46 protein-coding genes, 2 tRNA genes and 3 pseudogenes (2 of these 51 cut by a window edge) are annotated in these 57,671 nt (G+C 36.4%); 24 read left to right on the top strand and 27 right to left on the bottom strand.

What is annotated here, in order from left to right:
- Both NSQ14_RS06790 and NSQ14_RS06795 read left to right on the top strand, forming a co-directional pair.
- Positions 1–233: the 3' end of a restriction endonuclease subunit S gene (locus tag NSQ14_RS06790; RefSeq protein WP_346217022.1), read on the top strand. 559 nt of this gene lie to the left of the window's left edge; the window shows 233 of its 792 coding nt (coding positions 560–792); its start codon lies off the left edge, out of view; its stop codon occupies positions 231–233.
- A gap of 25 nt (positions 234–258) precedes the next feature.
- Positions 259–771, top strand: a pseudogene (locus NSQ14_RS06795) (DUF4145 domain-containing protein); the annotation flags it as partial.
- Between the two features lie 227 nt (positions 772–998).
- Here the strand turns inward: NSQ14_RS06795 and NSQ14_RS06800 are convergent.
- On the bottom strand, positions 999–2,453 hold the full coding sequence (locus NSQ14_RS06800; protein ID WP_041845943.1) for a transposase: 1,455 nt from the start codon (positions 2,451–2,453) through the stop codon (positions 999–1,001).
- A 298-nt stretch (positions 2,454–2,751) separates the two neighbouring features.
- On the opposite strand from NSQ14_RS06800, the gene NSQ14_RS06805 reads away from it, so the two are divergent.
- The gene (locus NSQ14_RS06805) at positions 2,752–5,631 is read left to right on the top strand and encodes a DEAD/DEAH box helicase family protein (protein WP_346217023.1); all 2,880 of its coding nucleotides are present in this window, start codon (positions 2,752–2,754) and stop codon (positions 5,629–5,631) included.
- 268 nt (positions 5,632–5,899) lie between these two features.
- Here NSQ14_RS06805 and NSQ14_RS06810 read toward each other — a convergent pair whose 3' ends face one another.
- The 4 genes and pseudogenes from NSQ14_RS06810 to NSQ14_RS06825 form a co-directional block, all read right to left on the bottom strand.
- The gene (locus NSQ14_RS06810; RefSeq protein ID WP_346217024.1) at positions 5,900–6,478 is read right to left on the bottom strand and encodes a branched-chain amino acid transport system II carrier protein; all 579 of its coding nucleotides are present in this window, start codon (positions 6,476–6,478) and stop codon (positions 5,900–5,902) included.
- A gap of 182 nt (positions 6,479–6,660) precedes the next feature.
- Positions 6,661–8,169: pseudogene (locus NSQ14_RS06815) on the bottom strand (IS1182 family transposase); the annotation flags it as partial.
- 103 nt (positions 8,170–8,272) lie between these two features.
- Positions 8,273–9,007 (bottom strand): branched-chain amino acid transport system II carrier protein, encoded by a 735-nt coding sequence (locus tag NSQ14_RS06820; protein ID WP_346217025.1) that lies wholly within the window; start codon positions 9,005–9,007, stop codon positions 8,273–8,275.
- A gap of 129 nt (positions 9,008–9,136) precedes the next feature.
- Positions 9,137–10,828 carry a methyl-accepting chemotaxis protein gene (locus NSQ14_RS06825; protein WP_346207190.1) on the bottom strand — a complete coding sequence of 564 codons (1,692 nt, stop codon included), beginning with the start codon at positions 10,826–10,828 and terminating at the stop codon, positions 9,137–9,139.
- 730 nt (positions 10,829–11,558) lie between these two features.
- On the opposite strand from NSQ14_RS06825, the gene NSQ14_RS06830 reads away from it, so the two are divergent.
- Entirely contained in the window at positions 11,559–12,215 is a 657-nt protein-coding gene (locus NSQ14_RS06830; RefSeq protein ID WP_034769365.1) for a phosphatase PAP2 family protein, read from the top strand.
- A 56-nt stretch (positions 12,216–12,271) separates the two neighbouring features.
- Positions 12,272–15,532, top strand: a complete 3,261-nt coding sequence (locus tag NSQ14_RS06835) for a DEAD/DEAH box helicase (protein ID WP_346217026.1) — start codon at positions 12,272–12,274, stop codon at positions 15,530–15,532.
- Positions 15,533–15,673: 141 nt separating this feature from the next.
- Here the strand turns inward: NSQ14_RS06835 and NSQ14_RS06840 are convergent, their stop codons facing one another.
- Positions 15,674–16,102 carry a hypothetical protein gene (locus NSQ14_RS06840; protein WP_041903128.1) on the bottom strand — a complete coding sequence of 143 codons (429 nt, stop codon included), beginning with the start codon at positions 16,100–16,102 and terminating at the stop codon, positions 15,674–15,676.
- Between the two features lie 94 nt (positions 16,103–16,196).
- Positions 16,197–16,270: transfer RNA gene (locus NSQ14_RS06845), tRNA-Pro, on the bottom strand.
- Positions 16,271–16,719: 449 nt separating this feature from the next.
- Between NSQ14_RS06845 and NSQ14_RS06850 the strand changes: the two genes are divergently transcribed.
- Complete coding sequence (locus tag NSQ14_RS06850; RefSeq protein ID WP_235819498.1) at positions 16,720–17,283, top strand: CBO0543 family protein; 564 nt, start codon at positions 16,720–16,722, stop codon at positions 17,281–17,283.
- An 84-nt stretch (positions 17,284–17,367) separates the two neighbouring features.
- Here the strand turns inward: NSQ14_RS06850 and abc-f are convergent, their stop codons facing one another.
- Together abc-f and NSQ14_RS06860 are read right to left on the bottom strand one after the other, a co-directional pair.
- Positions 17,368–19,188 (bottom strand): ribosomal protection-like ABC-F family protein, encoded by a 1,821-nt coding sequence (abc-f, locus tag NSQ14_RS06855; RefSeq protein WP_095141961.1) that lies wholly within the window; start codon positions 19,186–19,188, stop codon positions 17,368–17,370.
- Between the two features lie 392 nt (positions 19,189–19,580).
- The gene (locus NSQ14_RS06860) at positions 19,581–19,871 is read right to left on the bottom strand and encodes a hypothetical protein (protein WP_034769372.1); all 291 of its coding nucleotides are present in this window, start codon (positions 19,869–19,871) and stop codon (positions 19,581–19,583) included.
- Positions 19,872–20,101: 230 nt separating this feature from the next.
- On the opposite strand from NSQ14_RS06860, the gene NSQ14_RS06865 reads away from it, so the two are divergent.
- The 4 genes from NSQ14_RS06865 (at position 20,102) to NSQ14_RS06880 (ending at position 24,649) form a co-directional block, all read left to right on the top strand.
- Positions 20,102–21,100 (top strand): YhcN/YlaJ family sporulation lipoprotein, encoded by a 999-nt coding sequence (locus tag NSQ14_RS06865; RefSeq protein ID WP_346217027.1) that lies wholly within the window; start codon positions 20,102–20,104, stop codon positions 21,098–21,100.
- Positions 21,101–21,122: 22 nt separating this feature from the next.
- Positions 21,123–21,266 (top strand): hypothetical protein, encoded by a 144-nt coding sequence (locus NSQ14_RS06870; RefSeq protein ID WP_346207193.1) that lies wholly within the window; start codon positions 21,123–21,125, stop codon positions 21,264–21,266.
- Positions 21,267–22,082: 816 nt separating this feature from the next.
- On the top strand, positions 22,083–23,096 hold the full coding sequence (gene adhP, locus NSQ14_RS06875) for an alcohol dehydrogenase AdhP (RefSeq protein WP_034769559.1): 1,014 nt from the start codon (positions 22,083–22,085) through the stop codon (positions 23,094–23,096).
- 59 nt (positions 23,097–23,155) lie between these two features.
- A complete protein-coding gene (locus NSQ14_RS06880; protein ID WP_346217028.1) occupies positions 23,156–24,649 on the top strand; it encodes an aldehyde dehydrogenase family protein in 1,494 nt (497 codons plus the stop codon).
- A 211-nt stretch (positions 24,650–24,860) separates the two neighbouring features.
- Here the strand turns inward: NSQ14_RS06880 and NSQ14_RS06885 are convergent, their stop codons facing one another.
- From NSQ14_RS06885 to NSQ14_RS06905, 5 genes are all read right to left on the bottom strand, one after another.
- Positions 24,861–26,300, bottom strand: coding sequence for a sigma-54-dependent transcriptional regulator (locus NSQ14_RS06885; RefSeq protein WP_043988289.1), 1,440 nt, complete (start codon positions 26,298–26,300; stop codon positions 24,861–24,863).
- Positions 26,297–27,580 carry an ATP-binding protein gene (locus tag NSQ14_RS06890; protein WP_346217113.1) on the bottom strand — a complete coding sequence of 428 codons (1,284 nt, stop codon included), beginning with the start codon at positions 27,578–27,580 and terminating at the stop codon, positions 26,297–26,299. The genes NSQ14_RS06885 and NSQ14_RS06890 overlap by 4 nt, the downstream gene beginning before the upstream one ends.
- On the bottom strand, positions 27,577–27,939 hold the full coding sequence (locus tag NSQ14_RS06895; protein ID WP_346217029.1) for a hypothetical protein: 363 nt from the start codon (positions 27,937–27,939) through the stop codon (positions 27,577–27,579). The genes NSQ14_RS06890 and NSQ14_RS06895 overlap by 4 nt, the downstream gene beginning before the upstream one ends.
- Before the next feature lie 14 nt (positions 27,940–27,953).
- Complete coding sequence (locus NSQ14_RS06900; RefSeq protein WP_034769383.1) at positions 27,954–29,102, bottom strand: iron-containing alcohol dehydrogenase; 1,149 nt, start codon at positions 29,100–29,102, stop codon at positions 27,954–27,956.
- A 333-nt stretch (positions 29,103–29,435) separates the two neighbouring features.
- Complete coding sequence (locus tag NSQ14_RS06905) at positions 29,436–30,050, bottom strand: RraA family protein (protein WP_034769384.1); 615 nt, start codon at positions 30,048–30,050, stop codon at positions 29,436–29,438.
- Between the two features lie 261 nt (positions 30,051–30,311).
- Between NSQ14_RS06905 and NSQ14_RS06910 the strand changes: the two genes are divergently transcribed.
- On the top strand, positions 30,312–30,566 hold the full coding sequence (locus tag NSQ14_RS06910) for a hypothetical protein (RefSeq protein ID WP_346207196.1): 255 nt from the start codon (positions 30,312–30,314) through the stop codon (positions 30,564–30,566).
- A 128-nt stretch (positions 30,567–30,694) separates the two neighbouring features.
- Here NSQ14_RS06910 and NSQ14_RS06915 read toward each other — a convergent pair whose 3' ends face one another.
- The gene (locus NSQ14_RS06915) at positions 30,695–30,994 is read right to left on the bottom strand and encodes a hypothetical protein (RefSeq protein ID WP_034769387.1); all 300 of its coding nucleotides are present in this window, start codon (positions 30,992–30,994) and stop codon (positions 30,695–30,697) included.
- Positions 30,995–31,587: 593 nt separating this feature from the next.
- On the opposite strand from NSQ14_RS06915, the gene NSQ14_RS06920 reads away from it, so the two are divergent.
- A complete protein-coding gene (locus NSQ14_RS06920) occupies positions 31,588–32,856 on the top strand; it encodes a LysM peptidoglycan-binding domain-containing protein (protein ID WP_346207197.1) in 1,269 nt (422 codons plus the stop codon).
- A gap of 157 nt (positions 32,857–33,013) precedes the next feature.
- Here the strand turns inward: NSQ14_RS06920 and NSQ14_RS06925 are convergent, their stop codons facing one another.
- Entirely contained in the window at positions 33,014–33,235 is a 222-nt protein-coding gene (locus tag NSQ14_RS06925; protein ID WP_341287634.1) for a hypothetical protein, read from the bottom strand.
- 666 nt (positions 33,236–33,901) lie between these two features.
- On the opposite strand from NSQ14_RS06925, the gene NSQ14_RS06930 reads away from it, so the two are divergent.
- Both NSQ14_RS06930 and NSQ14_RS06935 read left to right on the top strand, forming a co-directional pair.
- A complete protein-coding gene (locus NSQ14_RS06930; protein WP_346217030.1) occupies positions 33,902–34,192 on the top strand; it encodes a HesB/YadR/YfhF family protein in 291 nt (96 codons plus the stop codon).
- Positions 34,193–34,707: 515 nt separating this feature from the next.
- The gene (locus tag NSQ14_RS06935) at positions 34,708–36,078 is read left to right on the top strand and encodes an MDR family MFS transporter (protein WP_346217031.1); all 1,371 of its coding nucleotides are present in this window, start codon (positions 34,708–34,710) and stop codon (positions 36,076–36,078) included.
- Between the two features lie 259 nt (positions 36,079–36,337).
- Here the strand turns inward: NSQ14_RS06935 and NSQ14_RS06940 are convergent, their stop codons facing one another.
- Positions 36,338–36,559, bottom strand: coding sequence for a DUF2187 family protein (locus NSQ14_RS06940; RefSeq protein ID WP_227091076.1), 222 nt, complete (start codon positions 36,557–36,559; stop codon positions 36,338–36,340).
- A 311-nt stretch (positions 36,560–36,870) separates the two neighbouring features.
- Here NSQ14_RS06940 and NSQ14_RS06945 point away from each other — a divergent pair, with 311 nt between their 5' ends.
- From NSQ14_RS06945 to NSQ14_RS06955, 3 genes are all read left to right on the top strand, one after another.
- Positions 36,871–37,089 carry a hypothetical protein gene (locus NSQ14_RS06945; protein WP_346217032.1) on the top strand — a complete coding sequence of 73 codons (219 nt, stop codon included), beginning with the start codon at positions 36,871–36,873 and terminating at the stop codon, positions 37,087–37,089.
- A 167-nt stretch (positions 37,090–37,256) separates the two neighbouring features.
- On the top strand, positions 37,257–38,279 hold the full coding sequence (locus NSQ14_RS06950) for a zinc-dependent alcohol dehydrogenase family protein (RefSeq protein ID WP_346217033.1): 1,023 nt from the start codon (positions 37,257–37,259) through the stop codon (positions 38,277–38,279).
- Between the two features lie 138 nt (positions 38,280–38,417).
- Entirely contained in the window at positions 38,418–39,056 is a 639-nt protein-coding gene (locus tag NSQ14_RS06955; RefSeq protein ID WP_235819648.1) for an AGE family epimerase/isomerase, read from the top strand.
- A gap of 533 nt (positions 39,057–39,589) precedes the next feature.
- On the opposite strand, the gene NSQ14_RS06960 is transcribed toward NSQ14_RS06955, so the two are convergent.
- The 4 genes from NSQ14_RS06960 to NSQ14_RS06975 form a co-directional block, all read right to left on the bottom strand.
- The gene (locus NSQ14_RS06960) at positions 39,590–40,030 is read right to left on the bottom strand and encodes a hypothetical protein (RefSeq protein ID WP_346217034.1); all 441 of its coding nucleotides are present in this window, start codon (positions 40,028–40,030) and stop codon (positions 39,590–39,592) included.
- Between the two features lie 646 nt (positions 40,031–40,676).
- Entirely contained in the window at positions 40,677–40,973 is a 297-nt protein-coding gene (locus NSQ14_RS06965; protein WP_346217035.1) for a hypothetical protein, read from the bottom strand.
- Positions 40,974–41,307: 334 nt separating this feature from the next.
- Positions 41,308–42,123: a lipid II flippase Amj family protein gene (locus tag NSQ14_RS06970; protein ID WP_216406485.1), complete on the bottom strand. Its 816-nt coding sequence runs from the start codon at positions 42,121–42,123 to the stop codon at positions 41,308–41,310.
- Between the two features lie 493 nt (positions 42,124–42,616).
- Positions 42,617–43,177, bottom strand: a complete 561-nt coding sequence (locus NSQ14_RS06975; protein ID WP_346217036.1) for a GNAT family N-acetyltransferase — start codon at positions 43,175–43,177, stop codon at positions 42,617–42,619.
- 76 nt (positions 43,178–43,253) lie between these two features.
- Between NSQ14_RS06975 and NSQ14_RS06980 the strand changes: the two are divergent.
- Positions 43,254–44,028 (top strand): annotated as a pseudogene (locus NSQ14_RS06980) (quaternary amine ABC transporter ATP-binding protein); the annotation flags it as partial.
- A gap of 434 nt (positions 44,029–44,462) precedes the next feature.
- Positions 44,463–44,535 (top strand) — tRNA-Val (locus tag NSQ14_RS06985).
- A gap of 1,087 nt (positions 44,536–45,622) precedes the next feature.
- Here the strand turns inward: NSQ14_RS06985 and NSQ14_RS06990 are convergent.
- Genes NSQ14_RS06990 through NSQ14_RS07000 form a run of 3 tightly spaced genes read right to left on the bottom strand, consistent with a single transcriptional unit; the run spans position 45,623 to position 49,583 of the window.
- Entirely contained in the window at positions 45,623–46,747 is a 1,125-nt protein-coding gene (locus tag NSQ14_RS06990; RefSeq protein ID WP_108897858.1) for a GerAB/ArcD/ProY family transporter, read from the bottom strand.
- 2 nt (positions 46,748–46,749) lie between these two features.
- Positions 46,750–47,964, bottom strand: coding sequence for a Ger(x)C family spore germination protein (locus tag NSQ14_RS06995; RefSeq protein WP_346217037.1), 1,215 nt, complete (start codon positions 47,962–47,964; stop codon positions 46,750–46,752).
- Between the two features lie 8 nt (positions 47,965–47,972).
- The gene (locus NSQ14_RS07000) at positions 47,973–49,583 is read right to left on the bottom strand and encodes a spore germination protein (protein ID WP_346217038.1); all 1,611 of its coding nucleotides are present in this window, start codon (positions 49,581–49,583) and stop codon (positions 47,973–47,975) included.
- Positions 49,584–50,021: 438 nt separating this feature from the next.
- Here NSQ14_RS07000 and NSQ14_RS07005 point away from each other — a divergent pair, with 438 nt between their 5' ends.
- The gene (locus tag NSQ14_RS07005; protein WP_269919193.1) at positions 50,022–50,282 is read left to right on the top strand and encodes a hypothetical protein; all 261 of its coding nucleotides are present in this window, start codon (positions 50,022–50,024) and stop codon (positions 50,280–50,282) included.
- A gap of 244 nt (positions 50,283–50,526) precedes the next feature.
- On the opposite strand, the gene NSQ14_RS07010 is transcribed toward NSQ14_RS07005, so the two are convergent.
- Positions 50,527–51,357 (bottom strand): thermonuclease family protein, encoded by an 831-nt coding sequence (locus NSQ14_RS07010; RefSeq protein ID WP_346217039.1) that lies wholly within the window; start codon positions 51,355–51,357, stop codon positions 50,527–50,529.
- A 147-nt stretch (positions 51,358–51,504) separates the two neighbouring features.
- Between NSQ14_RS07010 and NSQ14_RS07015 the strand changes: the two genes are divergently transcribed.
- Positions 51,505–53,079 (top strand): peptide chain release factor 3, encoded by a 1,575-nt coding sequence (locus NSQ14_RS07015; RefSeq protein WP_034769425.1) that lies wholly within the window; start codon positions 51,505–51,507, stop codon positions 53,077–53,079.
- 411 nt (positions 53,080–53,490) lie between these two features.
- Positions 53,491–54,294, top strand: coding sequence for a TerC family protein (locus tag NSQ14_RS07020; RefSeq protein ID WP_251245603.1), 804 nt, complete (start codon positions 53,491–53,493; stop codon positions 54,292–54,294).
- Between the two features lie 131 nt (positions 54,295–54,425).
- Here NSQ14_RS07020 and NSQ14_RS07025 read toward each other — a convergent pair whose 3' ends face one another.
- Positions 54,426–54,623 carry an alpha/beta-type small acid-soluble spore protein gene (locus NSQ14_RS07025; RefSeq protein WP_034769427.1) on the bottom strand — a complete coding sequence of 66 codons (198 nt, stop codon included), beginning with the start codon at positions 54,621–54,623 and terminating at the stop codon, positions 54,426–54,428.
- A gap of 173 nt (positions 54,624–54,796) precedes the next feature.
- Between NSQ14_RS07025 and NSQ14_RS07030 the strand changes: the two genes are divergently transcribed.
- Both NSQ14_RS07030 and NSQ14_RS07035 read left to right on the top strand, forming a co-directional pair.
- Positions 54,797–56,146 (top strand): TrkH family potassium uptake protein, encoded by a 1,350-nt coding sequence (locus NSQ14_RS07030; RefSeq protein ID WP_095141671.1) that lies wholly within the window; start codon positions 54,797–54,799, stop codon positions 56,144–56,146.
- Between the two features lie 108 nt (positions 56,147–56,254).
- A complete protein-coding gene (locus NSQ14_RS07035) occupies positions 56,255–57,094 on the top strand; it encodes a C39 family peptidase (protein WP_342020060.1) in 840 nt (279 codons plus the stop codon).
- Between the two features lie 108 nt (positions 57,095–57,202).
- Here the strand turns inward: NSQ14_RS07035 and asnB are convergent, their stop codons facing one another.
- A protein-coding gene (asnB, locus tag NSQ14_RS07040) for an asparagine synthase (glutamine-hydrolyzing) (protein ID WP_041845346.1) crosses the window boundary here: on the bottom strand, positions 57,203–57,671 show its 3' portion. 1,433 nt of this gene lie beyond the right edge of the window; only the last 469 of its 1,902 coding nucleotides appear in the window; its start codon lies off the right edge, out of view — the gene reads right to left on this strand; the stop codon is at positions 57,203–57,205.

Genomic DNA, 57,671 nt, shown 5'->3' on the forward strand with positions numbered 1-57,671 from the left:
CAAGTGGAGGGGCAACAAGAGAAGCAATAACAAAAAAACAAATAGAAAATTTTCCGATTATTACACCCCCTCTAGGTTTACAGGAACAATTTGCGAACAAAGTAAGTCAAATAGAAAAACAGAAATGGTTAATGCAGGAAAGCATTGGAGAACTTGAAAATCTATTTAGTTCGTTAATGCAAAAAGCATTCAAAGGTGAATCATTTACCGAAAAAAAGTTTCTAGGTTTCTAGCCTTTAATTAAAGGGAGGTGTATACGTGTCAAACTTTAGCTTTCTAAAAAACAAAAAACAGTATCGAAATTTTACCAATGCTTGTTTTGAGGCAGAGAAAGGGTTAGTTGTTAGCCCGGCTGTCAGTGCGATTCAGTCCCGGCGTGCGTTGGAGCTAGCGGTAAAGTGGGTGTATAGTTTTGACAGTGCGGTAAAAGTGCCATACCAAGATAATCTTTCTAGTCTCATTCACGATCCGAATTTTTTAGGCATTATTGATGAAGACTTATTGCCGCTCATGAAGTATGTCGTAAAGCTCGGCAATCAAGCAGTCCATACGAATGCGCCGGTTACCCGGGATGAAGCGGTTTTGTCGCTTCATCATCTGTTCCAATTTATTGCCTGGATTGACTATTGCTACTCCGATGAATTTACGGCCGGTGAATTTGATGAATCCTTGCTCCCGGTTGGAGAAGAGAAACCGGTACGCCCAAAAGAATTACAAGATTTATATGAACAATTAAGTGCTAAAGACCGAAAACTGGAAGAAATTATTAAGAGCCTCTGCCAAAATAAAAAATATACCCTTGAGCGAGGCTCTGGAAAATTAATTATCTCGTTTTTTGCCTTTTCTTCCAGATTTTTAAATTTAATAAAAATAAAATGGCTATTTTTCTCCAAAAAAGGGCATACGTATCCTGCCTTCACAAAATGGGTTTTTTTCACTGCCCTTTGTGGAAAGGAGACGCTGCATTTGACTTATTCACATATCCACCTGTGAATAACTTAATTCAGTCGATGGCGTGTCCATCCACAATTGGCCTTTCCTGTCTGATGATACGCCATATTTGCCATGATATGCATAGATATCATGCAACGATCCACATGCGCTTCAACTGCCTGTTTTCCACGCTTGTGAACACGACGGAGACTATATCCGTCTTTTAGAATGCCAAAGATTCGTTCGATGATCGTTCTGGCACTATATAACACTTTAAATTTCCGCCCATGTTGGGGCAACTCGACGTCTACTTGAGGCGCTTGATCAAAGTCCAGCCGAAATACTCTTCCTTGTGCTGCCCCATTACAACATTCCACGTGATTCGACAGCGGGCAGGTGAGTCCTTCTTGCCTAGCATTTGGATGAAATACAGGACAAGTGTAAATATATTGCCCCTTTTCCCGATCAGATCCTCTAAGGTCCATTTTATGTTCACTGATACAGATGGGGGTGCCGTACCGATTGATTTTTTCAATTCCCCGGGCGGAAGTTGGTTTATCTTTACGGTTCCGTGGGTTGATGGGTGCCACCAATTTCGCCTGTAATACGTCCTTTGTCACTTTTTGATTTTCCGGCGTTTGGTAGATTCCATCTGCCAAGATAAAGTCCAACTGCTCAGCCATCTCGGGGTGCTCCGCCTTAAACGTCTCCAATGTCGTTTCTAATGTTTTCCCATCAGGTGTATTTCCTTTGAATACTTCCCGCGTCAAAGGCAAGCCGGATTTCACCCCGCATACCATTGATAATTTATGCGCAATATAGGAGACTGCATTGCTTTTACGCATCACCCCTGCGTTATCATCTGTAAGGATTCTGGGGCAATCGCAATCACCTTTGCAAGAACACGTCTTCCTTGTTTTATTCAACGTTGCTTCTGCCTCTATATGTGATGTATCCACGGCGACTGCTTTCTCAAAAGTTTCAACCACGCCTTCCCTTTTATTATATTCAACCACCAATAGCCGGGCTTTTTCCCAAAGATCATTTGTTGTCATGATTTGATCAAAGCGAGCAAAGGAACGGTAGCTCGGAATTTTCTCCGTAAATCCACACATGGCGGCAAATAGCGGGTTTGATTTCACTTGTAAATAGACACTTTCAACCATCACTTCAATATATTGTAAAGAGGCCAGTTCAAAAGCACGAAAAAAGGGCATGAAAGGATGCGGTTTTCTCCCGGCAGGAGAGGAATGAAATAAGGAAGACGTAGACTTATCTTCTTCCTCCGGTATTGAAAATAGTGCTGGTTGTATTTCATTAAAATGATCATGTGCTCTTTCCTTTTTTAGGTGCAAATATAAAAAGGTGTAGTAATCTCGTTCAACCGGTTTAAAAATCTCCCATGGAAAACACATGGCCGGAATGACAAAGGGTATATCGGCATAGTCTTGCCAATTGTGGGGAATCAAATTTTGTTGTATTGATAAATCTCTGGTTTGTGTTAGAATAGAAGTAGTCATGAAATCACTCCTTGGATACTGGATATTGGGTAGTACTTATATCTTACCAAAGGAGTGACTTTCATGGCACTTTTTTTTCAAAAATAATTATGTTTTTCCATTTTACAATATTTACCAGGGGAATGAGTAGCCTAATCTATTAAAACTCGTCTAAAACCGACTGAAATGGAAAAATTCAGATATTGATAATAAGCGAATTTATCCACTGAAATTAAAACTCACCATTTTTTCTTTTATACTTGTCATAATATTCGTGCAAATACCTTTTTCTATAGTGGAATAAATCCACGATCTTTAATTGTCTGACTGCCTACTGCTTCAGGAGATACAGCATTTTGGCAAAGGCTCTAAAGAAAATGAACATCTTCGTAAAAGAGTAACGGAAAAACGGGAACGCAATACAGAAGACTATCATTTCCAAGTGGATGAGTTAGATGAATTTGGAACAAGGCTGAAATATATTGATTTAGACTTGAAATTAGCAGGTTGGGAGTTTCATAAAGATATCGTTCGCGAATATCCGGTTGTTGGCATGCCAAACAATGAAGGGAAGGGTTTTGTCGACTATGTATTATTTGGTGATAATGGAAAACCGCTTGCTGTCGTGGAGGCAAAAAGAACCTCAAAAGATCCGAAAATAGGCCGGCAACAAGCAAAATTGTATGCGGATTGTATTGAAAAAATGTCCGGTACTCGCCCTGTGATTTTTTACACAAATGGCTTTGAAACGTATATTTGGCATGATCCTTATCCGCCAAGGAAAGTATCCGGTTTCTACAATAAAGAAGAACTAAGCCTGTTAATGGAACGGCGCCAAATGAAACATCCACTAACAAATATCGAAATTAATGACAACATCAGTAATCGTTACTATCAAAAAGAGGCGATTTTAGCGGTTTGTGACGCATTAAGCCGAAACCAAAGAAAAGCGCTCCTTGTAATGGCGACAGGAAGCGGAAAAACAAGAACAGCCATATCCATTGTCGATGTCCTGACACGCCGTAATTGGGTAAAAAATATCCTGTTTTTGGCAGACCGAAAAACATTACTGAATCAGGCATACAGAAGTTTTAACAACTTACTCCCGAGTTTAACCTTATGCAATCTACTTGATAACAAGGATAACCCGGAAGAAAGCCGGATGGTCTTCTCAACTTATCCGACAATGATGAATGCAATTGACGATGCAAAAAGAAAAGACGGGAAAAAATTGTTTACAGTCGGTCATTTTGATCTGATTATTATTGACGAGTCGCACCGTAGCATTTATAAAAAATATCGCAGTATTTTCGATTACTTTGACGGGATTTTACTCGGTTTAACGGCAACCCCGAAAGATGAAATTGATAAAAATACGTATGAAGTATTTGGAATGGAAAATGGGGTTCCGACATTCGCTTATGAATTGGATCAAGCTGTGAAAGACGGCTATTTAGTTGATTATCGAACCATTGAAACAAAGACTAAGTTTTTGGAAGAGGGCATTCATTATGATGATTTGTCCGAAGAAGAAAAGGAAAAATATGAAGAAACCTTTGATGATGGCGATTTCAGAGAAGATATAGACAGTTCTGCTTTAAATGAATGGCTGTTTAACGACCATACGATCGATATGGTTCTGCAAGACTTGACGGAAAAAGGTATCAAGGTAGAAGGCGGCGACAAGTTAGGTAAAACAATTATTTTTGCGAAGAACCATATCCATGCTGAAAGAATTGTCAAACGATTTGATGCATTATTTCCTGAATATAAAGGGGATTTTGCCAGAGTCATCGATTATAGTGTTAAATATGTTCAAACATTAATAGACGATTTTTCAGAAAGAAACAAGCTACCGCAAATTGCTGTTTCCGTCGATATGCTTGATACCGGAGTGGACATTCCGGAAGTTGTAAATCTCGTATTTTTTAAAAAGGTTCGGTCAAAATCAAAGTTTTGGCAAATGATTGGACGCGGTACTCGACTTTGTCCGGATTTACTCGGAATTGGCCAGGACAAAACCCATTTCCTTATCTTTGATTATTGCGGGAACTTCGAGTTTTTTCGGGAAAATCCAAAGGGAATGGACACGCAAATCGGGAAGAGCCTGACAGAAAAACTATTTAATGCCAAAGTGGATATCATTCGTGAATTGCAAGGAATCGATTATCAAACAGAAGAATATATCAATCATCGTAAGGAATTAGTCAAAGAAGTAACAAGAGATGTCCTTGCTCTGGATAGTGAAAATTTCCGTGTCCGCCAGCACCTTCAATTTGTGGAGAAATTTAAAAACAAGGAAAATTGGGTGACGTTATCTGTTGTTGATACGAATGAAGTTAAAGAGCATATTTCACCAATTATTGTTCCAATTCAAGAGGATGAATTTGCAAAACGGTTCGATTTATTGATGTATACGATTGAATTGGCGAAATTGCAAACGAAAAACGCAACGAAACCGATTCGAAGTGTGATTCAAACAGCGGAGGCTCTTTCCCAACTTGGTACGATTCCACAAGTGATGGAACAAAAGCATATTATCGAAAAAGTGTTAACGGAGGAATTCTGGGAAAGTGCTGATATATTTGAATTGGATGAAGTCCGGGAAGCACTAAGAGACTTAATTAAGTTTATTGAAAGAGACAAACAAAAAATTTATTATACAAACTTCCAAGATGAAGTGATTGAAGTTAAAGAAAATGGTCCAATGTTCCATGTTAATGACCTGCAAAGTTACCGAAAGAAAGTAGAACATTATCTAATCCAACATAAGGACCAAATGGCGATTTACAAGTTGAACCATAATAAACCGCTAACAAGTCAAGATGTAAAAATCCTGGAAGATATTCTTTGGAAAGAACTTGGAACACGGGAGGATTATGAAAAGGATTATGGTGATACACCGATTACTAAACTTGTTCGGCAAATTGTCGGCTTAGATCCGCAAGCAGCCAATGCCGCATTTTCAGAATTTCTATCCGAAGAGCGGTTAAATCTGAACCAAATTCGTTTTGTTAAACATATTGTTGATTATGTCATTAAAAACGGAACACTTGATAAGAATGTATTGCGGCAAGAACCGTTCAGATCTGTCGGCAGTATTGTTGAATTGTTCAAGGATAATATGGATGATGCAAGAAAAATTATTGGGATTATTGATGAGATAAATCGAAATGCCGAAGAAATTACCGGGGCATAAGGGGACAGGTGAGCCGATGGTTATAAGAAAGCGACGATGAACCTGTCCGAGGCTACTAAAAAAGTGTAAATAGATCAAAAAGGGGACGATGAACTTGTCCTTTGCCACTGAAAGAGTGCAATACTTTCCAGACAACAAAACTAGTCTTTGTTGTTGATAGTGATTTAGCCTAATATATTGCACATGCGTTATTCAGTGGCCTCAGCCTATACCCACACCACTTCCATTAGCCAATCTTTAATCTATCATCACGAGTTTTGCGAATTTTTCAAGCTGTGTTTGTATGCCCGGTGTTCGGTAATATTTTGCCGGCAATACTCCCTAAGACGAATCCAATCCCGCCAATGGTAATCCAGCCAAATCCGTCCGTTTGCAATGGAATCCATAATAAATATGGGTTAAATTCACCATTAAATATGGTCGAATTGATTATTTCCAACAAGCTAAATAATCCGACCATGATTATCGTTATCACGTAAACCGGCCGGGAATAGGAAGGTAGCCACGAATGTAAAATACCTAAAATCATTAAGGTAATCGCAATCGGATATAAAAATCCGAGAATCGGTACGGATACTTTCAAAATTTGTGATAAACCGAGATTTGCGACAACACCGCTTGCCACACATAAAAGCAAAACCCATTGAATGTAAGATATTTTTGAAAACACAGTTGTAAAATATTGCGCGCATGATGTAACTAACCCGATACAAACACTTAAACAAGCGACAGAAAATAGCACAGCTAATAGAACTGTTCCACCATTCCCTAACAATTGAGTCATTACGATTGATAATACGACGGCTCCATGATCAACTGTTCCCGGAATTATCGCTTTTGTACCCAAATAAGCTATGATAATATAACAAATGGATAAAAGGACACCGGAAATAAGTGACCACTGAAAAAAGCCATTTTTTTTATGTAAAATTTGCTGTGTAGTGTAAGAAATTTTCTGTAAATGGTATTTTTTACAATAGAATTTAGATGAATTTTCTGTAAATGGTACTCTTTACCATAGAAATTAGTAAAAATGACAAATGTTTGGATATAATTCGCCTTTTTAGAGGATAGTATGGCGGCTATCCTCTTTAAATTTACTGCCAAGGCTGTGAGCTTGGCTTGTAAGCCCATGCTTTTTAGACCGTACCATTTGGCACGATCTAACCCGTGGAAATTCTTCATTTCGCCATTTTTCCCTTCTTGGCATGCTCTTTTTTTATACTTCTCTTTAAATCCCTCCGATTTCTGTTGTTGACTATACTCATAAAATTCTGGGGTGTTGATTCCGATCCCTAATACTTTCCCGACTGTTTTTCCGGTTATGCAAACTTCTCGCATTGGGCAATTTCTACATTGTTCTCTGTCAAAATAGTAATTATACGTTTCTTTTCCACATTTTCTTATGTAGTGTTTCTTTTTGATTGTTTTGTTTCCTTGACTACAGAACCACTCGTCAGAATCTTTGTTATAACTGAATCTTTCTTCGTCTATGCGATATGCAGCTTCACTTACAGGGATGTATGCCTTTGCTTTAAGTTCAGAGATTTTGTCTAAGATTGGCTTTTTAAAATAGGCTTTATCACCGTACACTTCTGGTATTTTTATTCTCGTTTTCTTGGTTAACTCTAATAATTCATCAAACTTCGTGCCATCCACATAAGCTCCATTACCAGTATGTACAGCTGTAATTATTCGATCTTCTGTTGTCATCATAAATTCCGTTTTATAACCAAAGAAAGGATCATTTTTGCTTTTATACCCTATTCTCGCTTCTTGGTCGACAATCGATCGTACCCCTCTTTGCTCTATAAACTTCGGGTCTGCTAAAATTTCTTTCGCATTATTAACGAGTGCTTTTGTTTCAGGTGCTTTCTCTAGTTCAACTAGTTCTTCTACCTTTGATACCGTTTCTTCAAGATAGGACTTCATTGTTTTTCTAGCTTCATCATGGTTTTCTATTTCTTTATAATCAGGGATTTCTTGGTTGATTTCACTTGGTATTTCTCCGTTTTCTTCTTTAACCGTTTTAAAGATTTTTTTCGCTAATTGTTTCATGACTCGTTCCGGTCTATATTTTTTGGTGTTGGCTTCTGTATGAGTGGAATCAATCGTTATACCAGAAACCTTTTGTAAAATTCCTTTTTCAATGCATTGGTTTATGATTTCAATAATAATTTCATCTATGGTGAGATTGCCTTCTAATCTACTTTTACGAAATTTTGTCAAAAGACTTGGGTGAGGGAGGTCGTCTTCCGGATTGATTCCTAAAAAATACATATATGCAAGGTTTAATGAGCAATTTTCTATAACTTTCTCATCAGATAAGTCATAGAGTTTTTGTAACACCAAGATTTTAACCATAAGTTCGGGCTCTTTTGCTGGCCTTCCATATTCTTTACAGTAAGTTTTTTCAAGCATTTTATTGATAAAACTAAAATCTACTTCATCTCTTAATAATTTAAGTGTATGATTTTCAGGAATTTTATCGTATAATATGGAATAGATGCTTAATTGATTATCTTTTTCTTTAAGCATGATAGATACCCCCAGTTTGGTTTTGGTTTGTAGTATAACTTTATTATACCAAATATTGGGGGTATTTTTTTCAATTTATTATACATATAATTATTTCGAATTTTCAGATTGACTTTTTCAGTGGCCCCGAAATAAGTCCGAACGAAATTAAATATTTTATTTGCAAGGAACGATTTGTAATTTTTTTGACAGTGAAAAGGTTTGTAAAAATAATTCCGTAAATAAATGCACAAAGTCCATCCATCGTTTGGTAACCATCCAAAAATCCTCTTATTACCGGATTTTCTTTGTAAGGAGAGACAGCATTTTTCAATGGTACTGCGTCCATAAATAAAGATTTGACAAAGACGGTAAAAATTAATATGAGTAAAATCGGGGTTAATATTTTCCCTACACGATCAACCAGTTTTGACGGTGATTTGGCAAACCAAAAAACGATGCTGAAAAAAATAATGGTAAAAACCAATAGTCCTACAGATGCTGCGGCACCAGTATGAGGTAAAAAAGGTTTGATCCCCATTTCATAAGCAAGACTTCCTGCACGTGGAATCGCTAATCCCGGTCCAATCGCTAAATAGATTGCCAATGGAAAAAGAAAGGCAAAGGTTGAATGAACTCTATTTGCTAAAATATCAGACGTTCCGGCATTGGCTATTGCAATAAACCCTAATATGGCTAACCCGGCATCGGAAATAATAAAACCGGTGACCGCTTGCCAAACGTTGTCACCCGCCGCATTTCCCAAATAGGCGGGAAATATTAAATTTCCTGCGCCAAAAAGCATTGAAAACAATGTAAAACCGAAAAATAGTATTTCCTTTTTTGTTAATTGCTTCAAACAGTCCACCTCAAACAAAATATTATACAAAAATAATATTAATTTTACCAAATCCCTTTCCGGATTTCAAAGGGACATCTTGGGACAACTTCATTTGGGTCATTAAAAAAGGGACAATGAACATGTCCCTTAAATTTTAAATTTTTCAATGAGCGATTGTAACGCTTCAGCCATTTTTGTTAGCGAGTTTGCTGCTGATGTGATTTCTTCCATTGATGCCAATTGTTCCTCTGTAGCGGAAGAAACTGCCATTGTTTGAGCAGAAGATGATTCGGATATTTGAGTAATCATTTTCATTGATTGTACAATTTGTTCCGAACTTGCGGCCATTTGTTGAACAGCTGATGATACTTCTTGAATTTGGACAGTAACATTATTAATCGAGCGCTCAATTTGTGTAAAGGAATTTCCGGCAGTGTTCACAACATCAATTCCCGACAATACTTCCCCTTTTGCAGCATCCATTGATTGAACGGTTAAATTAGTTTCTTCCTGAATTGTAGATATTAATTGGTAAATTTGCTTTGCTGATTGTGCAGATTGTTCTGCCAGTTTCCGCACTTCTTCAGCAACGACAGCAAACCCCCGGCCGTGCTCACCGGCTCTTGCTGCCTCAATTGCCGCATTTAATGCCAACAAATTTGTTTGAGAAGCAATATCGGTAATCACTGCAATGATTTGATTTATTTCTTTTGAACGTTCTCCCAGTTCACCAACAACATTAGATAATCCATCTACGGTTTGATTAATTGTATGCATCTGTCTTACAGCCGTTTTTAATAAACGACCTCCCTCAGACGCTTTTTCTGATGCATCCATCGCACTGGAGGATACAATTTGAGCATTACTTGCAATTTGTTGAATTCCAACAGACATTTCGTTAATCGTTTGTGAAGTTTCTTCCACATTTTGCACTTGTTTATCCATCCCGGCGGCAACTTCCTGCGTAGATTCCGCTACATGTTCAACTGCTTTGCTCGTTTGTTCTGCACTGGCTGTTAGTTCTTCCGCCGATGCAGCCACTTGTTCAGCATTTTTTTCGACTTTTTTTATCATTTCACGGAGACTTTTCTCCATTTGATTAAACGAAGCTGCTAAATCGCCAATTTCATCTCGGTTTTTCACCTTAATATCTTCTACGGTGAGGTCTCCTGATGCAATTTTTTTAGCAGATTGTGCTACGATTTTTACCGGCTTTGAAATAATCCGACCCATATAGATGGCAATGAAAATACCGGTTAACATGGCAATGAAACCTAAAATCAGCATTAATCGAATGATATATTTTACTTCAGTAGTAGTATCATTATTTCCTTTGTCTAATAATTTTTGTTGATAATCTGTAAATTCTTCTATCTTTTTATCGAAATTTTCCACTATCTTTCGGCCTTCTGTAGATATCAGAGTCGTATATTCATCGGTTTTATTTTGTTCTTTTAGTTGAAATACCTTTTTACTGAATTGATAATATTCATCTTCAATTTGATTTAACTCACTTAAAAATTTCTTTGCTTTTTTGTGAGTAATGACATCACTCAAACTTTTACTCGTATTTAAATAACTTTCATGTGCCTTTTTAAAATTGTTTAAGGAAGTTTCATCTCCTAAAAGTAAATAACCGCGTAAACTAGACTGCTCTTTTTTTATTTGTATGTCCAAACTTTTTATCATAATGAGCTTGTTCGCTTTATCATTAATTAAGTCTGTATAATTTTTATCAACGGTATTGATTTGATAATAACTAACTCCTACTGTTATTCCTAATAAAAATAAAACCGCAAAAAATCCAGCAAACAGTTTTTTTCCAATTGTCATCTTCATTTTCAATTATCCTTTCTAAGTTGTATTTTAGTATGATTACAAGTTTTAGATAATTTTTTTCGGAGGTGATGATAACGATTCGAATGCATTTTTTCAATGAACTAAATAAATAGCAACATTTATAAGGAATTCAAGATGGATACTCAAATGAATCAAGTTTTTGCAGCTACGTGTATGAAGAAACAAGAATTTTCCTAAACCAATGTGTAATGAAATAGAATCATGAAAAAATTGACCAGTATAGTACCAATTTTCCCCTGTGAAAAATTATTTCCCTTTATGAAACTATTATATATTGAATAGAAAAATTTTACTATGATTCTTTAAATTCCTCTTCTTGACAAATTTTCTTGCTTAAACTTTTTACGGTTTAGAAAGAAGACAGGGTTTGTTAAAGTATTTTACTAGAAAAAAATACTAAAAAATAGATGACATGTTCACCAGAATAACGATATTATAATAAAAGCCAACTAAAGATAATGATTTTGAGACCGTATTTAATTTCCCGCTTGGCAGGATTAACCATGAAGACTCTTATATTACTAGGTTTCATTTTGGCTAATAATCGTTATAATAATTTTATAGGTTCTAGTTTAAGGTGAAGTAGTAAATAATAAACTCTTTCAATCATATATAAAATGCAAATATCGTCAAGCACTTATAGAGAAGCACGCAAAAATCAATGGGACGATCAACCTGTTCCCATCTCACTCGGAGGATAATTGAAAATATGAAAAGCTTTATTAAAACATATAAACACTTCTTTTGGACACTGTTATTATTACCGCTGTTATTTTGGTTTAAATATTTGGAGGCTACGAATATACCAAAATTCATAATCTATAGCCCGCTGGATGACTTAATTCCTTTTATCCCCATTTTTGTCATTCCGTATTTACTGTGGTTTTTTTATGTAGCTTTTGGGTTAATTTATACCGGACTTCATTCCAAAAAAGATTTTTATCGTATGCTTACTTTTATGGGTATTGCTATGGCCTTTTCTTATACGATTTATGCGATTTTTCCGCATGGTCAAAATTTAAGACCGGTCATTACCGGGAGTGATCCGTTTTCACTGCTTATAAAACATATTTATGAAACCGATACGTCAACGAATGTATGTCCAAGTCTCCATGTAATCAATTCCATTGCGACACATTCCGCGCTTCGACACTCGGAGGCATTTTCAAAAATAAAATACGGGAAACTCGCATCCGGATTAATGCTTGTATTCATCTGTATGTCAACGGTATTAATCAAACAACATTCAATTATTGATGTTGCAGCAGGCTTGGTTACTGGTTTAGTATTATATATGTTTATATACGTAATACCCGAGTTGAAAGAAAGAAAGTCCTATAAAAAAGATTTTTCTCCCTTTATGTAAAGAGTGCCTAATGTTTAGAGAGGTATATATGAAACTAATTTTTAGGTGGGATGTTTATGAATATTGACCAGCTAACGAAAAGTGAAATTAAAAGGATGTTCACAACTACAACCTATCAACGTGGGTTAAAATATTATAAATCCGGACGTGTCAGAAATCTATATTATGATCCGATTAATTATAAATGGTCGGCAGAGGTGAGAGGAACACATACCTATGAAGTGGAAATAGTAGCTAAAGAAGATGGAATTAGCTATAATTGTGATTGCCCTGCTTTTTCTGAATATTGGGGTCCTTGTAAACATATTGCTGCTGTATTATTAAAAATACATGAACGTGCCAATATCCCTGTAAAAATCAAATCATTATCTGAACTAAATAGGAGCAGTGAACAAGACAGACAAGCTCAATATATGAAGGAATTAACGAATTCATTCATTCAAACAATTTCCACCTTTTCACTGAATTTTGACCAAACCGTACAAAAAAATCGCAAACCATTGATGGTAGACTGGATTATTGAGGTGAAGAAAGGCTCGTACCGATTACCAAAAACTTTAGCGGTTGAAATGAAAGTCGGGTTAAACCGAACTTATGTAGTAAAAAAAATAAAAGAGTTTTTAAAAGCTGTGGATCAAAAAGTCCAATATTCTTTTACTGCCAAGTACTCTTATGATCCGATAGAACAAATGTTTACAGAACAAGATCAGGAAATTATCGATCTATTAATAGAAGCAATCAAATACGATGAACTCTATAAAGAAATATATGACCCTTACGATCAATCTTCCTATTCACGGGAAGAACGCAGTATTTCAATTCCGCCCATGCTCATCGACCAATTATTAGCAAAATTTGAAGGCCGGACGATTCATTTTCAAAAAGACAAACATGTATATAATCAAATAAAAGTCATTTCTAATCAGCACCCATTATCCTTGAAATTGGATAAAGGAGTTGACAATGGGTTTCAATTGGATTTGAGTCAACTGTTATCCTGGGAATTTTGGGATTTTTATGGATATATCTCAAAGAAAAACTATTTTTATAAAATTTCTCCGGAACAAGAAAAAATAATAGAAGAATTGAAAAATATGATTTCCAGGATGCGTACACCTATTCTTCCCATTGCCGATGATCAAATTGAACCATTTGTTTCTCAAGTTGTTCCGGTTATTGAAAAGACAAGCAAACTGAAAATTACGGATCATGTGGCAAGCCAAATTGTCAAATTACCATTGCAAGCGAAAATGTATGTGGACCGAATCGATAATATATTAACCATTTCGATTGAGTTTTGTTATGGGAAGCACAAAATCGATCCGTTTGTAGTAAATTCTGACCGGACAAATGGGCCAATCATTATGCGGCAAACCGGAAAAGAAGAGGAAATAATGGACATTATTGAATCTGCGTCTTTGAAATATAATCGAGCCGGATTATATGTTGAAGGGGAAGAAGGAATTTTTGAATTTTTATATGAAACATTGCCCCAGCTTGAAGAAAAAATGGAGATTTACTTAACACAGGCGGTAAAATCATTGTTATTACCGGAAAAAAGTACACCAACCGTGAATATTGATGTGAATTCAACCGAAAACTGGTTAGAAGTTGGTTTCGATATGGAAGATGTAAATCGCCAAGAGATTGAGCATATTTTGCAATCGGTCGTGGAAAAGAAACGGTATTATCGCCTAAACAATGGAGCATTCGTCAACTTGCAATCGGACGAATTTCAAACCGTTCAGCAAATTGTTCATGAATTTCAAATAAATCCGCGCCAGCTTCAAGATGAAACAATACCACTGCCTATTTTCCGCGGCATTCAACTTGATGAAATGTTGCAAAACGATTTAGGGAGCGGGGCAAAATATGGAAATCAGTTTCGGCGTTTGTTGCATCATCTGAAACACCCGGAAGATCTTGATTTTTCTGTGCCAGATACACTACTGGCAGATTTACGTGACTATCAATATAATGGGTTTCAATGGATGAAGACACTGGCTGGTTTTAAACTTGGCGGTATTTTAGCCGATGAAATGGGGCTCGGTAAAACAGTACAAGCAATTGCCCTTATTTTATCATCTTTTTCAGAAAGTGAGTCGACCAAACCGGCTTTGATTGTTGCTCCTGCTTCTCTCGTTTATAATTGGAAAAATGAATTTCAAAAATTTGCGCCGATATTGGATGTTGCAGTAGTTATCGGTTTACCGCAAGAACGACAGGACATTTTGCAAAATGATCATTTACCACAAGTCCTAATTACATCTTATCCAACACTAAGACAAGATATTGATAAATACTTGGAATATCAATTTAGTACATTTATTTTAGATGAAGCACAATCAATCAAAAACCATACAACGAAAACAGCAAAAGCGGTTCGGCAAATCAATGCAGAAACTTGTTTTGCTTTAACCGGTACACCAATTGAAAATTCCGTTGATGAACTTTGGTCGATTTTTCAAAGAGTCATTCCGAACTTTTTCCCGCCATTAACAAGATTTCGCCGAATCGAGCCTGAAAAAATTGCTAAGATGATTCGTCCATTCTTATTAAGAAGGGTGAAAAAGGATGTTTTAAAAGAGTTGCCGGATAAAATAGAGTCAATCAATTATTCAGATTTAACCAAGCCACAAAAGGAATTGTATCTTGCTTATCTTGAAAGAATCCGAACGGAAGCGGCGGAATCAATCCAGAAAAATGGCTTTGAAAGGAGTAAAATTAAGATTTTAGCCGGATTAACAAGATTGCGACAAATTTGCTGTCATCCGTCTTTATTTGTTGATAATTACCAAGGTGATTCCGGTAAGCTTGATCAGTTGATGGAAATGATTGAAAATGGAAGAGAAAATGGCAGGAGAATGCTTGTTTTTTCTCAATTTACTAGTATGTTAGCGATTATTCGGGAACGATTGGAACAAGCAGGTGTCAAGTTCTTTTATTTAGATGGTCAAACGAAACCGAAAGAACGCGTAGATATGGTTGACTGTTTCAATGCAGGGGAAGGCGATGTTTTTCTAATTTCTTTAAAAGCAGGAAATACCGGATTGAATTTAACCGGTGCCGATACGGTTATATTATATGATTTATGGTGGAACCCGGCAGTTGAAGACCAGGCAGCAGGAAGGGCGCATCGAATCGGACAAAAGCGGGTTGTGCAAGTGATCCGTTTAATCACCCAAGGAACCATTGAGGAAAAAATGTATGAGTTGCAGCAAAATAAAAAGGAATTAATTGATACCGTCATTCAAGCCGGAGAAGAAGGCATTGCCAAATTAACAGAAGAGGATATTAAAGAAATTCTAAACTTATAGAGCACAGAGCAAAAACAAACAAACCACCTCACAACTAAAGTGAAGTGGTTTTATTTATGAAACAGGGTTTTCATAAGAAAGATCTCACATTTAACACACTAAAATCGTGCTCTTCTAATTTTTTGTATAGCACTTTTTCAGTCAATTTTGTTTTAACTTGAAGATTTCCAACTCATTTTTGGTTGTTTTTTGATAAGTGAAGTCAACAGTAGTCTTGATATCGGACATCTCTTCCTTTATATAGTTAATTTCTCCGTGCAGCTTATGAACATCAGTGGAAATGGCATCCAATTTAGCATCCGTTTCTTCTTGCCGGTGTATGACCGCTTTTAATAATTGTGTATTTTCATTTACCTGAGATTTAATGGTTTGGGCTTCACCTTTGATTGTTTGCATATCGCCTTTTAGGGTTTGGACTTCATCTTTAATTGTTTGCATATCGCCTTTTAGGGTTTGGACTTCGCCTTTAATGGTTTGGACTTCACCTTTGATTGTTTGCATTTCTTCTTTGATTGGTTTTAATGCTTCCTGAATGATTGATTCTAGCATTGTTTTTAATTCGTTATTCATTTCATTCCCTTCCCCTTTTCATAATAATTCCTCAAAAATGAAGGAACGGCATCCAGTAAACTGAAAACCGCTCAATACCCACGTCTTTATTATATCGGGAAAACAGGATTCGAACCTGCGACCCCTAGCACCCCATGCTAGTGCTCTACCAAGCTGAGCTATTTCCCGGTTTTTCATTTTTCCAAAAGTACTGCTGACTAATACTTATTATATAAAAAACGAACAATATATTCAATAAAAATTAAAGGAATGCAGTGCAACTCGATTTAGGTATAATTGAAATAGATGGATGATTCATAAAAGAAGGGGATGTTCATATGAGGGAATTAATCGGAGAATGCGTGTCTTGTGGTAAATATGTTTATTGTGAAAATGGGTTTTTCAATGGGGTTCACGAGGGTGGAAAATTATATTGTACTCGTTGTGGTCATGATGTAAGAGAACAAGAAGATCGTGAAAATGATAGCTGAAAAGGATAGGGCTGCTTTTATAAATGATCAGAATCGAGTCCTTTTCTATGACTTATATAGTAAAGCCGAGATGTAATTTGAATAGAAAGTGGAAAAATAGCCAAAATATTGGTCAATAGAGATAAATTCCATAAAAGGATGATTCCATTGGATATTCGTATCGAACAATTCGATAAAATCGTAAAAATGATCGAAGGTGCACAAGCGGCACTTAATAAATACTTTTTTGAATATCGTATTTTTACTACTTTTGAATATTGGCTGATGATCTTCTTTCTTATTGCACCACTTGTACTTCTCTATTTTAAAATTGACAAAAGCAAACTATTTCAAATTTGTTTTTACGGATATAATATTCATGTTCTTTTCGGATATATCGATTTATATGGAAGAAATCTTGGATATTGGAATTATCCTTTCCCCGTCCTTCCGCCAATACCCGGTTTATCATTAGATGCCAGCCTAGTCCCGGTAACATTCATGCTTGTTTACCAATGGACGATCAAACGCAAAAAAAATTATTACATCTACAGTTTACTGACTGCGGTAATCTTTTCCTTCCTTTTCAAACCGGTTCTCGTTCGGATGGGTCTATTTAAACTGTACCAAGAAATTAATTATATCCATCTTCTTATCTGTTATGTAATTGTTGTCTTTGTAGCAAAGTGGATGATGGATTTATTTTTATGGATAAGGAGGAAATACGCTTGAAACCATCAGTGGGACAAAAGATTCCCTACTGATGGAAGTTTTACCGACCTAACCGTTTAATAAGGAATGGTTTTATCAGACTTCTCAAGAACCATTTAATTTCTTCTCGATTTCCTCGATTTCTACTCGAATTTTTTTGATTTCAGCCAGTCTGCTTTCTTCTTGAGCCGGATCTACATTTTCATCTGTCATTAATTGTGTGTATCGGAGTTGTAATTTTTCAAGCTTATTCATCATTAGCTGAACCGGGTTTGAAAATGTTTGATGCTTTTCCCATTCATGGTAACTACCGGGATAATAATCAACTTTACCTTTTTTAATATACGCTACTTTATTGGCTACTTTCCTTAAAAGGTACGGATCATGGGCAACAAGTACAATTGAACCCGGGTAGACGATAAGAGCATTTTCAATCGTTTCTCGGGTTGGTATGTCGAAATAATTGGTCGGTTCATCCAGTACAAGTAAGTTGGCATTGGAAAAATACAGTTTTACAAAGGCAACCCGGCATTTTTCTCCCATACTTAATGTGCTGATTTTTTTAAAAACATCTTCGCGACGGAACAAGAAACACGCCAAAATCGTTCGAGCATCCGCTTGAGTAATATTCGGTATCATCAAAATTTCATCTAAAATAGAGTTTTCAAAATTTAAATTTTCCAGCTCTTGAAAGAAATAGCCAATCTTTAACTGCGGATTTCTTCTCACTTGGCCACAATCGGGTTCTAAAATACCTGCCATTAGTTGCAACAATGTGGTTTTCCCGCTTCCATTCGGGCCAACAACCGCCAATCGATCTCTCCAATTTAACTCCAAATAAACATTGGAAAAAATCGGCATTGTGCTATAGGAAAATGTCACATTAATCAGCTCAAGCATTTTTCTTCCGCCAAAATCATCAGATACAAAATTGGTTGAAATCGTTTTGGTCAGTTCCGGTTTATCAATTTTTTCCTTTTCCAATCTTTCCAATACTTTTTCTTTTGCTTTCATTTTGGTCGCTTGTTTAGCCGCCTTCTTTTGTGCATACGGATCACGTACACTTGCACCTGCATTTGCTTTATCATACCATTGTTTGTATTGGGTAATCGTTTCTAGCAGTTTTTTACGTTCCTGCTCCTGTTTTTCATACAACTTTTGCATGGTTTTGTATTCATGTTCTTTTTGCTGCTTATATGAGAAATAACCACCTGAGTATTTTTTTGTCCCACTTTTGGTCAGCTCATAGGTTGATGTGGCGACGTGGTCGATAAATTCCCGTTCATGGGAAATGAATAACACACTTCCTTTGAAATTTAAAAGCCAATCTTCAAGCCAGTGGATCGACTCGATGTCCAGATGATTCGTCGGTTCATCAAGAATGATTAATTTCGGTGATTGTAACAGGACTCTCGCTAGCTTCACCCGTGTTTTTTGTCCGCCACTTAAATTTGCATAGGGAAGATTCCAAAGTGGTTCCGGGATGCCAAGTTGTTTTAACGTTTTTTCTACATTCATCTCCCAATCGTAACCATGGACGTCTAAATACTTTTGCAGCCGTTTGTTATATTCTTCAATCACCTGTAAGTCTTCCGGTTGTTCAGCAAGTAGTTGACTGTAGTGTGTCAGTTCGTTTTTGATAACTGCATTCGGATGGTTTGCAATGACGAAATCCATGACCGTTCCATTATCCCTCTGATTTTCTTGCACCATGTAGCCAATTTCTTTTTTATTTACGCCGTATTGGACATGCCCGGACTGAGCCGGGAGCCTTCCCAAAAGGACCTTAATGAGTGTTGTTTTCCCGATGCCGTTTTCACCGATCAGTGCAATTCGTTCTTGTTCTTTTATTTCAATGGAGACATTTTCAAATAATTTTTGTCCGGCAATTTCAACGGCCAGATTATTTGCCTTTAGTAAAAACATACAGATTCCCCCTATATTTTGCCAAACAAAAAAGGCACGAGGAACCTCGCGTCTAAAATGGACAAACCGAAGAAACCGGAATAGACCGGTTGAATATAAAAGTTTCCGAACGATTAGACATCAAATTAGACACAGGAATCCCGTTCTTTGCTGAATGGCAAAGTAAATTTTGCATATAAAATTAGTTGTGCAAAAAAGAAACGGAATGATCCATTGTGTTAATTTTGATGCCTCCTTTTACTTAGTTAATATTATTATACACTAAATTTTCCAGACATACGACAAAAATATGTGAAATAATGGAATTTTATTGTGAAATAATTTCAACTCTCTCATTGATGGAAGTTTCACATATACGAAAGCAATTTTGCACTAATTTGGACTATCTTGTTTTAAAATATTTTATTGATTTCTTTTAACCTGTATTTTGAATTTCCATTTTCTCCAAGTAAAACGCTCTGAATATTATAAGTGATTGCACTGTTAATGAATTTTTGTGCTTCATTTTTATCGGGAAGCATCTTTAGTAAAGCAAGGATATTTTTGATTTCATCGTCAATGCTAACGGTAATTAAATAATCTTGTACAGTTAAGTAGTAATTTTTATACATAATTTTTTCAAAAGGATCAATGCCAAATTGATCATAAACGACTGTTGCTAATTGATAATAGTAGTCGTTCATTCACATTACCTCCTTGTGCCATCTCACCGTTAGGAACTCGGCAGATTAATTTATGGATTTGTAACAACAGATTTTTCGAAAATAATGATTACCTTCATTATTAACCAAAAATTCACATACCATGCCATCACAATAACGATTATTTTCCAGCAAATTTGCATTTTCTCCCTCGAATAGATTTTCATGAACAAGACATGATATAGACGAGAACCAGAGAAGGAGTGAAGAAAATGAAAATGAAATGGTTCATAACAGGTGTTGCAGTTGCTTCTTTATGTCTTACAGGGTGTACAAACAATGACAATGCCGGCGACAATAACGATAATGGTACTCAATTTACCCAAAATACACGCAATAACAATAATGCAAGACCAATGAATGTGAAAAATAATACCCGTAACAATCAAAATGTAAAGACATCAAGAGCTGCTGAACGTGAAGTAGAGAAGTTGAAAGAAGTGGAAGATGCGCATGTTCTCATTACCAACAATAACGCTTATGTTGCGGTTAGACTTTCCAAAAATAATCGTGGAAATACCAATAATCAAGGAACGACAAATGTAAATTTTGACAATAATGGAAACGCAACTCGCAATGGGGCATTAGATGGTGATGGAAATACATTTATGGAAAACGGGAGAGTAAATCCGGACAACAATAACAATAATACAGATGATGGCACTATTAATGGAAATGATGATGCGGGAAATAAAAATGACAGAACTCAGACTGGACGAAATGCTGGTACATTTGCCGGTGACAATAATAGACAAAATACCGGTATCGGGTTCAATGGAAATAGAACAGGTCAAAATTTAGGTACAGGATCCGGCGGCAATTCTACCGGGCAAGATGTTGGTCCAGCCAATAATACGGGTCAAAATGGTGGTACAGGGATAGGTGGAAATAGAGCCGGTCAAAATATGGGCACACAAAATGGGGAAACAACGAATCGAAATGGAGCAAATAACAATGCAAACAATACCGCTCAATATAGTCCGGTATCCAATGCATTTGAACAAAAAATTGCCGATGCTGTTCGCCGGGCAGATGACCGAATTTCCCGTGTGTATGTTTCTGCAAATCCTGATTTCTATGATCGTGTAAATACGTTTGCAAATGATATGCGCACGAATAATAATAATAATGATGGTTTGTTTGACAGATTCAATGATATTGTCGATGACTTCTTCGGCACGGCCAATAATGACAGAACAAATACTCGATAAATCAATAATGAGGGAATGAAATATGAGAAAAAAAGACCAATTTTTAGTCGGAAACAAAATTACGAAAGACAATCAAATTTTTGGTACACCGAATAGTAAAGCAAGGGACGGAACTGGAAACTCACCAAATGATGATATCGGTCAGAAAAAAGGCCAGCGATTGTAACAAATTTGATAAATTAGAGCTTGGGTATGTACCCGAGCTCTAACTTATATTTGGCGACGAGATCAATTCTCGTCGTCGTATTATGTTTACGGGGAAATTGGATTATTCCATTTAGCTCTACCTAAAATTGATGGATTTAACTCGCCTATGTCACTAATGCCGATTAATCCTAGCGTAATGTCCAGATCAGCAATGATATTTTGCAATTGAAACATGTTTGTTCTTTGCTTGTAAATAAATTAAAGAAAGTACTGGTGCTTCACTATACTCAAATGGGATCGGAACAATGTCACCCTTTTTAATCAGATAATCCTGCCTCACCCAAAAATCGGTATAAATTCCAATGGCTAAGTCGTTAGCAATGATATTTTTAATGACATCATTATTATTTGAATATTTTCAGGAGTAGATTAATCGAAAAACTGCTTTAGAGGCGGATACCTATATGTTGTCGGCCTTTTTCTTTTTTAATTATTATTGATTTATAAAAAGATAGGAGAGAATCTTTGAATTAGTTATATTGTCTATGTCCAGAATCTCTGTTCTTTTTTACAGTCTTACTCCCGGACGCGTGGACCAATTATTTGTCACTGATAGCCGTAATTACGGCGGAAAGTGCCAATTTTTCGGCTCTAGGCATACCAATTCTTGATCGCTAACAAGTACAGTACTGGCTTTGAATATAGAAATCCAGCTAACAAACGCAAGCGAAAAATAATAGGGGGAAAGCGCCTCCATAATTGGCACGTTTTTTGCAAATTAAATAGTGAATGTTAAATTTTGAGGGGAGAGGTAGAAATGGATTCAAAAAATTTAATGAAAGCTGCAGTTGTCAATGAGTTCAAACAAGAATTGGAAATCAAGGAGGTACCGGTGCCGGAACTGGAATATGGGGAAATTCTGGTGAAAATTAAAGCATGCGGCGTTTGTCACACCGATTTGCATGCGGCACACGGTGATTGGCCGGTCAAACCAAAGTTACCGTTAATTCCCGGTCACGAAGGTGTTGGAATTGTAGAAAAAGTTGGTGAAGGGGTTACTTCCATTAAAGTGGGGGACCGAGTTGGAATTCCTTGGCTGTATTCAGCTTGCGGTGAATGTGAATATTGTTTAACAGGTAGAGAAACTTTATGTCCAAATCAATTAAATGCAGGTTATTCTGTTGACGGCGGCTATGCAGAATATTGTAAAGCACCGGCTAATTATGTCGTTAAAGTTCCGGAAAATTTAAGTTTTGAAGAAGTTGCACCGATCTTTTGCGCAGGGGTAACCACTTATAAGGCATTAAAAGTATCTGAAGCAAAGCCAGGGGACTGGGTAGCGATTTATGGAATTGGCGGTCTTGGTCATGTTGCCCTGCAATATGCGAAAGCAATGGGGTTCAATGTCATTGCCGTTGATATTCAAGATGATAAATTAGAGTTGGCAAAAGAATTGGGTGCGGATTTAACCGTCAATGGTATGAAGACAGATCCGGTTCAGACAATCAAAGATCAAGTTGGCGGCGTACAAGCAGCTGTTAGTGTTGCGGTTACGAAAAAAGCATTCGAGCAAGCTTATCATTCGGTAAAAAGAGGCGGAACATTAGTTGTTGTTGGTCTTCCTAATGACGAACTGCCAATTCCGATTTTTGACACGGTATTAAACGGGGTTACGGTAAAAGGTTCTATTGTGGGAACGAGAAAAGATTTACAAGAATCTCTTGAATTTGCGGCACAAGGAAAAGTACGGACAAATATTGAAGTGCAGCCACTTGATAATATAAATGAAGTATTTAAACGGATGGAAGATGGAAAAATTAATGGACGTGTTGTATTAAGTATTTCATAATATTTTGAAAGCGTTAACACTGGGGGGTTATTCCCCCGGTAAAAAGGGGAGGGAATAGAATGCAAAATGTAAATACAAAAGGAGTAAAACTATCTCCTAGATTAGAACAATTTTTAAAATCAGAGAAAAAGCTTTATATAAATGGAGAATGGGTGAATAGTCAATCCGGAAAAACTTTTGAAACCGTAAATCCAGCGACAGGAGAAAGGTTGGCAAATGTTACCGAGGCCGGTCCGGAAGATATCGATTTAGCGGTTAGAGCTGCAAGGGAGGCATTCGATCGTGGTCCTTGGTCAAGAATGGGAACTGCTGAAAGAAGCCGCTTAATTTATAAACTGGCTGATTTAATGGAAGACCATAAACAAGAGTTGGCACAGTTGGAAACTTTGGATAACGGAAAGCCTATTCGTGAAACGTTGAACGCCGATGTTCCATTAGCAATTGAACATTTTCGCTATTATGCCGGCTGGGCAACGAAAATTGTCGGGCAAACCATTCCGGTACAGGGGAATTATTTCAACTATACCCGACATGAAGCTGTGGGTGTTGTCGGTCAAATTATTCCGTGGAACTTCCCGTTACTTATGGCTGCATGGAAGCTTGGTGCCGCTTTAGCAACCGGTTGTACTGTTGTCTTGAAACCCGCTGAGCAAACTCCATTATCGGCTATTTATTTAGCCAAACTAATCGATGAAGCTGGATTTCCTAAAGGCGTCGTTAATGTAGTACCGGGCTTCGGGGAAACAGCAGGTGCACCACTTGTCGAACATCCGTTAGTCGATAAAGTTGCCTTTACCGGATCAACGGCTGTCGGGAAAATGATCATGCGAAAAGCCAGTGAAACATTAAAACGCGTCACGTTGGAACTGGGCGGGAAATCACCGAATATTGTCTTGCCTGATGCTGACTTATCAAAGGCAGTTCCGGGTGCGTTAATGGGTATTATGTTTAATCAAGGGCAAGTATGTTGTGCCGGTAGTCGTTTATATGTTCAAAAAGGTTTATACGATAATGTGGTAAGTGATTTAGTAAGTTTGACAAAAGACATTCAACAAGGAAACGGCTTGCTGGAGGATACAACGATGGGGCCGCTTGTATCCAGTGAGCAACAAAAACGGGTGAAAGGATATATTGATAAAGGGGTTGAAGAAGGAGCAGAACTGTTAAGCGGTGGGAATATCCCTTATAGTCAAGGTTATTTCGTTGCACCGACAATTTTTGCCGACGTAAACCATTCTATGACCATTGCGAAAGAAGAAATTTTTGGTCCTGTTGTCGCAGCCATGCCCTTCTTCGATATAGATGATCTGATTGAAAAAGCGAATGACTCTCACTACGGGCTTGCTGCTGGGGTTTGGACGCAAGATATTAAAAAGGCTCATTATATTGCACATCGCTTAGATGCAGGTACGGTTTGGGTCAATTGTTATAATGTCTTTGATGCGGCAAGTCCTTTTGGCGGTTATAAACAATCCGGAATCGGCCGGGAAATGGGAAGCTATGCGTTAAACAATTATACAGAAGTGAAGAGTGTCTGGATTAATATGGAATAAAGTGAATTATTATCAGGGGATCTTCAACCTAGGTGAGTTGCACCAATCGGACGCATGCAGGTAGCCGGTCCCCTATTTTTCTTCTTTGTAAACTTGTTACTACTCGTTAAGGTGGAATAAATCAGATCGTTCTCAGAACCTGATTGTATACTTTGTCAGAATAGGTTTCAAGATTTGGATGTCTTGAAACCTGTTCGTGTTTTTAGTGCTGTCATTTTTCATTAAGTAAGTAGCGTAATTTTCTCATTGTAATTTGCAGTCTTTTTGCCGCTTCTTTTCGATTTCCTTCAACATCTTTAAGCGTTTTCATGATAAAGGCTTTCCCCACATATGCTTCTAGATCCTTGACCTGGTCGAGAATCTCTTCTAAACTTATTTCTTCTTTTTGATTAAAAACTGTGAGAACTTGATTTGTCCAACGATGAAGATAACTTTCAAGTTCGCTTTCTTCACTTTTTTTACTTATTGTTCTTCCTATATTCGGGTGTGAAGAGATAGCAAAATAGGATATCGGCAAGTCACCAGGTGTAATAACGGCTTGATTTGAATCGGTTAAAGCTACAACTCTTGTAACAAAATTGGCTAACTCACGAATATTTCCGGGCCAATCATACCTTTGCAAATAGGCCAGAGCATCATCTGAAAAAGTAATATTTGAATTAGGAAAGCGTTGTAATAGGTGTTCGATTAGGTACGGAATATCCTCTTTTCGCTCACGAAGCGGTGGGATTGTTAAATGAACGACATTTAATCGATAATACAAATCTTCTCTAAATTTTTTGTTTTTCACGGCTTCTTGGAGGTCTTCATTCGTTGCTGCAATGAGTCTCGTATTTGTCCGGAAAATTTTATCGCTTCCAACAGGCATAAATTCTCGTGTTTCCAACACCCGTAACAATTTTACCTGAATTGAACGAGACGCTTCTGCAATTTCATCAAGAAACAATGTACCTTGACTGGCGATGGAAAATAATCCTTTCCGTTGTTGAGTCGCTCCGGTAAAGGCTCCCTTTTCGTGACCGAACAATTCACTTTCTAATAGTGATTCGGGAATGGCACCGCAATTGACCCCGATAAAAGACTCTTGGCTTCTTGGGCTTGCATGATGAATAAATCTGGATAAAACTTCCTTGCCTGTGCCTGTTTCCCCTTCAATTAACACATTCACATTTTTTTGAGCCACCTTGTAAGCTGTTTTCAGTAGTTGCTCCATTTTTTCACTTTTGCCGGTAATAAAGCCGATTTCATGGGCGATGCTTTTTATAGTTTCGTGTGCAGTTTTATCATTATCTTCCAGTAAGCTGTCTATTTGTTTTTCCAATAAGTCAATATCATCAAATGGTTTTTCAATATAATCAGAAGCACCGAATTTTATTGCTTCCACAGCTGTTTTTATCGTGCTGTACCCGGTCATAATAATGGCCTTACAGCGAGGTTGGAACTTTTTTAGTTGTTGTAAAAGGGTTAGACCATCCGCATCAGGTAATTTTAAATCAATCATCGCGGCATGAAATTTTTGTAAGGAAAAATTAATTGAAAAAAACTCTTTTCCACTATTTACAACTTGTACCCGATATCCTTTCGCGGTAAAAAGGCGGGACAAAAAGTTACCAATCTCGATTTCATCATCGATAATTAATAAATTGATCACATTTTCACCTCAGTTCCTTGAGAAGATTGAACAGGTAATTTTAGTGTGAAAGTACTTCCTTTATTCAGTTGACTAATCACATCGATGGAGCCGTTATGTTTTTTGGCAATTCCTAAACTAACCGATAATCCTAACCCGGTTCCGCTTTTTTTCGTTGTATGAAACGGGTGGAAAATGTTCGATATCCGTTCTTCTTTAATTCCGATTCCATTATCTTTAACAGTTAAATGAAGTTCGTTATGCTGATAAGAGGTTTTAATTGTTATTGCCTTTTCTTGTCGTGATGTTTGTTCCAAGGCATCTTTCGCATTTAATAGTAAATTGATGATGATTTGTTCAATCTGAGTCCGGCTGCCCTCAATTAAAGGTAAATCCGGTTGTAAATGAATATGAAATTGAATTTGATTTTTTTCAAATTGATATTTTATTAGATTTAGTACTTGACTGACCGCTTCATTTAAAGATACAGGTTCAAAAATATACTCGTCCTGTCTTGAAAAAGTTAGAAGACTTTTAATGATTTGCTTGCAGCGATCACCGCATTTTTTTATATCGTAAAGGAGAGAAAAGACCGGATCTTCTTTTGAAAAATCTCTCAATAACAACTGGGAATTTCCTAAAATGGCTGTTAACGGGCTGTTCAGTTCATGGGCAATCCCTGCAGCCATTTCGCCAATCGCAGCCAATTTTCCGGAATGAATCAACTGTGCTTCCATTTTTCTTTTTCCTGTTACATCTTTGATATAAGCAATAACACCGTATAAATTATTTTCTTTATTATGAATCGGATAGCTATATACTTCACAGATTGTTTGATCCGGGTAATTTAATTCCAAATAACCGGCTTTTTGAGCGTTAAATGTATCGATAATTAATTGTTTCAATGATGGTTCATTTATTAAAAGGTTCGTTTTTTTCCGAATTTGATAAAAATCATTTGCCGCGTCATTATATTGTAAAATATGTAAATCTTTATCAAACACAATGATCATATCATCAACTGCTTTAAATGTGTCTTCCCATTGTTGTTTCGCATGTAAAACTTCACCGTATAATTGAACGTTTTCAATGGTTATCGCCAAATGATCGGTCAGTTGTTCAAGAAAGGACAGTTCATCTTCGTTCCAAATGGTTTGATCCGTACGCCCCATACACAAGACGCCGATTTTTTTATTTTTACTGTAGATGGGAAGTACTAAAATCGTTTGTAAATGAAGTGCTGCTAAATGTTTTTTTTCATAGAAATGAATGGGTGAGCCGACTAATTCCTGTAAAATTATTTTTTTTCATTTAACGCAGTCCAATAAAGAGAATTATGTTCAAAAATGGTCGAACCGATTTTTACACAGCGGCTGTCTTTAGGGTAAACATTGACGAGAACAAGTTTGTTGTTTTGTAGTAAAGATATGCTGATATGGTCAAAATCGATGAGCATCTGCAATTTATCAATCATATTTGATAAGATATTGTCTAACGGCATATCAACTTTTATACTTTTCATTATTTCGTTCATGATTTCTAATTGTAAATTTTTCTTTTCCAATTGTTCGACCGTTTTCTTTAGCTCCGTGTAGTAATTTTTTTTAGAAGATTTTATTCCTGTTAACTGGGCAATCATTTCTTGTTTTTCTTCAAGCATAATCGTTCACCGCCTTATAAGATGTTTTCCAACAATGTTTTCACTTGAATAAAATCCATATCGCGAGGATTTGTAATCATACAAGCATCTTCTAGTGCGGTTTGACTAATCAGGTTGATCTCATCTTCAGTTATGCCAATATTCCTTAACCTTTTCGGAATTCCAATATCCTCTGATAATTGATTGACAAATGCAACGGCTCGATTTCCTGCCTCACGCTGTGTTAACCCCCTTGTGTCAATGCCCATGATTTCAGCGATCTCTGTAAAACGTTTCGGCACGGCAATAAAGTTAAAATCCATAATATGCGGCAAAAGGATGGCATTGATTTCCCCATGCGGAAGTGGAAATCGGCCACCAATGGCGTGTGATATGGCATGAGCAGCACCTAAAATCGCATTGGAAAAAGCAAGTCCGGCTTGTAAACTAGCCATAGCCATGGCCTCTTTTGCTTCCATATTCGTTTTTGAGGCGACGGATGGGCGTAAATAATTTGCGACAAGGTAAAGTGCATTTTTAGCTTGCACATCGGTTAATGGTGTCGCGGCAATACTGACATAAGCTTCAATCGCATGTGTCAGCACATCCATTCCCGTTGAGGCAGTTAATGCACTATCCTTTGTCATTAAAGTAAAAGGGTCGATGATGGCAATATCAGGTACTAACGTTTTCGATACAATGGTCATTTTTCTTTTTCGCTCGGAATCAACGATAATGGAAAACTGTGAAACCTCTGAACCCGAACCGGCCGTTGTCATAACCATGACCATGGGAGGGAGCGGTTTTTCAATTTTATCAATTCCCTCATAATCACTAATTTTTCCACTGTTTGTCGCCAGTATTGCGATTGCTTTCGCTACATCTAAGACACTGCCGCCACCGATTCCGATAATGGCGTCACACTCATTTTCCCGAAAAACAGACACACCTTTCACAACTTCAGTATCTTTGGGATTCGTTGTTATGTCTGTAAAAGTGGCATAAGGTAAATGACTGTCTTTACATATTTGAATAATTTTTTCCAGCCAACCGGCGTTCGCTACCCCTAAATCACTGACAATAAGTACTTTTTTGGCTCCTAAACGAAGGCACGCTTCACCGACTTGGCTTATTGCATTAGAACCGAAAATGATTTCAGGTGTTACAAATTTTTTAATATGCATAAATACCACCCTATTAGAATTTTTATCAAAATATTTTTTTAAAAGAATTTCGATTTTCAGGAGATTAGTATAATCCTGTTTTTGAAAGAGCCTTCATTTCCGGTTAGGATTCATGTGATCTTATAGAAAGTATATCTTCTGACTTGTTTTAAAGTCAACAATATTAGAAATATGAAATTTTGCAGGTTTTTCGAATATGAAAATTCTCTGCTTTAGCGGTAGGAGTTGTTAAAAACGGGGTACATATAGCTGTCTATAAAAAGGAGAGAGAACTTGATCATAAGAACTAGCTGAAAAAGCGGACAACAAATGTATCGTCCGCTATTTTCCGGGTTAACTAAAAAGATCTTCTAAATATTTTCTTGCAGAAGCTTCATCTTGCAATGCCGAGGCTTCTCGTTGTTCATCCTTCTTTAACTTGGCTAAAGCTTTTTCTAAAACTTTCTCGGCATCTGCTTGAGGGATTACAACGACACCATCTGCATCACCGACAATAATGTCACCGGGGGTAATGGATACGCCGCCACAGGAAATCGGAACATTTATTTCCCCAGCGCCATTCTTAAAACTTGCCGCTACAGTTGTCCCTTTAGAAAACACGGGAAAGTTAAGGGAACGGACACCGATTAAATCCCGAATAACACCGTCAACGATAATACCGGCAATGCCAAGTTTTTGCGCCAAACTCACAACAAAATCTCCGGCAACTGCCCGATAAGATTCCCCTTTTGCATCTACAACGAGGACATCTCCGGGTGAAGCTTCCTTGATTGCTTTCAAAACCATTGTGTTGTCCCCGGCCGGAATCTTTACAGTAAATGCCCGGCCAGCAACTTTATATGAATCTTGCAATGGTTTAATGGATGGATCCAAATTATTCATGCCATTTAATGCATCAGAAATACAGGTGGTCGGTAGATCATAAAATTGTTTCATCCATTTTTCCAATTTTGGTAACCTCCTAATTATTTAATCCTATATTACTATTATAAATTTACATGAAAAATAATGAAAATTAAAATAGAAAAAAATTATAAAAGAAGATAAGCAAAAGAAATGGTTTTGAATATGATGTATCCAAAAAATTTTTGCCTTTTAGGTACATACCTAGCCATAAAAAAAACCTTTGCATACCTTGTAATTGAATAGCTTAGGTTGATTCATTATTTTAATAATGAATGGCCTATAAAATAAGAGGAGGATGCGTATATGCATAATGAAATCAGTTCCCCTTATATAAATGGGGGAGAAGAAAGAATCTTTGGGAGACCATTTGGTTACGGCAGACCATTTTGGCCTGGAAGACCGTATTGGTATGGCAGACCATTTGGATATGGCTTTGGCGGTCCGTTTCTTGGCGGTGTCTTAGGTGGCCTTCTGGGTAGTACACTGGTAGCACCATTTACTTTTGGTTCCCCTTATCCCTTTGGATACGGTGGGTATCCATTTTATCCGTATTGGTAATTTCAAAACTCGGATATATAAATGAACGACGGAAATGGCAGAGTGGGCTTGTCCAAAAAGGCTAATGCATGCCTATTGGCAGCCCTTGTTTAAGGATAGTATCTTCTGGGGAAGGTAAATTGTTCGGGTTATCGCTGTCCATTCTTAGCCTGATTTTTTTGCTTCTTTTGATAGGTTAACCAAGCGGTTTTTAATGAAGCATATAAACCAATTGCCGCAGAACCATAAAAGCCACCCATAAAGATTCCTGCCCACAAATCTTTTCGATGACTAATAAAAATTGAAATCAAATAACCCAACACGGTAGCAATAGTAGGAAAATATTTCCTCGGGATGGGAAAAACTTTAAATAGTTGCGTTAGAAGGACAATTGATGGAACTGCAATCACGCCATCCCAAAAATTTGTATGTATCTCTGGAAAGTTCATAAAACCATTCCTTTCTTAGCTAATAGGAAAGTATAAATTTTTCAATTTCTACTTTCCTAACGCATAAGTGCAACTACGGCTCTGCTCTCGCCTAAAGGCTCGGCAATCGCCGAGTTTTCTTTATTTGCCTAAAAATAGTATTGGAAAAAGTTGAGTAACTATACTTGTAAAAATATTTAAAAAAGAAATTTTGGAGAAATTTTGAGAAATACGTTGCTTACAAAAATACATATTTTTTTCATTTTAGAAGGATATGGAGTTTTTAAATAAATATTTATAAATACTGAAAGTCTGAAGTTAAAAATTGCCAAAAACAGGTTTTTAATAATTTGGTATCCAACAGGTTTTACAAAAAATTTCTCATTAAATATAGGACATTAGTTTTATAGAAAATTGATTGGTATAAATGAATAAACAATTAATTTTAAATTTATAATGTTTATGTCGACATATAGTACTTACTCCTCATTTATATTACAAAACATTAACAAAGTCCTATAAATCTACCAAATTTCTACAATTATAGGTATAATAATAATAGGATCTAAAGACTAATGAGAAATGGCCGATATAAAGAAAAAGGGGGGTATCCATTGAGTAATAAAAAAGTAATCATGTCAGTAACAGCAAGTGCAGCAATTGCCTCTGCTCTATTTGGTGCTAATGAAACAGAAGCAGCAACTTATAAAGTCCAACGCGGGGATTCTTTATGGGCAATTGCACAAAAGTATAATGTTAGTGTGACTCAGTTGAAAAGTTTGAATCAATTAACATCTGATGTCATCTATCCAAATCAAGTTTTGGAAACAGGGAGTAGCGAAACTAGTCAAACTACTCCATCAAGTTCTACGAATCAACCGGTTTCAACAGCAGCAAGTACATACACGGTCAAGAGTGGCGACACCTTGAGTAAAATTGCTTTACAACATAACATTTCGTTAAAAGACTTAATGGCATGGAACAATTTAACTTCTTCATTAATTTATCCTGGGAATGTACTTGTCGTTAGCGGTCAGGGACAATCGTCAAGTTCCAGTAATCAGAATTCCGCACCACCATCCAATCAAAATCCAGGTACACAAGGTGGCTCCACAATCACTTATACGATTAAAAGCGGCGATACCTTAAGCGGCATTGCTTTTAAATATAAAGTTTCCGTCCAAGATTTAATGGCATGGAATAATTTAACGACCACCTTAATTTTCCCGGGTAATACTTTAACTGTCAAAAATGCTCAAACATCAACGGATACAAGTTCAAATTCAATTTCTAATTCGAATCAAAATGGCTCGGCTTCTTCGGATTATTCCGTTCAAGCAGGGGACTCTTTATGGAAAATTGCAAGTAGATTTGGCGTTAGTGTCGCTAATTTAAAGAGCTGGAATAATTTGAGCTCTGATGTGATTTATGTAGGTCAAAAATTAACCATTCAAGGTTCAACTGGGTCTGACGTTTCCAATAATTCCGGAAGTAACACATCTACTAATACCAATGGCAGTTATAATGTTAATACGCTAGTCAGCGTAGCAAAAAGTTTACTCGGTATCCCTTATGTATGGGGTGGCACTACGCCAAGCGGTTTTGATTGCAGTGGCTTTATTTATTATGTTTATAAACAAGCCGGTAAAGATATTAAGCGTTATTCAAGTGAAGGATATTTTGATCGTTCGTATTATGTAAACAATCCGGAAGTTGGCGATCTTGTATTCTTTAAAAATACATATAAAGCCGGCATTTCTCACTTGGGCATATATTTGGGGAACAATCAATTTATTAATGCAGGTTCCGATGGCGTGGAAATTGCTAGTCTAAACAATTCTTATTGGAAACGCCACTTTGACAGTTTTAAGAGATTTTATTAATATCTTTCCTCAAAATAATAAAATCAGTAAAGAGACCTCATTTCTTTTTATAATGAGGTCTTTCGCTTGGCGGGAATTTAATTGAGGTTAGTTAGTCGCATCCGCGCTTGAAGGAAAACGAGGTGGAGGTTAAGCTTAACTGGAGTGTTTTATGATGTTATCCCCACATTTTCATTAAGTCATTTGTTACTAAAATTTCAATTTCTCCGCTACCTGAATAAATCGATTTCACTTTAGCCAAAATCCGTTTACTCAAGGTAATTTTTGGTCTTAATTCCTCAACAATTTGTTCCGGTAACCAGCCAACGATATTTCCATTACGATTATAGACAGCAATGCCATAAAAACTTTTTTCACTATCTTCTATTACTTCATCCATAATATAGAGCTGCTCATTTATTTTTAAATTAGTGATTGGATCATCAGCATTATTCGAGGGTTTTAATAATTTGAAGGTCGTATTTATATATGGCTCGGTAAGGTTCCAACCGCAATGATTACAAATCTTAATTAAGTTGTTTTTATTAACGTAACTATACTTCTTACAACGTGGGCAAGTCATAAACGTAAAATTTTCCTTATTATTCGTTTGATAATGTTTATGCGTGGAAGAATTGGGTTGGCTGGTTGACGGTCCATGTCGACTTTTCTTTTGATAGTACAATAGTATGCTAACAAAAATGATTAACATAGTTATAATAGTAGTAATCCACATCATGGTTCTCACCTCCTTATATGCAATTTATAAAAAATTATTTCCCTAAAAATGTGAACTTGTAGGGGGAAGCGCTTCCATTTCTATTATTATTATATCATATATTAACGTAAATTTGTATCGGTTAACCTAAAAATAAAGGGGACTTACCAAGCATTTAATTAGGTAAAAATTACATAACACTTATTAATTAAATTCACAAATTATCCAAAAATCAAGATTGCCGCGAAAAACTTTTACTGATATACTAAGAGCAAGAAATATTTGTGAAATATTTCACAATTAGTGTTTTCTAGAATTACAGCCCAATTTTATGATGAGGTGATGATCATGCAAATTACAATGTCTGAAAAAGTTTTCAATTGGTACAAAGAAGAGTTATCCTTAAATCAGGGAGATTTTGTACGTTTTTATATTCGTTACGGCAGTTTTAATTCTTTTATTAGCGGCTTTTCACTGGGAATGGATAAAGATATACCTGAACGTTCCAATATTCAACTGGAAAAGGACGGTGTTATTTTCTTTATTGAGGATGAGGATATTTGGTATTTTGATGATAAAGATTTAGTTATTGAATTTAACGAAAAATTAGGAGAGCCGGAATTTCGACAAGCAGTGTAAAATATATGGATTAAATCAGACTGGCGCAACATAAGAAAATCTATAAATCCAATCGTATTCCTCTGGATTTTCATTTCTCCAGCTTTTCCTAATGAAAACATTCCTCCAAAGGTTAGTATATCTGACCAATCCACCTTTCAGACAGGTGGTTTTTTTAGCTAATAGGAAAGTAAAAATTTTTCAATTTCTACTTTCCTAACGCATAAGTGCACAAGGAAAGCTTCGCGGGAATACATCGCAGCCGAAAAAATTTTATATTTTTTCGGTGACTAGAGAAGCTTCGGTAGCATTACCTCGCAAGCGAAAAAATTTTTTTCGCTGACTACGAATTTGCCCTCGCCTAAAGGATCGGACGCCCAAGTTTTCTTTATACACCTGAAAATAATTATGTACTTACTTCTATTATGTAAATAGTCATAGTATGATAAAACTAATGAATCTAGCCCATAGTTAAACATAAACGCCAATTCTATCGTATAATCTAACGTAATGTGGAAATAAAAGGAGAATTCATTATGCAAGGGGTAACCAAACAGAATATTATTGTCACGTCCTTAATTATTGCTACTTTCTTAACAGCCATTGAAGGGACAATTGTTAGTACTGCTATGCCGAAAATTGTTGAGGATTTAGGCGGGAGCAGCTTATATACTTGGGTCATCTCTGTTTATTTATTGGCCACGGTCATCAGTACACCTATTTTTGGAAAATTAGCCGATCTATATGGTCGGAAAATTATGTTTCAAATTGGAGTTGTCATTTTTTTACTTGGATCTACTTCATCCGGTCTGTCACAAACTATGGAACAACTTGTTATTTTTAGGTTGATCCAAGGAATTGGTGCAGGTGCGCTGGCCACTATTCCAATGACGATTATTGGGGATGTTTTTTCATTTGAACAACGGGCAAAAATTCAAGGATGGATCAGTAGTGTATGGGGCATTTCAGGGGTCATTGGTCCAATTGTCGGCGGTTTTATCGTGGATGCAATTTCTTGGCATTGGATTTTCTTCATGAACTTACCGTTTGGAATCATTTCTTTAATTCTTTTACAACAAGCGATCCATGAACAATTATCAAAGAAAAAACAAATAATTGATTATGCTGGAATTATTACTTTTACAATCAGTATGACGGCTTTTTTGTTGGCCCTTAACATCGTAAAAGTAGAAAAACAAATGACAACGAATTTATTTTTTTGGTTGCTCATTTCGCTCGTTTTCATGTGTCTATTTCTTTTTATTGAGGCAAAAGGAAAAGAACCGATGCTGCCACTTTCTTTATTTAAAAACAGATTTATCACAGTTTCCAATATTGCCTCATTTTTTATTGGCTTTATTTTAGTAACGGTCACCTTTTATATTCCTTTATGGGTGCAAGGGGTAAGCGGGTTAAACGCCACTTTATCCGGAATCGCTATGTTGCCGATGTCCATCACATGGATGATTGGTGCGATGATAACCGGCAAACTTTTTGAAAAAATAACGGTAGCTTCTATAGCGATTATTGGGAGCACCATGATTATTTTTGCTTGTATCGGTCTTGTATTCTTTCAAGCAAATACAATAATTCCTTGGATGATGGTGACAACAGGAATTTTAGGCATTGGTTTCGGCCTGTCCAGTACGCTTTATACAGTTGTCGTTCAATCAGCAGTAGAGTGGAATTTTCGTGGTGCAGCGATGGGTACCATTAATTTAATGCGGAATCTTGGTCAAACGATTGGAATTGCCGTATCCGGTTTATGGTTAGGTGAAGAATTACATGGTAGTCAATTAGCGGAAAGTTTACATCATGTCTTTTTCTTTTTAGTTATACTCGCAATATTGACATTTTTATTTGCAATGATGTTAATTGGTAGAAAACTAAAACAAACAACACATTAATCACCGACATGCTTAAAACGATTGGAGACTTTTTTACATTTATAGACGAGTGAAGGAGTTAAACATAAACATGCTTGAAGAGATTGATTTTAACATCCGGGACATAAAGGCGAATAAATGAAATTTGTTTGAAGAGATTGCAAAAAATGGCGTTCGGGGAAGGAGTAATTTCATTTTTTACGGCAAGTCAGGAACTCCTGTTTTCGGGCCAGCTAAAAAACACTGCCCCATTCATACCGGATGGGGCAGGTAGAATTAATTATTTCACCCGTTTATAGTTTTTATGATTGACAACCGTTTTAACTGGCTCGCCTGTTTTTGGATTTATTCCAAGCTGGATAATGACAGAGTTCTCTTTAACAATCAGAACTTCTCCTTTTTTTCCTTTATAACGTCCTCTCTTAACTTCAACCATGTCTCCTTCCTTTGCCTTTTTCCGTTTTCCTTCAAGATTCCCCTTTGTTACCGTTTCTTGTTCCATTTTATTCCCTCACTTTTGCAGATTCTAAGGCTAGTGGCTATTTATTAATATGACCAAACATTGGATAGTTCATGATAAGTTCATTGGATTAAAAAAGCACTAACATGAAAATTTTCCATGATAACATGAAATAGGGTGTAAGTATTTCAATGGTTCTGCCGGTGGTAAGGATGTCAAGGCGGAGATGAGTATAGAACGTGGAACTACTATTTCAACTCAAAATAAAAATTTAAGAAAAAGTAAATTAGGTATTGAATTAGAACTAATGTTTGGTATATAATAAGAACAAAGGTTCGTTGTGGGGTGATATGATGAAAACTTTACTTTTGAATGCTGCAAAAAGCAGAGAAAGACTTGAAATGATTTACCTTTCCGAAAAAAATATCATAACACATAGAATTATTACAGTTAGAAGAATTGGAGAAGAACATTTCCAAGCTTATTGCTATACAAAAAGACAAATTCGTACTTTTAAAATAAAAAACGTGCTATCAATTGTTCCATTAAGAAGTCGAAAACGGGCAAATTAGTTGGAAATTAAGGACTTAAGATCCAGACGCACAAGCATGTTGGGAAGAACAGGGAATGTTTCGAGAACTCAATCTGCTATATCCAGTGGCTGTCCAATTATGTTAACGGTAGAATTAAGTTGTAGCTTTTTTAATAAAATTGGATTAGAAAAGGAGACTTAATAGTTTTGAATGGAAACTGTATTAAATTTTATCAATTCGGTCATCCAAAAGATGTGTTAAGAGTTGAGTCTAAAAAGATTGAACCACCTAGAGAAAAAGAAGTACTTGTTCGAATGTTGGCTCGCCCTATCAATCCTTCTGATCTAATACCAATTAGAGGGGCATATTTACATCGGATTTCTTTACCGAATATTCCCGGTTATGAAGGTGTTGGTATTGTAGAAGAAGTAGGTCCTTTTGTTTCTAAAAGTCTTATTGGAAAACGTGTTTTTCCTTTACGTGGGGAAGGGACTTGGCAAGAGCTTGTTAAGACAACAGCAGAGTTTGCAGTACCCGTACCGGATTCCATTGATGATTTCACGGCGGCACAATTGTATATTAATCCAATTACAGCATGGGTGATTTGTACGGAAGTTTTGAAATTAAGGCCCAATGATGTTTTACTCGTAAATGCCTGTGGCTCTTCAATTGGTCATATTTTTGTACAATTATCAAAACTTTTAGGCTTTCAAATAATTGCAGTCACTCGAAATAAAAAATATACAGAAGACTTGCTTCATCTTGGTGCGTCATATGTTATAGACACTTCTGCTTTTCCACTTTATGAAACCGTTATGGAATTAACAAATGGAATGGGTGCGGATGCTGCGATTGATTCCGTGGGAGGTTCATCCGGAGACGAATTGGCATTAAGTGTTCGCCCAAATGGGAACTTTATTACTATTGGTCTTTTATCGGGGAAACAAGTAAACTGGGCGGATATTGTAAATAAAGCAAAAGTGAATGCGAATATTTTTCATTTGCGGAATTGGAATCAAAACGTCTCGGTTGAGAAATGGCAGGAATCTTTTTATCACCTAATAGGCCTCGTCGCTGATAAAAAGTTATCATTGAAATGGGTAGATTCAAAGTATGATCTGTTGGAAGTAAAAAAAGCGATTGATGTTGTTGAATCTTCTAAAATAACGAAAGGAAAAGTATTTTTAACCAGTCATTGGGATAATTCCTCTTTGATTAGCATCCAATAAGCTTAACAAAAAAATTCACACGAAATAAGTATTAACCGCATGTAGTGAAACAAAAAATTATACTCTGTTCACCATTTTCCTCTTTTCATATTTATTAGGCTCGCAACATAAAGTACTTTATGGAAGGAGGGACCGAAGATGGAGCGAAAATTGCCGGATTTTTCATCAGCAAATTTTTTAAAACAGCATATCCTTGATACAGTGAACTTTTATGCACCACGATGTATAGACAAAGTTTTCGGGGGGTATATCAACTGCTTTCTTGATGACGGAACAATTTGTGATTACGAAACGAAACAGCTTGTCGGTCAAGCAAGATTTGTATTTATTTTCAGTGTGGCATCGCTATTGAAGCCTGATCAAGGGTACAGGAAACTGGCGGAGCACGGCATTTCATTCTTGCAGAGTCACCAACGCGATCACAAGCATGGCGGGTATTATTGGGAATTGAAAGGACGGTCCGTATCTAATTCAGCGAAAAGAGCATATGGTCATGCCTTTGTTTTGTTAGCCGCAGCGATGGCAACCAAGGCAGGCATATCATCCGCTGTTCCTATGATTGCTGATACATTTGATATATTAGAACGCTATTTTTGGAGGGAAAAAGAGGGGCTTTATCTTGATGAAATCTCAGCCGACTGGTCCGAAATATCTCCTTATCGCGGACAGAATGCCAATATGCATCTATGTGAAGCGATGATGACGGCATATGAAGCAACCGGGAACAAGCGTTATTTTGAGAGGCTATACAAAGTATATTTGAATTTTCATTTATGATGGACTTTGATTTTGACAAATGTTATACAATTGCAAAAAGCATTTGGGAAGAACTAGATCTTGATGAAAAATAGTACATAGAGTGAAGATGAATTTATCAAGGGACTAAATTTTTTTCTCAGTCCCTTAAAACTGCTTTTTAATTGGAATGTTGCACATTTTTTTCGGATAATCTAATTTCTAATTGAATTTTGTTGCTTTTTGACAGGTGAAAATATAGTATCCTCGAGATCGGATATTTCTTCCCTTACGAAATTAAGTTCTTCATAAAGTTTATGAACGTTATGGAAAGGGCAACCGCTTTAGCGCCGGTTTCATCTTGACCACGAATCGAATAGCCAGTATGATGGGGGTTGTTTCTGTCAGTTGTACTTGCATGAGTTTTGTGTTTATTTTTTTCTTCATTTTGGCCAACACTTTTTCTTCAATGTGCTAATTCTATTTAGAAATCTTCTAACTTCGTTTATATATCCTTCATTATCATTTGTTCAATTGCCTTATACTTGTTTTCTTTATTGTTTTTGTTATAGTTTTTATTGGTTTTTTATCCGATTGAGTTCCAGTTCTTGTTGTGCGGTTTTTTGAAAGGTAAGGGCAATATCTGATTCGAGACTGTTAAGAGTATGCTTTACTTCTTTAAAACGTTGCGTCATCTCTTCACGTGTCCCTTGTTGCCCGGTCTGGATGACTTTAAGTGATGTTTTTGTTTCTGTGCGGAATTCTTTCAGTTCAATTTCAATACCGTTCACTTGTTTAACCAAATCTTTTTGTCCAGCTTCAAAATGGGTAAATTGTCTTACTAAATCTTTTTGTCCGGTTTCAAGATCGCCGAAGCGTTGTTCAAGGCCATTAAAGCGTTGTTCAAGACCACTGAATCGTTGTTCAAAGCCACTGAGTCGTTGTTCAAGACCACCAATTCGGTTATTCATATTTTTTAACTCTTCAAAAATTTGTTCAAGTAATTTCTCGCTCATTTATATCATCCCCTTCCTCATTTTTACCAATTCATCCCCGTATTCTTCTTCATCTTCCACTAAAACATTTTTTTCAATTTGTTCAGTTTTAATTACTTGCAGATAAAGAGAACACCAGTTTGTGTTTATATTATATCAAGGTTAATTGAAAATTTCAACTAAAAAATTAAAAATAATGGCATGCATCACTTATAAAATAGGGTGTTTTGAAGTACATTATACAATAAATAATCGTGCGGAGGTGGGGAAGATGTATGGCCACCAAAAAATTAATGTAGGGATTAGTTGACCCGAATCAAAATTACAATCGATACTGTTAAATTATGGAAATTAGTTAAAAGTGTTATTGTAAACATTCTTTTCTTTCATTACACCAACAAGAAGGGGTTCGTCACCAAAAAGAGCATTGTTTTAAAAAAACAGTATTTAGAGTATTTTCTGCCATGTGATACACATAATATTTACAATAGAATAGGTTTTTTCTTCCTTTAAAAGTTTGTGATTAGCACCCAAAAAGACTTATGGAAAGATTTACGCCAAGTACAGTTATAGCTATATTTATCAATACACAATTTATTGTAATTTAGCGATAGTCTTTTTGGAAAGGGCTTTTTGGGCGGTAACTAGGTACTGAATTTGACCTAGTTTAGTCATAATTTATAATTCCTTTTAAAAAATCTATCTTTTTAAAATCCTTATTATTGTTTTTGTCTGTTCGATAGCTATCTTTAGATGAAGACACGTAAACACATAAATATTGCTTGGGATTTAGTAAATAAAATTTTACATCCTCTCTTTGATGTATTTCTAATTCCTCTAGTTGGATTCCTGCAAATTCTGGTAAGGTGTCAATGATACCAAACTCTACCGATAAACCATCTTTAGAGAATTCATGTTCATGTAAATCAATTAATCTATATCCCATGGATGTCATTACGTTCATTATTTCATCCCATTTAAAAATAGACAATTCAGGTGGTACTTCCCATCCCCTTTTATCACCAGGTACGTGAATATCTAAATCTTGTGATTCCCAGCTTTTTCCTGTTACAACTTTAAACCAACTGATCCCATTAACATTGGAATAATATCAAGATCATTTAGTTTTCTTGCAATATTTATAAACTCATTAAACTTATAGTTATTCATTTGTTTCTTCCTCCATTTATCAATATTCCCAAAAATATATGAACAATTGGATTGTATTTTAACATATTTCTCCTATGGAAACTTTTTTATTTTTTGTTTACTTTTCAAGGAATGTACATTCTTATTTTTCAAGCAATGAATTTGGTAAACCAAGCAATATATTCTGCTCCGGGAATAAAAAATAATTGTGCTAATATAGTTCCTAACAATCGAGAAAGAACCATCATAATAGATGCACTTTTTAAATGAAGATAGCTCCCTTTTTCATTAATCACGTCATCTGCAAGTATGGATATCTTTGGATCAATAAATATGGTAAGTAAAATTGTAGCAACACCATTTATAAGTCCAGATGACATAACAGCAGTTGTTTTTCTTTCGGGGACAATTAAACCGGCGTATAACGCAGATAAAACACCAACCGTATATATAGCACTAATCAACATATTAATCATCAGTAGTTTCTTTGGTATGTTTTTCCAATGGATGTCCCTTAAATATGTGAACCTTGGCAAATGTATATGCTTTAATCCTCTTTTCATATATTCGAATGTAAACCCTTTTTTAATTAATGCAGGTATAGAACCTCTTTCCTCTGATAAAGAAATAATAGCTCTCGAAAATATGGCAACAAATGTTGGCAGTAAAAGAATACCTAATATCGTACCAAATGTTGCTGAGCCAATGATAATCCGGTATTGGGTCCCAACAAATTCTAATGTATTTTCTGTTGGTGCGGTATCAATCAGACTGCCTGTTAAAGGTTGTTGCATCATATTTGCCATGCGGGAAATAATGACCATCGAGTTAAATAAAGATAAACCAGAGGCTAGGAGCTTTACTCTTGCACCTGAAAGTCTGACAGCATATGCAAGGGTTTCTATAGAATGAATTATCAAAATAAACAATGCGATCAGTATTAATTTATCGGTTATAAGTTCCAATGGTCAGTCCCACCCTAAAAATGTAAATAATTTTCAAATGATGATTTGCTAAGTTTTATTATGATTTTCCCCAATATGAAGAATTCAATTACTTTTATATATTTTACAACAAAAGGTCAAAAAAAGGTGTATCATCCGTTTTCATCTTAATAATTTCACCCTAACTTTACAAAAAGGGTATAGAAATGGAGGGAAGAAGATAAAGAAAAAAACAATAAACCCTTATGAATATGCCTTTTAAAGTAGTGATCCCGACTCGGTTCGAACCAGCGACCCCCACCCTGTCAATGAAAGCTCTTAAGTTGGATGTATTCCAAAATATTTTGAAGAACCATTATTTGTCGGTTATTCTAATCAACTATTTCCGATGTAGAACGGGGTATTTTCAGGTTTTCCGAGACATTTTCACCCGCATTTCATCCTAATTCTACCCCCTGATTTTTAGCTGGATAGTGCTACAACCAATATAGATGAAACTTGGATAAATCATTTCCTAAACAGTTTTCGCATATATGCAGGTATTCCTTAATTCGTTAGTATCAGGAGTTAAGGAATTATTTTTTAGTATTCCTTCCAATGTATATCCTAACCTTTCGGGAATTGCCCGACTTTTAACATTTTTTTCATCGCACCTTATTTCAATTCTTCTCGCATTCAACTCATTGAGGGCGAAATCGGTAATTCCCTTAACCGCTTCTGTCATATACCCTTTTCCACTAAAACGACTGTCAATCCAGTATCCTACTTCAAACTTAGGAATACTCCAATCAATTCTATGTAATCCAGAAGATGCAATAAATTCACCTGTTTCCTTTAAAAAGACTAATAACCTCAAATCGTCTCTTTTTAAGAATGATATATACGATTGCCTAATGTTTAATTCAACATCCTGTTCAGATTGCTCTTTTTGAGCAAAGGAAAGCCAAGGTTTAAGCTCATTAATAGAAGCCATAATACTGTCATATACAGCCTTTCCGTCTCCAGGTCTTGGCATTCGAATAACTAATCTTTCGGTTGAAAATTCATCTGGGAACTCTTTGAGTATTGGATTCATGCTATCCACTCCGTTTTTAATGTTATTATTTTATTCATTGTATGTTTTATCAATATAAAAATCAACGAGTTGTATAATGTTTGTGACCAATATAAAAGCAAAAATAAAGGTTCAAAATGTAACAAAGGTCTTTGGAAAATCCCCAAGACAGGGGTTAGAAATGTTAAATAATGGGATGTCGAAGAAGGGAATTTTAGAAAAAACTGGAATGACAGTTGGTGTAAATCGAGCTAATTTTGAGGTATACCCCGGCGAAATATTTGTCATTATGGGATTGTCAGGTAGTGGGAAATCAACTTTAGTCAGAATGATTAATAGATTTAATAGAACCAACTACTGGTCAAGTTTTGATTGATAATCAAGATATTGTCAAATTGAATGCAAATGAGTTGAGAGAAGTACGAAGGAAAAAGTTAGGTATGGTCTTCCAACAATTTGCTCTGTTTCCTCACAAAACTGAATTAGGTAATGTTCAATATGGCCTAGAAATTAGAAATGCTGATAAAGGACTTAAAACTGCAAAGGCAATGAAGGCACTTAGACAAGTTGGACTAGAAGGCTACGAAAATAGTGTTCCAAGTGAGCTGAGTGGGGGAATGCAGTAACGTGTTGGACTTGCGCATGCGCTTGCAAATGATCCAGATATTTTACTTATGGACGAAGCATTTAGTGCATTGGATCCTTTAATTCGAAAGGATATGCAAAATGAATTGCTAAATCTACAAGACAGTATGAAAAAAACTATTGTTTTCATAACTTATGACTTAGACGAAGCGTTACGGATTGGAGATCGTATTGCGTTAATGAAAGACGGTGAGATTGTCCAAATTGGAACAGCTGAAGAAATTTTGAAAATCCAGATAAGAATCGCATAAAATAGTTAACCCTTAGATTTGTCTGAGTTACCGAAGAACTCAATAATATTAGTAGTACCTAACAAATAGAACTTCTATTGTAGAACTGTAGCTTGTACTCCATCATAAGTTATCTACAAAGGAGTTTTTATTATAAAGACGAGTTCTCTTTGTATGAAAGAAATAATCGTCGCTAAGATATTATACACATCAAATGCGGTCTACCCTTCTTTTTGCTGAACGGGATGCTTTCATTAAATGTAGCTTACCTACCATATGGAAAAGTGCAAAGATCCATACGAATAGGACTTTCAAAACTGCCATTCTCCCCAAGATAAAAAATGTATTCCCTAAGAAAAAGTTAACAAAACATCCTTGACTTTTTTCTTTCATTCCATTATATTATTAAATGTGATTGACAGAAAAATTATGATTCCGTAGCTCAGCTGGGAGAGCACCACCTTGACAGGGTGGGGGTCGCTGGTTCGAACCCAGTCGGGATCATCACTTAAAGAAGCTTGAAGTCCTTGAGCCACAGGGGTTTCAGGCTTTTTGTTTTCACCACCCCACTTCCCTTTTTACCCCCATAAATAAAATATACACAAACCCTGCAACTTTTTAGTTTTATACTATTTTTCATTTCGAGTTAAAAGTGTTTCTTCCAATTTATTTGCCGCCTCAGCTTGTAAATCGTCACTAACATGTGAATATAAATCTAATAATCATACCAACAGGTGAATGTCCTAACCGTTCACTTTCACTTACTGCCTTTGGATTTTCTCCTGATTCCATCATAATCGTAGCATAGAAACCAATCTTCAGAATTTTAGCATCTTCTATTACATCATAAAATTAGCGATGAAAATAAGATATTTCCGTAAAGGGGGAGTAAATACGTTATGGGAAGAAGTTCGAAAAGCATATCCTAATAAATGAGTTGTATTTGAAGCAATTGAAGCTCACTCGGATAGTAATTATCGCATATTATTATGACATAGCTGTGATAGACTCTTTTGATGACTCAATGGACGCATAATTACACAAGCAAAAGAGCCCAACCGTGAACTATTTTTTTTTCATACGTCTAGAGAAAATTTCGATATATGTGAGAAGAAATGGACAGGGGTAAGAAAAATATGATTCAGATAAAAGAATTGTCAGAAATACCATTTATACTTATGTTAGCAAAATCAAAAGAAAGATAATGTCTGCTCTTGATGAAAATAACGGTTTACCAAAAGTAAAGTAATCAGTATTTGATGAAGTGGGCGGTTCAAAAAAAGAGAAGGGTAAATCCGTTTTTGATGAAAGTAACTCGTTCAACAATTGAATAGAAAGTCAACCTTAGATGAAAACAATCCGTTCAACAAAAAAGGGGGAGAGTTTGGAGGCCACTGAAAAAGTACTAAATAATTATAAAATTACTTGCTTAACACCATATTTTTTGTGGACTATTCTACTATATATTGAGTAAGTGAACTTATTCAAATGGTTTTTCAATGGCCTCGAAGGTTTGAAAAAGGATGTCCGGATAGTCCTATTATTCGGACACCACCAAGAAAATTATGTTTGAAATGAAAAAATATTATCTTTACCCTTCCTTCATGGTTTTACTCATATTCTTTTCCTTTTTACGATTCTTCAAAAAGGCAATTACCAGCAAAATGACGGGTATTCCTATTTGAAATGGAATGTGTATGTGAGGGGGAACAAATTTAAGTCCCTCATTAATATGTTCTTGGTAATTACTTGCGATGGTTTGTGACAAAAACAACACGATTAAACCAAATGGATAGACAATTTTTTTATGATCTTTCAAATGAAATAGATCGGTAGTCGCTATAACAGCTACATAAAAAAAAATAACGATCTTAAAAAACGCTCCAATAAAGGCAGCAAAGATGAAAAAGATATCGAGACGCTCGATAAAGTTTCCAATACTAATATATTGAATCGTTGATAAAAGCGGAAATTGAGTGTTTTCAAATAAAGGAACTGAAAGGACAGCTACGTTAATTGCCGCCGTTATACTCAAATTTATACCGCTAAGTAAAATTGCAAAGGAACCTAAAAAGCGACCGTTTTTTGAATAATTCAAATAAGGGAAAAGGTATGTGAAAGCAATCATTTCACCAAATGGAACAAATGCAGTTTCTAAGATGACCACTCTCAATATTGTCCCCCAGTTATTCCTAAGAACAGGTTTTAAATTTTCCAATTCAATTAAACCTGAAACAAGAATTAGGATCAATCCGGTGATTGCAAATAAATACATTAGGGCAAAATTAATTTCCGCAGTTCGAGCAATCACCTCAATCCCTTTTTTTACGGCGAAAACACAAAGGATAATCATAATCGCATTAACGATAAAAAGTGGTGTCTGCGTATAGGCTACTGCAACTAATAGTTCTCCAAAATCACGAGTGACTCTGGCACATATATAAGTAAAATAAATAATGTAAAAATAGCCGAGGATGCTTCCAAGAAATTTACCGACAATTTTTTTGGAATAAGAAGAAGGAAGTTCATTCGGATAATAGGTGTAAATTTTGTAATTCACATGGTAGAAAAGAATACCGATCAATGATCCGAGTAAAATGGAAAACCATGTATTTTGTTTTGCATCACTACCCAATGAGATGACAAGTGACGTCCCCATTTCAAAAAGTAAAATCATAACAAAAAATTGATAGCTGCTCAGTTTTGCGTTTTCCATGTTTAGTCATTCCCTTTATGCTCATATAAAAATGGTTTTGAAATTAAATACGTTCTCCTTATGAAGGCATTGACTTCTACCTTTACCTCTAAATTTGGGAAAATCTCCTCATTCCAGACATCTTCAACTTTTTTCCAATAATCCTCATCAACGTGGCTTATTTTTTCTCCAAATCCGAATACATCGGCTTTATGTTTTTGAGCAAATTGGATAGAGTTTTCTATTTCTCTCTTAATTTCTTTTCTCAATGCATTTTGTACTTTAATCAGTTCTTCGGCTTTTGAAAGGTCTAGAAATGTGTCAGCTTCTGTAATACCTCCTTCCGCATCAATATGGACGGTAATATGAGGTTTGTTGTTCTTCACATTTGCCGAAACTTTAGATTTAGAAAGATTAATGGTTATGCCAAATGCATCCTTCTTATCTTTCCAGTCAACAGCCATAACTGTTGATTGAATATTGTTTAGTATCCAATTAATCCCTCTGGCAGTTTTTCCCTCCGCCCATGTGATTAATTTGTCTCCTTTAAAAATGCCTATTCCATCAGCATTTAGCGGGGCTAATGGTCGGGAAGATTGAATATTTGCATCTTGCTTTCCCTTTTCTTTGTCTCCTTTAAGGACAAATCCGCTAACCACTGCTTGCTTACTTTTTGAATAAATGGTTGGAACAAGTTCGCCAACAGTAAGATGGATATCTTCTCCCCATCGACTTTCAGAAAATTGGAGCGTCTTATCAATTTTATTTGCCGGAATTTGATCAAGTGGTGTCAATGTTTTTAAAATTTGTTCTGCTGTTGAATCTTTGGCTATTACTATAGTAGCTGTAGAACGAAAATCCGGGTTCCTAATGGAAATGTCGAGTATGTCAGTTAAGCCATCTCTTGCAACTTCCTCACCAATCATTAACACATTGGTATGGGCAAAATATAACTGTCTGGAAACATGCTGGGAGGCCGCTCTGGCAGCTTCTAACAAATTATCTCCTTCGCTTTCATAAATCGTAATGGCAGGACCTGATAATCCGCTTGTTTGTTGGTTGCCGGCTATGTTTTTTGGATTGACAAATTGGAACGTCATATTATAGCGTTTATCTTGCCCGTAATCAATTCCGACTGCAGCGATAATTCCGATATCTGTTAACTCACGGTGATTCCAACAGCCGGCCAGCAATATAGTTATGCATATAAAAGCAAATAAGTTTAAACGTTTTGTCATTCTCTCACCTACGATCCGTTATCTTCTGGTGGACGGGGTTGTTGGTTATCTCCTTGGCGAATAATATTTTTTTGACTAATTAGTTTTGGACGGGATTTCATTTTCCAAAGCGGGATACGAATGATTGTATCGCCCATATTTTTAATCATAAGAGGTGCTAATGGTTCCATATAAGGGACGCCAAAAGAACGTAAACTACATAAATGCAATGTCATCATCATGAGTCCCGTGATAATCCCGTAAAATCCCATTACCGCTGCTAAAGTCATTAATCCAAAGCGAATAACACGGGTTGATATTGCCATTGAAAATGAAGGTGTTGCAAAATTGGCGATGGCTGTTATGGATACCACAATAACCATCGCAGGAGAAACAATTCCTGCCTGAATTGCCGCCTGACCGATAACGAGAGCGCCGACAATGGAAACAGCTTGACCGACCGCTTTTGGTAATCGTACTCCTGCTTCTCGTAAAATTTCAAAAGTTGTTTCCATTAACAAAGCTTCAACATAGGCCGGGAAGGGAACAGCTTCGCGCTGAGCGGCAATAGTTATAATTAGTAAGGTTGGAATCATTTCCTGATGATATGTTGTAACTGCCACATATGTTGCGGGTCCGACGATGGATATAAAAAAAATTAACACACGTAAAAAGCGAAGACCTGTACTAATATCAAAGCGGGCATAATAATCATCTGCAGCTTGAAAAAATTCAATAAACAATGCCGGTACAGTCAGCACAAATGGCGAACCGTTTACGATAATCGCTATTTTCCCTTCCATTAAATTCGCTGCAACGATATCCGGTCTTTCCGTATGATAGACTGTCGGAAATATTGTATAAGTTTTTTCCTCAATCAGTTGCTCTATAAAGCCGGAATCCGGTACTTGGTCGATATCAATTCGTTTTAGTCGTTTCCTTACCTCTTTCACAATCTTTTCGTTGGCAATGCCTTTCATATACATAACGTTGATATCTGTTTTCGTTACTTTACCGATTTGAAAGGACTCAATCCATAAATTGGGATTTTTAATCCGTGAACGTATCAGTGATGTATTTGTCCGCATGGATTCCGTAAATGCTTCTTTCGGGCCGCGGAGGGATACTTCATTTTGCGACTCAGTAACTGCTCTTTTTTCTCCACCTCTTGTACTGGTTGAAAGTGCTTTTTCTATACCATCAATAAAGATAATGGTTTCTCCTGATAATAATTTTCCAAATAAATCGTTCCAGTCATATACGGAAGTGACATTCGTAATAGGAAGTAATTTTTTTTCAAGATAATCGAAGCTTTTTTCGATAGAAACAGCTTCTTGTAACGAATATTCAGTCAGTAATGTATGAATAATCGTTTCATTAACGGTTTTGTCATCAATCAATCCGTCAACCATAACCAAGGCAGCTTTAATTGGTGGTTCATCCGCTAAGTCAATTTGCCTAATAATAATATCTGCACTATTTCCGGTTGTATTAAGGATGGTTTGTAAGTTTTTACTTAAATCGTTATTTAAAAATCGTCTAGAAATATCGTTTGCTTGTCCACTTGTATCTTTTTTAGCTGGTTGATTCTTTTTCTTCTTTTTTTTGGGTTTTGCAAATAATTTTGAGACGAGACCCATCACAAGTTACCTCCTAGATGACAGGACGTTTTATGATTGCGTTTATCCAGTAACAGCCCCACCATAGACTGGGTTTACAAAGAAGATGATTGCTCAATTGCTACAACTAACCATCAGTGGGGATGAAGAAATTTGCCACTTCTCGAAATTTCACTTTATCCCGCACAAACGGTCACTAATCTTCCTGCTAAGGCTTAATAAATCAAGGATGTAAAGGAGGAGGATAAGTGTCCGTAAGTGCCCGATTGGTTCAACTAACCAGCAGTGGGGATGAAGAACCCCCACTGCTGGAAGTTTCACTTTATTATTTGTAAAAATTGGATGATTATGCAAAAAATATTTTAATGTTGGCGTTTTGCTGCATCTTAAGTGTGGGATAAATTGCGAAAAGAGAGGAATGATAAATCATAAATGCATTCTTAATCGGTTGGTGATGAAATGAAAGAATTAGGTACCGTTTTATTTATTTTTATTTCACTTATTATTTTATCGCTAGGTATAGATTTTTTTTTAACGAAGGGTGATTTGCATGAAATAATCATAACTGCTGTAAATCCTTTTCGGGTTATGGATATTCCCGAAATGGTTATTATGATTTTGTTTATTCTACGATATTTTCTTGAAAAAGCAGTAGAGTTGTGGAAAAAGATTAAAAAATATGGGGTAGACGTCGGTAAAGTGAATCGGGAAGGGAACTAGTCGCCTTCTCTATTTTGGCTTCAAGTACAATGACTTATTTTTATCTCGTTACAGCCACAACCAATAAGTAGTGGGGATAAAGCCAAACTGCTGGAAGTTTCACTTTATCCCGCACAAATGGGCACTAATCTTCCTCCTGTAGAATAATAAGCGAAATCAAGATGTAAAAGAGGAAGATAAGTGCCCGATTGGTTCAACTAAATCAGTGGGGATGAAGAAAATCCCCACATCCGGAAGTTTCACTTTATCTTTGTGATTTTCGGTAACCTGCGTTCACAGCTTCCTGTTCCGTACAAAACAATTCCTCGGCTTTTGTTATGTCATAATATTGGCCGCCGGGTACATGATAGATTTTTTCACTTTTTGAGTTAATATTTCCTTTGATTGGATTTTGACAATCTATATTTGTATTAGTTGAAGATTGATTTTCCCCGGTTTCCTCTTGAATAATATACCCATTATCAGTGACATAATCTTCAATCGACCAGATGCCAAGTTTTGCTTCTTGTGCTTTTTTCTGAATCGCATAAAATTCATCAACATAGCGAGTATTTGGCGGAAATACAGCCACTCTTGCCAAGCCTTTTTCTAATAATAATTCATTAAACATTTTACCATCGATATAGACATAGGCTAAAATTCGACCGTACTGATCCCGTTCTTGGACATCCAGTTCCACTTGTACATTTTTTCCTGCTAGCATTTCTTTTGTAAATGCCGAAGCTTCAGGTCCAAATGGTTGGACCGGTTTTGTCGGATGTTTTGTTTCGGGTGTGTCGACAAGAACGAGACGAACCCGTTCTTCCTTTCCGTTTTCAAATTGAATATCCATTGTATCGCCATCGACAATATTCATTACGTTCCCGTTTAATCCATTTACTTGGCTATTATCTAGCGAGTCATTTTCAGCACTTTCTGGAGCTTCTTGACTCGGATTTTGTTGATCTTCCTCAATTGCCGTTGTTCCAATATCTGAATTTTGATCAGGTTTTGTAGTCGAGTCTCGGCTGGTGTTCTCTTCTGCACATCCGGCTAATAAGAAGAAGGTGAGGAAGACCAGAATAATTTTTTTCATGTTAAAAAACTCCTTCATATTCTTTCCTTAACATATAATAACATAAAAATCCCCATTGCATTCTTGTGCTTTCAACGGTAATATTTTTTTGTATGAAAATTTTTGTTACGTGAAGAAAAAGTTTTTAGATAGGAAGGAATTATACAAATGGAAAATTTTATAGATGAAGTGAAATCGCGGCGGACGTTTGCTATTATTTCCCACCCGGACGCCGGAAAAACAACGTTGACGGAAAAACTACTTTTATTCGGTGGTGCCATACGGGCGGCAGGGACAGTAAAAGGAAAGAAGACAGGTAAGTATGCAACAAGTGACTGGATGGAAATTGAAAAACAACGGGGAATTTCCGTTACATCCAGTGTTATGCAATTTGATTATCATGGTTTTCGCGTTAATATTTTGGATACCCCCGGGCATGAAGATTTCAGTGAAGATACGTATCGAACCTTGACAGCTGTCGATAGTGCTGTTATGGTTATCGATTCTGCGAAAGGGATTGAGCCGCAAACCATTAAGCTTTTTAAAGTATGTAAAATGCGGGGAATTCCGATTTTTACTTTTATTAACAAATTAGACAGGGTCGGAAAAATGCCGCTGGAATTGATTGCTGAGCTGGAAGAAGTTCTCGAAATTGATGCATATCCAATGAATTGGCCGATCGGAATGGGAAAAGAATTTCTCGGGATTTATGATCGCTTTTATAACCGGATTGAGCAATTTCGGGTTGAAGAAAATGATCGCTTTTTGCCGTTAAATGAAGAGGGTGAATTGGCTGTCGAACATCAATTACAACAATCAGGTTTATACGAACAAGTATTGGAAGAAATTGAGTTGCTGAATGAAGCAGGAAATGAATTTTCAGAGGAAAAAATATTAAATGGAACTTTAACACCGGTATTTTTCGGCAGTGCGCTGACAACTTTTGGTGTACAAACCTTTTTAGAAACTTATTTGAAATTTGCTCCCGAACCGCAGGCAAGACCTTCTGATATCGGCCCTATTGATCCTTTAAAAGAAAGTTTTTCGGGATTTGTTTTTAAAATTCAAGCGAATATGAATCCGGCACACCGCGATCGCATTGCCTTTGTCCGGGTTTGTTCCGGAAAATTTGAACGTGGTATGACCGTAACACTGGCACGAACAGGAAAAACGTTGAAATTATCCCAATCTACGCAATTTTTGGCTGATGACCGTAGTACGGTAGATGAAGCGGTAAGCGGGGATATTATCGGTTTGTATGATACAGGGATATTTCAAATTGGCGATACGATTTTGGAAGGAAAACCAATTTTTCATTTCAATCCGTTACCGCAATTTACACCGGAATTATTTGTTCGGGTTACAGCCAAAAATGTCATGAAGCAAAAGCAATTTCATAAAGGGATTCATCAACTAGTTCAAGAGGGAGCCATCCAATTATTTAAAACAAAATATGAAGAATATATTCTTGGCGCAGTAGGGCAATTACAATTTGAAGTGTTCGAACATCGAATGAAAAATGAATACCATGTCGATGTGAACATGGAACATATTGGTTCGAAAGTTGTTCGTTGGATTGAAGGCGATACGGTTGATGAAAGACTGAACAGTTCTCGAAGTATGCTGGTGAAGGATCGTTATGATCGAAATGTGTTTTTATTTGAAAATGATTTCGCTCTTCGCTGGTTCCAAGATAAGAACCCGGACGTGAAGTTATATAACCCGATGGATGATGAAAAATAAGGGTTCGGTAGACGACAAAAAGCAGCAGTTATTTTTCGCTTGTAACTATTTACAATATGTTGGACGTAGTATGGTAATAGTGAATTTTTATTTAAATGAAAAAATTGTTGCTATCTAACAAAAATCAATTTATAATAAAAACATAAATATCCTTATTCACATTGTAATTAAGAGTGAAAAACATATATACTCTTTCTTGTAAAGGGGAGTAGCGTAAAGGGGAAATCCTGAAACAAAGTCGTCATTTCGTAGCGTAAATGCTTCCGGCTTTGTTGGCATATAAAAGTGCTACGCAAGACCTTTGCTGACTTTTACTTATAAGTTAAAGTTGGCAAAGGTCTTTTTATGTTTCCAAATCTTTTTTTACAGAAAAAAACGATGAAGGTACAAAATATGGATGGAGGGGATTCAATGGATATTTCAATTTTATTAGAATATGGTTGGGTTTTATTGGTCCTGATTGGCTTAGAAGGAATTTTGGCAGCAGATAATGCAGTGGTTATGGCTGTTATGGTGAAACATTTACCCGATAAACAACAGAAACGGGCCTTGTTTTACGGTTTGCTGGGTGCTTTTGTTTTTCGCTTTGCCACATTGTTTTTAATCTCTTTTCTCGTTGACGTATGGCAAGTTCAAGCAATCGGTGCGCTTTACTTGCTATACATTATGATTCATCACTTTATCAAAAAGCGAAAAGAAACCGATAAAGTGAAAGTAACTGCGAGAAATAAACAAAGCGGATTCTGGGCAACCGTCGCAAAAGTAGAATTGGCTGATATTGCCTTTGCAATCGACTCCATGCTTGCTGCCGTTGCATTGGCGGTAACATTGCGGCCGGTTGGTGACTTTACTATCGGCGGGATCAATGGCGGTCAATTTATGGTTATGTTCATGGGCGGACTGATTGGTCTCATCATTATTCGATTTGCTGCAACATGGTTTGTTAAATTACTCAATCAGTACCCGACTCTTGAGGATGCCGCATTCCTCATCGTTGGTTGGGTAGGTGTGAAATTGGCTGTCCATACGTTGGCGCATCCGGGTGTAGCGATAATAGACGAACATTTTCCGGAACTAGGCCTATGGAAAACGATCTTCTGGGTTGTCTTGCTTGGGATAGCTGTCGGAGGTTATTTCATTTCTAAGAAAAAAGGATCTGTGGCACAAGAAGTGGAGAAACGTAAAGCAGAAAAACCTCAATCGAAAGCCGAATAATTGCGTACTTTTTTGAAAACAAAAGAATCAGCTTTTGTTACCATGAATAGGTAAACAGTAGCTACTGATAACATATGAACAAATTGAAAGGCCCATCCGTTTATTGAATGGGCTTTTCTTTTTTTCAAGTTTTATTCATTTTTGTTAGAAAGTTGTGATTGTGCTTGCTGGACGAGACGTTTCGTGATTTCACCGCCAACAGATCCGTTTGCGCGTGATACAGTATTTGCGCCAAGTTGAACTCCAAACTCTTCAGCAATTTCATATTTTACCTGGTCGAGAAATTGCTGAACACCAGGTACTAATAATTTATTTGAGGAACGAGCCATGTTATTCACCACCTTTTTTCCGATTTATTTTTAGTATGGATCGGTTAAGTGGGAACATTTATGGCAAGTTTTGACTACCATTCTTAAGTTAGATAAAATAAGGTGGTACATACTGTTTTAAACTGTATAGTTTCCATTATGAACAATAGTTTTTACTTGAAAGGGACTTTTAAATGCGGGAAAAATTTCAAACTTTAATGAACAACTTACGACCTGCCCAAATGATTGTCGGCTATTATATCATCGTCGTTATCATTTCCACACTGTTATTGTGTTTACCGGTGGCTATTAAGAACCATGCACACTGGACGTTTATGGATGCCCTTTTTACGGCTGTCAGTGCTGTAAGTGTAACCGGATTGACTACGGTAAATTTTGCCGAGACGTTTACAACCACCGGACTTTTTATCCTTATTTTTATTTTACAAATTGGCGGTGTCGGTATCATGGCTTTAGGCACCTTTTTCTGGATCGTATTAGGGAAAAAAATCGGGCTAAGGGAACGGCGATTAATCATGACCGACCAGAACCAAATGAATCTATCCGGACTCGTCCGCTTGTTGAAGCAACTGCTTGTCGTCTTTATTATGATTGAATTAATGGGTGCACTTATATTAGGAACATACTATTTGAATTATTACCCAACTTGGCAGGAAGCATACTTGCATGGATTATTTTCTTCGGTCACGGCTACAACGAATGCTGGATTTGATATTACCGGATCTTCATTAATTCCTTTTGCCAACGATTATTTTGTTCAATTTATCCATATGGTTTTAATTACTTTAGGTGCCATTGGATTTCCGGTTTTAATCGAAGTTGTGAATTACTTTAAAAAGAGGAAAGAGACCTTTCATTTTACTTTGTATACAAAAATCGCAACACTTATGTATTTAATCTTGGTTCTATTCGGGGGTCTCGGCTTTTTATTGTTTGAGTGGAATCATTTTTTACATGATAAAATCTGGCATGAATCATTGTTTTATGCGTTTTTTCAATCGGTATCAACAAGAAGCGGTGGGCTTGTAACACTTGACCTTACGCATTTGTCGGATGCCACTTTAATGTTATTGAGTTGTTTAATGTTTATTGGTGCTTCTCCCAGTTCGGTTGGTGGCGGTATTCGTACAACGACGTTTGCCATCATTATTTTATTTCTTTATCATTATTCCCGAGGAAATCAAGCAATAAAAATATTTAAAAGGGAAATTCATGAAGGGGATGTTGTAAAAGCTTTTGTTGTATCCATTTTTGCTGTAATGGTTTGCTTTGGTTCAGTTGTCTTATTATGCTTTACTGAAGATGTTCCGGTAATCACCCTAATATTTGAAGTTTGTTCGGCTTTTGGAACTTCCGGTATGTCGCTAGGGATTACCGCTGAGTTATCGAACATTGGAAAAATTATCATTATGTTGCTTATGTTTATTGGTCGTGTCGGCATTTTGACATTTTTATTAATGATTGGTGGGAAGGAGAAAAAGGAAAATTTCCATTATCCGAAAGAACGGGTGATTATTGGCTGATTTAATCGTGTGACTGATTGTGCAGGTTCCTTTTAAACCATGAAATTTATGGCTGGATTTAGACGTGTGACCGAGTATATGAAAATGGATAGGCACTTGGAGGATATCATGCTACTTCTATTATTATTAATTTTACTGTTCGTTTGTCAATTTTTTTTAAGGACAAAAAAAGGGATACTCTTGGGATTTAGTCTTCTCCTCGTAGTCTTTTCGCTTTTTCTAATAAATTTTGTTAAGGATGGAAAATTTGAGTATATTGCTAATGCAATTGGAATCAACAATAGTCAAAATCAAAGAGAAGAGGAAGTATTGAATGAGTTTTCCATTGTAAAAATAAAGGGATCGGTCATTATTGATGCACCTTTGATTAAGCAATACCCGGAACTTCCAAGAGGATGTGAAGTAACAAGTTTGGCCATGTTGCTTCAATTTGCCGGTGAAAATGTTGATAAAATGACGCTGGCGAATGAGGTGAAAAAGGATCCGACCCCTTATTCCGTCTCAGGAGGAAAGGTGCATTTCGGAAATCCACATGATGGTTTTGTTGGCGATATGTATAACTTACAAAATCCGGGTCTCGGTGTTTTTCATGAGCCGATCCGAGAGTTGGCGGAACAGTATTTACCGGGGAGAATTATAGATATGACCGGTTCCGACTTTGAAAAATTAAAGATTCCGTTATCCGCAGAACAACCGGTTTGGGTCATTATAAATACCGCTTATCAAAAAATTTCCGAGGATCTGTTTCAAACATGGGAAACGCCATCAGGTGCGGTAAAGGTGACGAGTAAAGAGCATTCCGTCTTAGTCACAGGATATGATGATCAATTTATTTATTTTAATGATCCATTGACAGGGATTAAAAATAAAACAGCACCCATCCAAGATTTCAAAGAGGCATGGGTGCAAATGGGAAGTCAGGCAATAACCATATTACCGTTTGAATAAGTATTTGAAAAAAGAACATGTGAATTAACTTTCCTATGCTTTATCTATCCAAAAAGGCAGTAACAAGATGGATGATTCCTGTTACTGCCTTGTCTTTTGTCGTGGACATTAATTCGCTTTTACCGGACTTTTTTCACGTAAGACTTCCTGTTCAAAGGAATATTTTTTTTCAATATAAATTTGGTGCCAAAGCATAAACATTAAAACAGTCCAGATTTTCCGGCTGTAATCGCCTTTTCCCGCACAATGGGCATCCAGTAAATCGAGCACATACTTTTTGTTAATTAAATGATCTGTATCACTTTCCTTAATTAAATTTTTTGCCCAATCGTTCATTTCATTTTTTAACCAATGGCGGATTGGAACAGGAAAGCCAAGTTTTTTTCGATCTAAGACATGGTCAGGAACAATCCCTTCAACTGCCTTCCGTAAAATATATTTTGTTGTTCCGTTGGCTGTTTTTAAGCTTGATGGGATTCTTGAAGCGACCTCAAAAACAGCTTTATCCATAAATGGGACGCGTAATTCCAATGAATGGGCCATCGTCGTTTTATCCGCTTTTAACAAAATATCGCCG

Source organism: Caldifermentibacillus hisashii (genome assembly GCF_039654145.1).
GTDB lineage: Bacteria > Bacillota > Bacilli > Bacillales > Caldibacillaceae > Caldifermentibacillus > Caldifermentibacillus hisashii.

Coding starts and splice junctions, on each gene's coding strand:
- NSQ14_RS06800 (WP_041845943.1), bottom strand. CDS start 2,453: ATGACTACTTCTATTCTAACACAAACCAGAGATTTATCAATACAACAA.
- NSQ14_RS06825 (WP_346207190.1), bottom strand. CDS start 10,828: ATGAAGATGACAATTGGAAAAAAACTGTTTGCTGGATTTTTTGCGGTT.
- NSQ14_RS06830 (WP_034769365.1), top strand. CDS start 11,559: ATGAAAAGCTTTATTAAAACATATAAACACTTCTTTTGGACACTGTTA.
- NSQ14_RS06835 (WP_346217026.1), top strand. CDS start 12,272: ATGAATATTGACCAGCTAACGAAAAGTGAAATTAAAAGGATGTTCACA.
- NSQ14_RS06840 (WP_041903128.1), bottom strand. CDS start 16,102: ATGAATAACGAATTAAAAACAATGCTAGAATCAATCATTCAGGAAGCA.
- abc-f (WP_095141961.1), bottom strand. CDS start 19,188: ATGTTTTTACTAAAGGCAAATAATCTGGCCGTTGAAATTGCCGGACAA.
- NSQ14_RS06860 (WP_034769372.1), bottom strand. CDS start 19,871: ATGAACGACTACTATTATCAATTAGCAACAGTCGTTTATGATCAATTT.
- NSQ14_RS06865 (WP_346217027.1), top strand. CDS start 20,102: ATGAAAATGAAATGGTTCATAACAGGTGTTGCAGTTGCTTCTTTATGT.
- NSQ14_RS06870 (WP_346207193.1), top strand. CDS start 21,123: ATGAGAAAAAAAGACCAATTTTTAGTCGGAAACAAAATTACGAAAGAC.
- adhP (WP_034769559.1), top strand. CDS start 22,083: ATGAAAGCTGCAGTTGTCAATGAGTTCAAACAAGAATTGGAAATCAAG.
- NSQ14_RS06880 (WP_346217028.1), top strand. CDS start 23,156: ATGCAAAATGTAAATACAAAAGGAGTAAAACTATCTCCTAGATTAGAA.
- NSQ14_RS06895 (WP_346217029.1), bottom strand. CDS start 27,939: ATGCTTGAAGAAAAACAAGAAATGATTGCCCAGTTAACAGGAATAAAA.
- NSQ14_RS06900 (WP_034769383.1), bottom strand. CDS start 29,102: ATGCATATTAAAAAATTTGTAACACCTGAAATCATTTTCGGTTCTAAT.
- NSQ14_RS06910 (WP_346207196.1), top strand. CDS start 30,312: ATGCATAATGAAATCAGTTCCCCTTATATAAATGGGGGAGAAGAAAGA.
- NSQ14_RS06915 (WP_034769387.1), bottom strand. CDS start 30,994: ATGAACTTTCCAGAGATACATACAAATTTTTGGGATGGCGTGATTGCA.
- NSQ14_RS06925 (WP_341287634.1), bottom strand. CDS start 33,235: ATGGATGAAGTAATAGAAGATAGTGAAAAAAGTTTTTATGGCATTGCT.
- NSQ14_RS06930 (WP_346217030.1), top strand. CDS start 33,902: ATGCAAATTACAATGTCTGAAAAAGTTTTCAATTGGTACAAAGAAGAG.
- NSQ14_RS06935 (WP_346217031.1), top strand. CDS start 34,708: ATGCAAGGGGTAACCAAACAGAATATTATTGTCACGTCCTTAATTATT.
- NSQ14_RS06940 (WP_227091076.1), bottom strand. CDS start 36,559: ATGGAACAAGAAACGGTAACAAAGGGGAATCTTGAAGGAAAACGGAAA.
- NSQ14_RS06945 (WP_346217032.1), top strand. CDS start 36,871: ATGAAAACTTTACTTTTGAATGCTGCAAAAAGCAGAGAAAGACTTGAA.
- NSQ14_RS06955 (WP_235819648.1), top strand. CDS start 38,418: ATGGAGCGAAAATTGCCGGATTTTTCATCAGCAAATTTTTTAAAACAG.
- NSQ14_RS06960 (WP_346217034.1), bottom strand. CDS start 40,030: ATGAGCGAGAAATTACTTGAACAAATTTTTGAAGAGTTAAAAAATATG.
- NSQ14_RS06965 (WP_346217035.1), bottom strand. CDS start 40,973: ATGAACGTAATGACATCCATGGGATATAGATTAATTGATTTACATGAA.
- NSQ14_RS06975 (WP_346217036.1), bottom strand. CDS start 43,177: ATGAATCCAATACTCAAAGAGTTCCCAGATGAATTTTCAACCGAAAGA.
- NSQ14_RS06990 (WP_108897858.1), bottom strand. CDS start 46,747: ATGGAAAACGCAAAACTGAGCAGCTATCAATTTTTTGTTATGATTTTA.
- NSQ14_RS06995 (WP_346217037.1), bottom strand. CDS start 47,964: ATGACAAAACGTTTAAACTTATTTGCTTTTATATGCATAACTATATTG.
- NSQ14_RS07000 (WP_346217038.1), bottom strand. CDS start 49,583: ATGGGTCTCGTCTCAAAATTATTTGCAAAACCCAAAAAAAAGAAGAAA.
- NSQ14_RS07005 (WP_269919193.1), top strand. CDS start 50,022: ATGAAAGAATTAGGTACCGTTTTATTTATTTTTATTTCACTTATTATT.
- NSQ14_RS07010 (WP_346217039.1), bottom strand. CDS start 51,357: ATGAAAAAAATTATTCTGGTCTTCCTCACCTTCTTCTTATTAGCCGGA.
- NSQ14_RS07015 (WP_034769425.1), top strand. CDS start 51,505: ATGGAAAATTTTATAGATGAAGTGAAATCGCGGCGGACGTTTGCTATT.
- NSQ14_RS07020 (WP_251245603.1), top strand. CDS start 53,491: ATGGATATTTCAATTTTATTAGAATATGGTTGGGTTTTATTGGTCCTG.
- NSQ14_RS07025 (WP_034769427.1), bottom strand. CDS start 54,623: ATGGCTCGTTCCTCAAATAAATTATTAGTACCTGGTGTTCAGCAATTT.
- NSQ14_RS07030 (WP_095141671.1), top strand. CDS start 54,797: ATGCGGGAAAAATTTCAAACTTTAATGAACAACTTACGACCTGCCCAA.
- NSQ14_RS07035 (WP_342020060.1), top strand. CDS start 56,255: ATGCTACTTCTATTATTATTAATTTTACTGTTCGTTTGTCAATTTTTT.